General features: G+C 40.8%; 67 protein-coding genes, 1 tRNA gene and 1 pseudogene (1 of these 69 running past the window's edge). 28 read left to right on the top strand and 41 right to left on the bottom strand.

The features are described from left to right. Window positions 1-966, bottom strand: partial view of a CheR family methyltransferase gene (locus tag M313_RS0104680; RefSeq protein WP_010192952.1) — the 5' portion only. Its footprint begins 21 nt before the window's first position; 966 of the gene's 987 nt are visible here — the first part of the coding sequence; the start codon lies at window positions 964-966; the stop codon falls past the left edge of the window. A gap of 662 nt (window positions 967-1,628) precedes the next feature. Between M313_RS0104680 and M313_RS0104675 the strand changes: the two genes are divergently transcribed. Beyond that, the gene (locus tag M313_RS0104675; RefSeq protein ID WP_010192951.1) at window positions 1,629-2,150 is read left to right on the top strand and encodes a GNAT family protein; all 522 of its coding nucleotides are present in this window, start codon (window positions 1,629-1,631) and stop codon (window positions 2,148-2,150) included. Between the two features lie 17 nt (window positions 2,151-2,167). Then, window positions 2,168-2,497 (top strand): CHY zinc finger protein, encoded by a 330-nt coding sequence (locus tag M313_RS25005; protein ID WP_010192949.1) that lies wholly within the window; start codon window positions 2,168-2,170, stop codon window positions 2,495-2,497. Window positions 2,498-2,524: 27 nt separating this feature from the next. Here the strand turns inward: M313_RS25005 and M313_RS0104670 are convergent, their stop codons facing one another. The 7 genes from M313_RS0104670 to M313_RS0104645 form a co-directional block, all read right to left on the bottom strand. After that, a complete protein-coding gene (locus tag M313_RS0104670; RefSeq protein WP_010192948.1) occupies window positions 2,525-3,529 on the bottom strand; it encodes a DUF3231 family protein in 1,005 nt (334 codons plus the stop codon). 109 nt (window positions 3,530-3,638) lie between these two features. Continuing rightward, on the bottom strand, window positions 3,639-4,103 hold the full coding sequence (locus tag M313_RS0104665) for a hypothetical protein (RefSeq protein ID WP_010192946.1): 465 nt from the start codon (window positions 4,101-4,103) through the stop codon (window positions 3,639-3,641). Window positions 4,104-4,229: 126 nt separating this feature from the next. Continuing rightward, window positions 4,230-4,406: a hypothetical protein gene (locus tag M313_RS25730; RefSeq protein WP_157182417.1), complete on the bottom strand. Its 177-nt coding sequence runs from the start codon at window positions 4,404-4,406 to the stop codon at window positions 4,230-4,232. A gap of 163 nt (window positions 4,407-4,569) precedes the next feature. Further along, entirely contained in the window at window positions 4,570-4,842 is a 273-nt protein-coding gene (locus tag M313_RS0104660) for a rhodanese-like domain-containing protein (RefSeq protein WP_157182416.1), read from the bottom strand. Window positions 4,843-5,057: 215 nt separating this feature from the next. After that, the gene (locus M313_RS0104655; protein ID WP_029326336.1) at window positions 5,058-6,575 is read right to left on the bottom strand and encodes a COG1361 family protein; all 1,518 of its coding nucleotides are present in this window, start codon (window positions 6,573-6,575) and stop codon (window positions 5,058-5,060) included. Window positions 6,576-6,727: 152 nt separating this feature from the next. Next, a tRNA-Val gene (locus tag M313_RS0104650) sits at window positions 6,728-6,799 on the bottom strand. 91 nt (window positions 6,800-6,890) lie between these two features. Further along, window positions 6,891-7,202, bottom strand: a complete 312-nt coding sequence (locus M313_RS0104645) for a hypothetical protein (RefSeq protein WP_010192941.1) — start codon at window positions 7,200-7,202, stop codon at window positions 6,891-6,893. Window positions 7,203-7,332: 130 nt separating this feature from the next. Here M313_RS0104645 and M313_RS0104640 point away from each other — a divergent pair, with 130 nt between their 5' ends. Then, entirely contained in the window at window positions 7,333-7,557 is a 225-nt protein-coding gene (locus M313_RS0104640) for a hypothetical protein (protein ID WP_010192940.1), read from the top strand. A gap of 74 nt (window positions 7,558-7,631) precedes the next feature. Next, window positions 7,632-8,183: an HD domain-containing protein gene (locus tag M313_RS0104635; protein WP_010192939.1), complete on the top strand. Its 552-nt coding sequence runs from the start codon at window positions 7,632-7,634 to the stop codon at window positions 8,181-8,183. A gap of 55 nt (window positions 8,184-8,238) precedes the next feature. Here the strand turns inward: M313_RS0104635 and M313_RS0104630 are convergent, their stop codons facing one another. The 5 genes from M313_RS0104630 to M313_RS0104610 all read right to left on the bottom strand — a co-directional run bounded on the left by M313_RS0104630 (window position 8,239) and on the right by M313_RS0104610 (window position 12,403). Next, on the bottom strand, window positions 8,239-9,117 hold the full coding sequence (locus tag M313_RS0104630; protein ID WP_010192938.1) for a GNAT family N-acetyltransferase: 879 nt from the start codon (window positions 9,115-9,117) through the stop codon (window positions 8,239-8,241). 91 nt (window positions 9,118-9,208) lie between these two features. After that, on the bottom strand, window positions 9,209-9,793 hold the full coding sequence (locus tag M313_RS0104625) for an SCO family protein (protein WP_034774322.1): 585 nt from the start codon (window positions 9,791-9,793) through the stop codon (window positions 9,209-9,211). A gap of 64 nt (window positions 9,794-9,857) precedes the next feature. Beyond that, window positions 9,858-10,853 (bottom strand): aliphatic sulfonate ABC transporter substrate-binding protein, encoded by a 996-nt coding sequence (locus M313_RS0104620; RefSeq protein WP_010192936.1) that lies wholly within the window; start codon window positions 10,851-10,853, stop codon window positions 9,858-9,860. A gap of 24 nt (window positions 10,854-10,877) precedes the next feature. Next, window positions 10,878-11,633 (bottom strand): ABC transporter permease, encoded by a 756-nt coding sequence (locus tag M313_RS0104615; protein WP_010192933.1) that lies wholly within the window; start codon window positions 11,631-11,633, stop codon window positions 10,878-10,880. Beyond that, window positions 11,630-12,403, bottom strand: a complete 774-nt coding sequence (locus M313_RS0104610; RefSeq protein WP_010192931.1) for an ABC transporter ATP-binding protein — start codon at window positions 12,401-12,403, stop codon at window positions 11,630-11,632. The genes M313_RS0104615 and M313_RS0104610 overlap by 4 nt, the downstream gene beginning before the upstream one ends. Before the next feature lie 256 nt (window positions 12,404-12,659). On the opposite strand from M313_RS0104610, the gene M313_RS0104605 reads away from it, so the two are divergent. The 4 genes and pseudogenes from M313_RS0104605 (at window position 12,660) to M313_RS0104590 (ending at window position 15,648) form a co-directional block, all read left to right on the top strand. Continuing rightward, complete coding sequence (locus M313_RS0104605; protein WP_010192929.1) at window positions 12,660-13,385, top strand: alpha/beta hydrolase; 726 nt, start codon at window positions 12,660-12,662, stop codon at window positions 13,383-13,385. A 494-nt stretch (window positions 13,386-13,879) separates the two neighbouring features. After that, window positions 13,880-14,401 (top strand): YjcG family protein, encoded by a 522-nt coding sequence (locus M313_RS0104600; RefSeq protein ID WP_010192925.1) that lies wholly within the window; start codon window positions 13,880-13,882, stop codon window positions 14,399-14,401. A gap of 3 nt (window positions 14,402-14,404) precedes the next feature. Further along, window positions 14,405-14,831, top strand: a pseudogene (locus tag M313_RS22695) (GNAT family N-acetyltransferase). Between the two features lie 115 nt (window positions 14,832-14,946). Beyond that, on the top strand, window positions 14,947-15,648 hold the full coding sequence (locus M313_RS0104590) for a DUF421 domain-containing protein (RefSeq protein WP_034774319.1): 702 nt from the start codon (window positions 14,947-14,949) through the stop codon (window positions 15,646-15,648). Here M313_RS0104590 and M313_RS0104585 read toward each other — a convergent pair. Together M313_RS0104585 and M313_RS0104580 are read right to left on the bottom strand one after the other, a co-directional pair. Continuing rightward, entirely contained in the window at window positions 15,618-16,526 is a 909-nt protein-coding gene (locus M313_RS0104585; protein WP_010192920.1) for an MBL fold metallo-hydrolase, read from the bottom strand. The two genes, M313_RS0104590 and M313_RS0104585, sit on opposite strands and share 31 nt — an antisense overlap. 94 nt (window positions 16,527-16,620) lie before the next feature. Next, window positions 16,621-16,821, bottom strand: a complete 201-nt coding sequence (locus tag M313_RS0104580; RefSeq protein ID WP_157182415.1) for a hypothetical protein — start codon at window positions 16,819-16,821, stop codon at window positions 16,621-16,623. 536 nt (window positions 16,822-17,357) lie between these two features. Between M313_RS0104580 and M313_RS22690 the strand changes: the two genes are divergently transcribed. The 3 genes from M313_RS22690 (at window position 17,358) to M313_RS0104565 (ending at window position 20,117) form a co-directional block, all read left to right on the top strand. Further along, window positions 17,358-19,244: an ATP-dependent helicase gene (locus M313_RS22690; protein ID WP_010192917.1), complete on the top strand. Its 1,887-nt coding sequence runs from the start codon at window positions 17,358-17,360 to the stop codon at window positions 19,242-19,244. A gap of 164 nt (window positions 19,245-19,408) precedes the next feature. Then, window positions 19,409-19,570, top strand: a complete 162-nt coding sequence (gene sda, locus M313_RS25000) for a sporulation histidine kinase inhibitor Sda (RefSeq protein ID WP_010192916.1) — start codon at window positions 19,409-19,411, stop codon at window positions 19,568-19,570. 76 nt (window positions 19,571-19,646) lie between these two features. Beyond that, complete coding sequence (locus tag M313_RS0104565) at window positions 19,647-20,117, top strand: hypothetical protein (RefSeq protein ID WP_010192915.1); 471 nt, start codon at window positions 19,647-19,649, stop codon at window positions 20,115-20,117. A 227-nt stretch (window positions 20,118-20,344) separates the two neighbouring features. Here the strand turns inward: M313_RS0104565 and spoVIF are convergent, their stop codons facing one another. From spoVIF to M313_RS0104500, 12 genes are all read right to left on the bottom strand, one after another. Beyond that, window positions 20,345-20,605: a sporulation-specific transcription regulator SpoVIF gene (gene spoVIF / locus M313_RS0104555; protein WP_010192912.1), complete on the bottom strand. Its 261-nt coding sequence runs from the start codon at window positions 20,603-20,605 to the stop codon at window positions 20,345-20,347. 150 nt (window positions 20,606-20,755) lie between these two features. Then, on the bottom strand, window positions 20,756-20,896 hold the full coding sequence (locus M313_RS24995) for a YjcZ family sporulation protein (protein WP_010192910.1): 141 nt from the start codon (window positions 20,894-20,896) through the stop codon (window positions 20,756-20,758). Window positions 20,897-21,243: 347 nt separating this feature from the next. Continuing rightward, a complete protein-coding gene (locus M313_RS0104545) occupies window positions 21,244-21,483 on the bottom strand; it encodes a hypothetical protein (RefSeq protein ID WP_010192908.1) in 240 nt (79 codons plus the stop codon). Window positions 21,484-21,530: 47 nt separating this feature from the next. Continuing rightward, entirely contained in the window at window positions 21,531-22,391 is an 861-nt protein-coding gene (locus M313_RS0104540) for a DUF421 domain-containing protein (RefSeq protein WP_010192907.1), read from the bottom strand. 31 nt (window positions 22,392-22,422) lie between these two features. Beyond that, on the bottom strand, window positions 22,423-22,587 hold the full coding sequence (locus M313_RS0104535; RefSeq protein ID WP_157182414.1) for a DUF1657 domain-containing protein: 165 nt from the start codon (window positions 22,585-22,587) through the stop codon (window positions 22,423-22,425). A 28-nt stretch (window positions 22,588-22,615) separates the two neighbouring features. Further along, the gene (gene spoVAE / locus M313_RS0104530) at window positions 22,616-22,972 is read right to left on the bottom strand and encodes a stage V sporulation protein AE (RefSeq protein ID WP_010192904.1); all 357 of its coding nucleotides are present in this window, start codon (window positions 22,970-22,972) and stop codon (window positions 22,616-22,618) included. Beyond that, complete coding sequence (gene spoVAD, locus M313_RS0104525; RefSeq protein WP_010192902.1) at window positions 22,972-23,991, bottom strand: stage V sporulation protein AD; 1,020 nt, start codon at window positions 23,989-23,991, stop codon at window positions 22,972-22,974. Before spoVAD ends, spoVAE begins: the two co-directional genes overlap by 1 nt. After that, the gene (gene spoVAC / locus M313_RS0104520) at window positions 23,991-24,467 is read right to left on the bottom strand and encodes a stage V sporulation protein AC (protein WP_010192900.1); all 477 of its coding nucleotides are present in this window, start codon (window positions 24,465-24,467) and stop codon (window positions 23,991-23,993) included. The genes spoVAD and spoVAC overlap by 1 nt, the downstream gene beginning before the upstream one ends. Before the next feature lie 13 nt (window positions 24,468-24,480). Beyond that, window positions 24,481-24,933 carry a YhcN/YlaJ family sporulation lipoprotein gene (locus M313_RS0104515; protein WP_010192897.1) on the bottom strand — a complete coding sequence of 151 codons (453 nt, stop codon included), beginning with the start codon at window positions 24,931-24,933 and terminating at the stop codon, window positions 24,481-24,483. A 110-nt stretch (window positions 24,934-25,043) separates the two neighbouring features. After that, on the bottom strand, window positions 25,044-25,397 hold the full coding sequence (locus M313_RS0104510; protein WP_010192895.1) for a DUF1360 domain-containing protein: 354 nt from the start codon (window positions 25,395-25,397) through the stop codon (window positions 25,044-25,046). Window positions 25,398-25,456: 59 nt separating this feature from the next. Then, window positions 25,457-25,609 (bottom strand): hypothetical protein, encoded by a 153-nt coding sequence (locus M313_RS25725; protein WP_010192892.1) that lies wholly within the window; start codon window positions 25,607-25,609, stop codon window positions 25,457-25,459. A 92-nt stretch (window positions 25,610-25,701) separates the two neighbouring features. Beyond that, window positions 25,702-26,523 (bottom strand): coiled-coil domain-containing protein, encoded by an 822-nt coding sequence (locus M313_RS0104500; protein ID WP_010192890.1) that lies wholly within the window; start codon window positions 26,521-26,523, stop codon window positions 25,702-25,704. Between the two features lie 177 nt (window positions 26,524-26,700). Here M313_RS0104500 and M313_RS0104495 point away from each other — a divergent pair, with 177 nt between their 5' ends. The 3 genes from M313_RS0104495 (at window position 26,701) to M313_RS0104485 (ending at window position 28,359) form a co-directional block, all read left to right on the top strand. Then, window positions 26,701-27,441 carry a BMQ_0737 family morphogenetic spore coat protein gene (locus M313_RS0104495; protein ID WP_010192889.1) on the top strand — a complete coding sequence of 247 codons (741 nt, stop codon included), beginning with the start codon at window positions 26,701-26,703 and terminating at the stop codon, window positions 27,439-27,441. Between the two features lie 143 nt (window positions 27,442-27,584). After that, window positions 27,585-28,106 carry a hypothetical protein gene (locus M313_RS0104490; protein WP_029326334.1) on the top strand — a complete coding sequence of 174 codons (522 nt, stop codon included), beginning with the start codon at window positions 27,585-27,587 and terminating at the stop codon, window positions 28,104-28,106. Between the two features lie 46 nt (window positions 28,107-28,152). Next, window positions 28,153-28,359 carry a hypothetical protein gene (locus tag M313_RS0104485; RefSeq protein ID WP_010192884.1) on the top strand — a complete coding sequence of 69 codons (207 nt, stop codon included), beginning with the start codon at window positions 28,153-28,155 and terminating at the stop codon, window positions 28,357-28,359. A 1,269-nt stretch (window positions 28,360-29,628) separates the two neighbouring features. On the opposite strand, the gene M313_RS0104470 is transcribed toward M313_RS0104485, so the two are convergent. After that, a complete protein-coding gene (locus M313_RS0104470) occupies window positions 29,629-30,345 on the bottom strand; it encodes a hypothetical protein (RefSeq protein WP_010192882.1) in 717 nt (238 codons plus the stop codon). A gap of 556 nt (window positions 30,346-30,901) precedes the next feature. Here M313_RS0104470 and M313_RS0104460 point away from each other — a divergent pair. Together M313_RS0104460 and M313_RS0104455 are read left to right on the top strand one after the other, a co-directional pair. Then, entirely contained in the window at window positions 30,902-31,303 is a 402-nt protein-coding gene (locus tag M313_RS0104460; RefSeq protein ID WP_010192879.1) for a hypothetical protein, read from the top strand. Between the two features lie 20 nt (window positions 31,304-31,323). Then, window positions 31,324-31,539 (top strand): hypothetical protein, encoded by a 216-nt coding sequence (locus M313_RS0104455; RefSeq protein WP_010192878.1) that lies wholly within the window; start codon window positions 31,324-31,326, stop codon window positions 31,537-31,539. A gap of 37 nt (window positions 31,540-31,576) precedes the next feature. Here the strand turns inward: M313_RS0104455 and M313_RS22685 are convergent, their stop codons facing one another. Continuing rightward, complete coding sequence (locus M313_RS22685; protein WP_157182413.1) at window positions 31,577-32,287, bottom strand: glycosyltransferase family 2 protein; 711 nt, start codon at window positions 32,285-32,287, stop codon at window positions 31,577-31,579. Between the two features lie 252 nt (window positions 32,288-32,539). On the opposite strand from M313_RS22685, the gene M313_RS22680 reads away from it, so the two are divergent. From M313_RS22680 to M313_RS0104430, 4 genes are all read left to right on the top strand, one after another. Beyond that, window positions 32,540-33,418, top strand: a complete 879-nt coding sequence (locus tag M313_RS22680) for a glycosyltransferase (protein ID WP_010192873.1) — start codon at window positions 32,540-32,542, stop codon at window positions 33,416-33,418. Between the two features lie 5 nt (window positions 33,419-33,423). Next, window positions 33,424-34,416, top strand: coding sequence for a non-hydrolyzing UDP-N-acetylglucosamine 2-epimerase (gene wecB / locus M313_RS22675; RefSeq protein WP_010192871.1), 993 nt, complete (start codon window positions 33,424-33,426; stop codon window positions 34,414-34,416). Window positions 34,417-34,509: 93 nt separating this feature from the next. Beyond that, window positions 34,510-35,640: a polysaccharide pyruvyl transferase family protein gene (locus M313_RS0104435; RefSeq protein WP_010192869.1), complete on the top strand. Its 1,131-nt coding sequence runs from the start codon at window positions 34,510-34,512 to the stop codon at window positions 35,638-35,640. Continuing rightward, window positions 35,633-36,628 (top strand): CgeB family protein, encoded by a 996-nt coding sequence (locus M313_RS0104430; protein ID WP_010192868.1) that lies wholly within the window; start codon window positions 35,633-35,635, stop codon window positions 36,626-36,628. The genes M313_RS0104435 and M313_RS0104430 overlap by 8 nt, the downstream gene beginning before the upstream one ends. A gap of 66 nt (window positions 36,629-36,694) precedes the next feature. On the opposite strand, the gene M313_RS0104425 is transcribed toward M313_RS0104430, so the two are convergent. Both M313_RS0104425 and M313_RS0104420 read right to left on the bottom strand, forming a co-directional pair. Next, on the bottom strand, window positions 36,695-36,898 hold the full coding sequence (locus M313_RS0104425; protein ID WP_010192867.1) for a hypothetical protein: 204 nt from the start codon (window positions 36,896-36,898) through the stop codon (window positions 36,695-36,697). 98 nt (window positions 36,899-36,996) lie between these two features. Next, window positions 36,997-38,421, bottom strand: coding sequence for an N-acetylmuramoyl-L-alanine amidase (locus M313_RS0104420; protein WP_010192866.1), 1,425 nt, complete (start codon window positions 38,419-38,421; stop codon window positions 36,997-36,999). Window positions 38,422-38,612: 191 nt separating this feature from the next. On the opposite strand from M313_RS0104420, the gene M313_RS0104415 reads away from it, so the two are divergent. Beyond that, complete coding sequence (locus M313_RS0104415; protein WP_010192865.1) at window positions 38,613-38,903, top strand: hypothetical protein; 291 nt, start codon at window positions 38,613-38,615, stop codon at window positions 38,901-38,903. A 40-nt stretch (window positions 38,904-38,943) separates the two neighbouring features. Here M313_RS0104415 and fabI read toward each other — a convergent pair whose 3' ends face one another. Continuing rightward, window positions 38,944-39,714, bottom strand: coding sequence for an enoyl-ACP reductase FabI (gene fabI / locus M313_RS0104410; RefSeq protein WP_010192864.1), 771 nt, complete (start codon window positions 39,712-39,714; stop codon window positions 38,944-38,946). A 149-nt stretch (window positions 39,715-39,863) separates the two neighbouring features. Next, complete coding sequence (locus M313_RS0104405) at window positions 39,864-41,927, bottom strand: cation:proton antiporter domain-containing protein (RefSeq protein ID WP_029326332.1); 2,064 nt, start codon at window positions 41,925-41,927, stop codon at window positions 39,864-39,866. Between the two features lie 218 nt (window positions 41,928-42,145). Between M313_RS0104405 and prpE the strand changes: the two genes are divergently transcribed. Then, window positions 42,146-42,886 carry a bis(5'-nucleosyl)-tetraphosphatase PrpE gene (gene prpE, locus M313_RS0104400; RefSeq protein ID WP_010192862.1) on the top strand — a complete coding sequence of 247 codons (741 nt, stop codon included), beginning with the start codon at window positions 42,146-42,148 and terminating at the stop codon, window positions 42,884-42,886. Window positions 42,887-43,195: 309 nt separating this feature from the next. On the opposite strand, the gene M313_RS0104395 is transcribed toward prpE, so the two are convergent. The 4 genes from M313_RS0104395 to M313_RS0104380 are packed head-to-tail and all read right to left on the bottom strand — an operon-like array spanning window position 43,196 to window position 45,949. Then, window positions 43,196-44,104, bottom strand: coding sequence for an RluA family pseudouridine synthase (locus M313_RS0104395; RefSeq protein WP_010192861.1), 909 nt, complete (start codon window positions 44,102-44,104; stop codon window positions 43,196-43,198). A 14-nt stretch (window positions 44,105-44,118) separates the two neighbouring features. Continuing rightward, window positions 44,119-44,916, bottom strand: coding sequence for an NAD kinase (locus tag M313_RS0104390; RefSeq protein WP_010192859.1), 798 nt, complete (start codon window positions 44,914-44,916; stop codon window positions 44,119-44,121). Between the two features lie 16 nt (window positions 44,917-44,932). Then, on the bottom strand, window positions 44,933-45,565 hold the full coding sequence (gene yjbM, locus M313_RS0104385; RefSeq protein ID WP_010192858.1) for a GTP diphosphokinase: 633 nt from the start codon (window positions 45,563-45,565) through the stop codon (window positions 44,933-44,935). A gap of 15 nt (window positions 45,566-45,580) precedes the next feature. Further along, complete coding sequence (locus M313_RS0104380) at window positions 45,581-45,949, bottom strand: UPF0738 family protein (protein WP_010192857.1); 369 nt, start codon at window positions 45,947-45,949, stop codon at window positions 45,581-45,583. A 185-nt stretch (window positions 45,950-46,134) separates the two neighbouring features. On the opposite strand from M313_RS0104380, the gene M313_RS0104375 reads away from it, so the two are divergent. From M313_RS0104375 to M313_RS27125, 5 genes are all read left to right on the top strand, one after another. After that, window positions 46,135-46,746 carry a CYTH domain-containing protein gene (locus M313_RS0104375; protein WP_010192856.1) on the top strand — a complete coding sequence of 204 codons (612 nt, stop codon included), beginning with the start codon at window positions 46,135-46,137 and terminating at the stop codon, window positions 46,744-46,746. Beyond that, window positions 46,743-47,381 (top strand): lytic transglycosylase domain-containing protein, encoded by a 639-nt coding sequence (locus tag M313_RS0104370; protein ID WP_010192855.1) that lies wholly within the window; start codon window positions 46,743-46,745, stop codon window positions 47,379-47,381. Before M313_RS0104375 ends, M313_RS0104370 begins: the two co-directional genes overlap by 4 nt. A 339-nt stretch (window positions 47,382-47,720) precedes the next feature. Continuing rightward, window positions 47,721-48,137, top strand: coding sequence for a globin domain-containing protein (locus tag M313_RS0104365; protein ID WP_029326331.1), 417 nt, complete (start codon window positions 47,721-47,723; stop codon window positions 48,135-48,137). Beyond that, a complete protein-coding gene (locus M313_RS0104360) occupies window positions 48,127-48,999 on the top strand; it encodes a ClpXP adapter SpxH family protein (protein ID WP_010192853.1) in 873 nt (290 codons plus the stop codon). Before M313_RS0104365 ends, M313_RS0104360 begins: the two co-directional genes overlap by 11 nt. Window positions 49,000-49,576: 577 nt before the next feature. Continuing rightward, window positions 49,577-49,771 carry a hypothetical protein gene (locus M313_RS27125; RefSeq protein WP_503487497.1) on the top strand — a complete coding sequence of 65 codons (195 nt, stop codon included), beginning with the start codon at window positions 49,577-49,579 and terminating at the stop codon, window positions 49,769-49,771. A 57-nt stretch (window positions 49,772-49,828) separates the two neighbouring features. Here the strand turns inward: M313_RS27125 and pepF are convergent, their stop codons facing one another. The 4 genes from pepF to mecA form a co-directional block, all read right to left on the bottom strand. Then, window positions 49,829-51,643 carry an oligoendopeptidase F gene (pepF, locus tag M313_RS0104355; protein ID WP_010192850.1) on the bottom strand — a complete coding sequence of 605 codons (1,815 nt, stop codon included), beginning with the start codon at window positions 51,641-51,643 and terminating at the stop codon, window positions 49,829-49,831. Between the two features lie 84 nt (window positions 51,644-51,727). Continuing rightward, on the bottom strand, window positions 51,728-52,906 hold the full coding sequence (locus tag M313_RS0104350; RefSeq protein ID WP_010192847.1) for a competence protein CoiA: 1,179 nt from the start codon (window positions 52,904-52,906) through the stop codon (window positions 51,728-51,730). 506 nt (window positions 52,907-53,412) lie between these two features. After that, window positions 53,413-54,930 (bottom strand): cardiolipin synthase, encoded by a 1,518-nt coding sequence (gene cls, locus M313_RS0104345; RefSeq protein WP_010192846.1) that lies wholly within the window; start codon window positions 54,928-54,930, stop codon window positions 53,413-53,415. A gap of 112 nt (window positions 54,931-55,042) precedes the next feature. Further along, entirely contained in the window at window positions 55,043-55,735 is a 693-nt protein-coding gene (mecA, locus tag M313_RS0104340; RefSeq protein WP_010192843.1) for an adaptor protein MecA, read from the bottom strand. A gap of 547 nt (window positions 55,736-56,282) precedes the next feature. On the opposite strand from mecA, the gene M313_RS0104335 reads away from it, so the two are divergent. Further along, on the top strand, window positions 56,283-56,945 hold the full coding sequence (locus tag M313_RS0104335; protein ID WP_010192841.1) for a TerC family protein: 663 nt from the start codon (window positions 56,283-56,285) through the stop codon (window positions 56,943-56,945). Window positions 56,946-57,164 lie beyond the last annotated feature (219 nt).

The following is a 57,164-nucleotide window of genomic DNA, read 5'->3' as shown; positions in this document are numbered from 1 at the left end:
GTTCTCAATTGCCAATTCAAGCTTAGTCATCTCTTTAAGCATAGCAGCTGCATATTCTTCTTTATAAAACTCCTGCTTTTTAATAATTTGGAGCAATCCCTTAACGAAAAGGATTGGATGATACGAATCGATTTTAAGTGTCTCGTACTTATCTTCATAATCGATATGCATGTCCTCGAGTTTCACTTGTAAATTAGCAATACGCTCTTTTGCTTGGAGCAGCTCTTCATTTAACAACTGTAACTCTTTCCCTTCTTGACTTTTTTCCTGTATGGCATGGAGACCCGCATCTTCACTTCGTTTACGGTCCTCCGCTTCTTGCTTTATATATATCTTCCATTTTTTATTGATCACACGAAAAAGCTCTTTACTATCGCCTATTGACCCTGATTGCCCTAGAAACAAATACCCATCTTCATTTAGAGAATGGTGGAACGACGAAATAATCCGCTGTTTTTGTGTTGGCTGAAAATAATGCAATACATTTCTGCAACTGATAAAGTCCAGATGATGAAAGCCAGGGTCTTTTGCAATGTTGTGAGGGGCAAAGATGATATGCTCCCTTATTGATTTTTTCACCACATAATAATCCTGCATCTTTTCAAAATACTTGTTCAGAATGTCAGATGGAACATTTTCAAAAGCCGTATTAGGGTAGACACCTGCGCCTGCAATCTTTACAGAATCATAGTCCAGGTCGGTGGCGTAAATCTTAAACTCCATCTCCAAATTTTCATCCATCGATTCAATCGTCTCTTTTAACAATATTGCTAAAGAGTAGACTTCTTGTCCAGTGGAGCACCCTGCAATCCAAATTTTCATCTCGCTCTCAGACAAATCCAACTTCTTTTTAATAATCGTTGCAAAAATTTGTTTCTGGATGAGATCAGCCAATTCAATATTTCTAAGGAATTCTTCTGCACTACTTGATGGTTGCTTCAAATCTTGTAAGTTTTGACTTAACATATCTAGTCTCCCTATTAATTGTTCAACTGCTTCTCTTTATCTTTTTTCTATTTTACCAAATTTCAAAAGAATTCTGTAAAAATTTTTCCTACAAAAATCGAGTTTTATTTTACAAGCTTGACTTTATAGTCAGATGATGTATAATAAGAGTTTGGGTACAAGCCCAACAATATTAGTAACTTGATATAGAAAGGAAGAACGTTATGACATTCTTAAGCAATACCAACGTGTCACAAGGATGCACTGGCGTTCCATATAGTTTTTTCACAGAGGCTTAATCGATCTGGCACGGCCTAGGAGCCGTAAGGACGTATGAGAGGTAGGGCTTACGTTGTTTAAGTAAGGGAAACTACCATGGAATTATACCGCGGCAAACGAATATAATACTTTTATGTCATTTATAAATTATGTCCATGTAGCAGGACAACTTATAATGCTTGTGATGAAGCAAGTTACTAATTGCGCTATACATCATATAATTAGCGCCTTTATTCGAATAAAAAAAGGAAAGCAAGTCGTCCCTCGTGATGACTTGCTTTTATTTTTGCATACTATAATTTGAAACTTTTGTAAAACACCTGTATAATTAAATGCTGATTGTCAATTATGCTCGGAAAATAACTATCTTTGTAGATTTATTATAGATTTTAAGGGGGAATTGGATGTCTTTCACAAGCTTATTCATGGCCGAAGAAGAGACAAGAGATAAAGAAGAAATCAAACAGGAACTAGATGACTTGGAATTCCAAATGTTCCGGATGAAAGAAAATATGAAAGAAATCGCCAAAAAGTGGCAAGTAATCGGAATCGATCAAACGAAAGACGATAACTGGGTAGTTGTTTACACAAATTACGACAATAATTCCTGCAAGATCATGCTTAACGATTGCGAATCCGCCTATCGCGGCCAGTGGGATTTCTCCATACAGGCAACTTATGAAAAGGATGACACCATTTTTATCGGTGATATCAAGGGACCGGAAAACAAAGGATACGGTTCTATCTGCATGAATTATCTTAAAGAAGTTGCCAAAGATCAAAATATTCATTGCATTACTGGTGATATTGCAAAGCGTGATTGGGACCACGTAGACCGCCTTGTTCACTTTTATGAAAAACATGATTTTCAAGTAGAAATAGATACGAAAACAAAGTCCGGCGAAATCGTTTGGCAACCTAACTAATTTCATGAAATAAGGGGATGGATGGATTGACTGTTAAAGTACTCGGCTCCACCGTTGATCGCCTCACACGATGCACTCACTATCATTCAGAAAAAGATATCATTGCCATTAAGTTTCATTGTTGCAAAGAGTATTACCCTTGCTACCAATGTCACGGAGAACATGCAGACCATTCAGCTAGAGTCTGGCCAATACATGAATTTGATACGAAAGCAATTTTGTGCGGAAACTGTAAAACAGAGCTGACAATAAACGAGTATTTAAACAGCCAATCGATTTGCCCAACATGTAATGCAGCCTTCAACCCCGGTTGCCAGCTTCACTATCATCTATATTTTGAAAAGTAGAGACCTTCCATACGGGAAGGCTCTTTTTTAATCTTTACAATTTTTTGGATCAGATTTAGTAGGAGGCTGCTCCATCCAGCCATGCTTTATTAAAAGTTTCGCACCGTCTCCAGCAAATGTCATCACTTCACCTATCACCTTTAAGTACATTAAAGCTAAGTCTTTGCGAGGACTTAACGCCATCGATAACCCGTAATTTGCAGTTCCATATGCAATCAGGTGCGTCACATGATTGAGCATAAAACGATTGGAAAAAGGAGATATAGAAGAGTCCAGCACCTCACTTGCATAGGTGGAAGGCACATTGCAATCCTCTTTCAAAAGGATGGTAGAAAACATCGTTACATACTTATTGGCCAAGCTTTTCCCTTTTTCAAAATAAGCGCAAAGCTTTCTATCATCCGTAACTTGCATAAATCCTTTTAGCAAAGCTTTCCCCAACGAGTTGGAACGTACATTTTGAAAAAGCTGATTCATCTCAAATACAGTCAACGGACGCTTATCCAAAGTAAACCCAGCAAAAAAATGACCATTTTCCACAAAATCGACTTGTTCAGGCGTTGTAATATACGGAGGTCTAGAGTAAAGTCCCTTTTCCAACAGCAACCTCTTCCCCATCTCGGTTATTTTTTGGAGAGCATCAATATGCAAGTGAAACACTTCTCTGACATCCTTACGCGAAACTTCCGCTACTGCAAGAGCAAAACCATTCAGTGCAAACTTCGCCATTCCATCAATGTAATGAAGATAAAAAACATCCGAAAAAAGCCGGGGAGCTTTTGTATTGATATCTTCAGAAGTAATGCCTCTCGGAATAGGAAATCTTTCTTTTTTAAAAATATCCATATATCTGTGCACATGTCGCTTGGATGTGTTCAGACATTGCTCTAAAAACCTCGCAACATCCGGATCATCCACATGTACCAAGAAGTATCGAAACATATGATGAACGGACGTTTCAAACAAATAACTGCTCCATAAATGCCCGATCTCTGCTGAAGTAAGTCGTATATGGTTATGGGAATTTTCCATAATTGGAGAAACCCACCTTTCAGATTGTTAGTTAAAATTAGTTTGGTCAATTGGAGGATAATTATGTAAAAGAGAAGGATATTACTGATATCCTTCTGATAAATGATTTTTAACCATTTGGTTGAAGAGTTGTTGTTACACAGATACGGTATGCTTTACAACGTAAAGACGGAGTTCTCAGTACTTCGACCGTTCCAAGTGCCGGTACTACCTCCACAAGAACTGGTTCCATTCCATTCAGCGCCCATACAACCATTGGACATAGAGGCGTTCCCCCGATTGACCCTGTTGATGTTAAACTAGTTGCAATTGATTGCAACTCAGCCACAGTCGGCGTTCTGTAGCCCGTTAATAATGGGCAGTAGCTGGAATCATATTTGACAGCAGCATTAGTAAAAATATAAGTTAAATTTGCTGAAGGTACATTTATAGCACCTAGCATAGCAAGCATTGACCTTAATCCATCACAAACTATCTGCTCATTTCTTCTAACCGGTTTCGGACACTTATCCCTCTTATCATCGCAACAGCAACAATACTTTTTCTCACAACATTCTACATAAACTATTCCCACAATAATCACCTCCCATTTTTCAAACTACTATATAATATGTAAAACGCTAGATTATGCTTGTACTTCTCTACAAAAAAGAAAAAATAGACAAGCGCATTTACCGCCCGTCTATTCTCTCACTAGCAATTAGTCATTGTACTTGTAATAGCGAGATGCGCCAGCACTACAGCAACATTTTTTCTTGTCACGCGCCGCATCTTCCATCGGTGAAACCGCATTGTCCATAGCAGGTCTACTAGGACGAAGATAGCATTTACACTTTACTTCGCAGCACACCTTGCATTCTACATACAATACTCCCACGACTCTCACCTCCTCTATTAATCTATTAAAAGTATATTCATTTAACTAGAAAATGATTGTGTCAATTCCTCACATAACAAAAAATAGACAAGCAATTCACAAGCCTGCCTGCCTTATCAACGTAAAAAAAACCGGAAATAATCTTCCGGGTTGTATCATCGTCTTATATCATTTTTAATTTTGGGCACTTACAGTTATTCCCGATTACTCTGTACCCAATCACTTCAATTCCTTTTTTCTTTAAATAACGAACACTGATGTTTTTTTCAAGATGGCTTGATGCAAGGACGATGACTTTATCACCTTTAAATTGTTGATAGTTACGCTGTAGGTAAGCAACAGGAATATTCACTGCTACAGGTAAAGGTTCTTCCACATAATTATAATCTCTAACATCAACAATTTTTGCAGGACTTGTAAGTTCTAAATTTTTCACACAAGGAACACCCAATACCGGAACATATCTATTATAAAAGTAAACGGAAATTATCAAGAATATCACAGCAACAGAAATGACCAACAACCATCTCCTCCAATACGGTTCATTTGTTTCTTTATATTATACCCCCTTAGGTATAATGTCAACATTCTTGTTTCACGCAAAAAAAGCACATTCCGTATAAGAATGCGCTTAATAATTTTCATATACTATTACAGCTCTGATTTCCAATTATACCTTCTCGTAGGGTTGGTGCTTGTAAGTCCTCCCCCGCATCCACAATCAGACTGACTGGCTGTATTTGCTCTTCTTGGCGCAGCGGAAAATTGCCCATTGTCTGGATTGATGTTATTTGGACAAGGGTCGGAGCAGGTAATGGATGCTACATAAGTGGTGTCGACACTCACAGGCACATTTAATGTCGGCAAGAATAATTGATTTTGTTCTCCAAGTGGTTCTACGCTGTTCAAGGTATTATTAATCGTTGCATTTTGAGTTGAAGCAGATACAATAGTAAGCTGAATATCCCGGTGAGCTGATCCACCTTGAGGAATATCCAGGTTATCGCAAACTATATCAATCATTCTTTGACCTGTGATATCTTGATTCAAAGGCACTTCTTCTCCAGTACGGAATCTGGCTTGGCAACCTCCAAAAGTTGAAAATCTCACTGTCAACCCTGCTGGAATGACTAGTGTATCTACTATTCGCGCAATTGTTCCCGGAGAGTTCGGTGTATTTGTTACCGTTAAGCGATACGTAACTTGATTTCCATTGATAGTGCAACATTTATCAGCTGATAATTGGACTACGTCAAGGTTTAACGTACAGAAATCTGACGCCTGTACGGTGCCTGATACAACATTTGCTCTATTATCAATCAAATATTCTCCAGGTGCTGATACCCCTGTAACAGGCAGAGAATACGTAATAACTCTTTCTCCACCAGGCTCAATTGTACCTAAATTGCCGGTGATCAAAATTCTCCCTGGGACTGAACGGTCTACATTTAGACTAGGATCACTTATTGTGATTGGCCCTAGCGTTATATTCGGAGAAAAGAGCAAGGTATCTGTTAGCTGCACATTTTCCAGAGGAGATCCCCCAGGATTTGTTACTGTAATTTGAAACGCAAGTCTTACCGTATTACCATCAAATACTTCTTCACAACTTTTATTGACAATCAACTGACCTGGAGCAGGACATTGAGGAACAATATAACACCCATCACAAGCAAACGTGTAGTTCACATTTGCCGCTCTTACTCGTATTCCTTGTGTACCATTAGGGTAGTTCCCTACAATTTCCAAGCGGTATTCAACCGTGACACCCTTATCGAAACGGTTATTCGATTCCACTTTCAACCAATTGAAACCAGTTGGCGCTGGGCCATAATTAGGATCAGTAGGACTGATGGTGAACGGAACGGATGTAAACGTGCCACATCCATCAATTTTTTCACTTACTATTATGGTGTTTGCCGGTATGTTTTGACATACAGGTATTACAAAACTACTAATTCCTCTTGTAGCCATCGCGTTATCAGTCGCAAATTTATAAGACCAATAAGACCGGTTCTCAGGTGAAGGCCTGAAGCAAGGGTTTCCTGCTGTACTTCCATCCGGAAGCGTTTGACATGCTGGTTGGATAACTGTTATCCCGTTTTGGGTTGCACAAACACAAAGATTCTCATACGGGGAACAGTTACAATTTTGACATATATCTGCCATTTAAACATCTCCTTTAACATTAGTTTCTACATAGTATGTCTAGCATTCTTTCTTGTATAGACTAACGAATTAAGAGATTTGTCCATTTTAGTAGATTTGCATAAAAAAGCTCCAATCTCTTAAAACTTAAGAGATTGGAGCTTCTTCTTAGATGATCTGAGAGGGATTCGAACCCCCGACCCCTACCCTGTCAAGGTAGTGTTCTCCCACTGAACTATCAGATCTCGTATGCGACTGTAAATATTATTATAGATAGTCGGCAGGTGTTTGTAAAGATAATTTTACAAAACTAAAAACCGCCCCAAACTCGGACGGTTACACTTGCATACCTTTTTCTTTTCTTCCCGAAGCAAATGCATCAATCATCAGGATAATAGCTGTTATAGTGTGTAAAGCCCAACCCACAAAAGGGACCCACCCTAAACAAGAAGCAACGATTCCCCAAATGCTACCATGAAACTTCTGCCCTTCTTTCGCACTAAACACCAACGTAATGATATGTAAAATCAACATAAGTCCCAATGGAGAATAACCAAACCCCATTACAGTCAAACCTCCAAGAACAGGAATAGCTAAAAATGCCTCCATTCCTCCAGTCACCCATTTTAACGTAGTAGATGGTTTCACAAAATCACCTTCCTTTCTTATATTTCAAGTATATTCCTAACTCCCCAAAAAACAACCAGAATATATGTTCGTATTTTTATTGAATATAAAACATATGTTCGTATATAATAATGGTAAGGAGATGATGATAATGAGCCGAACGCTCAAGTGGTATATGAATTCAAGAACACCTATTGAAATAATCTATATGTCCAAAGATGGATCCATCACGCAAAGATCCTTACTTGTGTTGGATATTAACAAAAATAGCGTGACGGCATTCTGTTACCTGCGCAATCAAAAAAGGACGTTTCTGTTAGATAGTATATTATCCTATCGCCCCTTAATTAAAACATACAAGAATGAGGTAATCTAATTGTTTCTCTTGCACACATTCACTCATATATGATATTCTATAAAGAAACACATTTTTACAGGAGGGAGATATTAATGAGAGAAGTAACACTTACAGATATTTTTACACACCCTATTACACAAAAGTATTTGAAGCGCTCCGGGGTTGCGCATGCCCTTGAAGTGGCCAACCATGCCTTTCACTTGGCGTTTAAATATAATGTTTGCGTAGATTTGGCTACGAAAGCTGCCCTTCTGCACGATATCGGGCATTATGAATGGTATCGTCAAGGAAAATGGGACTATGAGCTGTACAGAGAAAATGATATTCATGCAATTAAAGGGGCAGAGCGTGCCCACAAGTTATTGATTCGCTTAGGAGAAAAACCGCAAAACGCGAAAAAGATCTCTGTTGCTATTCTTTTGCATACAGATTCCTACTTGCCTGAAATCGACGTTAAAAGAAGTCCTCTACAAAAAGTAGTGAAGCTTGCGGACGAAATGGACGAGGAAAAAGGCGGAAACCACCACTATAGACAAATTGATAAATCCACTGCGCTCGAAAAAATCAACTACCTTGATCAACTCGTCGAACATTACCTTCCAAAACAACAACTTTCATCACCTTCACATGAACAATCGATGTAACGCACAAGAGGTAGCCGATGCTGCCACCTCTTCACTTGCATGTTTTTGAAAACCCTTACTTGGCAAAATAATATTCATACCCACCTACCACCCTGAATCCATTATTCTCATAGAGCCTTATTGCTCCTTCATTTTTCACGTCCACATCCAACCTTATGGCTTTTTTAGGATACCTTACTTTAATATCATTTACTATATTCTCTAATATTGCACGCCCGTACCCTTTTCCCCTCTGGTCCGGCGTGACCGTAAAGGCGCTTAAATATACTGATTCCTCCTCATCACATACTGTTATTGTCGCAACGGGAGTTTGATCTACATGCACAAGAAACAGCTCATAACCTGGATTTAAAGCATTACGTTCAATTAAACTATTCACATTTTCATCCGTCGGCGGAACATCGAAACCGTCCGATAATAACTTCAATATTATTGCGGTTTCAGAAAGGTCAGCTTTTTTCATAGACATGTTTTGCAGATTAAAATCGTACTTTTTATGATGCTTTTCATGGTACTCCATGGTGAACTCAGAATACACGTAGGTCGCTTCCAACTTTAATGAGAGATGAATGGCAGCGTCAGACTTGTCTGGACAAACAAAAAGCACCTCATCTGCACCACACGTCCGTGTCATTTCTTTTGCACTTTCAAGCAACCTACTAAACCTTCCTTGGTTTCGGTAATTTGGATGGATCATCCCCGCCAGCTCCACCTTTTTAGGGTCTACAAAAGAAAACAAACCTATAAAACCTACTAATTCTTTTTTCTCCCGCGCCAATATAAATCCGAGATGAGTCGCGTCCCCTTTCTGTATCATGGATAAATTTAAACTGGCTCTTATTTCGAACCCATCATGAAGCTCGCATTGTTTTAAGAGTTCAATCAGTTCCTGATATTCCTTCTTAGAAAGGCTGTTTGATTTTGTTATTTCCATCGTTCCCCCCCATATTTCTATGCTTTTTTTAAACACAAAACACTCATATGACATCATATGAGTGCAGAAGGTAAAACGTAATTATTATAGGTCAATCTGTTACTTTTTCAAGGTCTTCCATAATTTCCTCTAAAGGGACATCCAAACCACTGTATGACTCCCGTACAAACCCTTCTTTATCGACCAAAAATATACTAGTGCTATGCATATATTGATCTGAACCTTCTTCTTTAGAAGCCGGCACCATAAATGATACATTTGCAAACCGCTCTATCGTCTCCTGATCATAGCCTGTAACAAAATCCCATGTCTGATAATCCGCTTTATACAAATCACCATATTCCTTTAACGCTTCCGGAGTATCCTTCTCAGGATCGATGCTAAACGAAACAATCGGCACTTCCACGCCTGCTTCTTTCATTTCTCGCTGCACCCTTGCCATATTGGCTGTCATCGGAGGACAAACTGTATCACAATTAGTAAAGATGAAATTAGCTAACCAAAACTCCCCTTCATGTTTAGAACTAGTGAAGCTCTGCTTATCTTGATTTACCCCATCAAGCTCTCCAATCTCAAGTTTCATTGAAAATTCTTCATCTAAATTAACTTCACTGCTTCCGCAACCAGCCAGAGCAAGTAAGATTACAAATGACAATATCGGCCAAAGTCTTTTCAAAAATATTCCTCCAAACTCATAAAAAAGTGTCGAGACCATTATAGCCCGACACCCTTATAAAATGCTAGTTAACAAATTGTGAATCAATGAATTCTGTAAAATCCGGTTTTTCTTTCAAGAATTTAAGTTCAAAGGATGAGTTTGCAAATTCCTGCACCACTTCTGCATCCACTTCATGAGTGAAGCGAATTCTTTCCCAAGCAGAATCAATAACCTCTTTTGATAGTTCTTGATTTGTCAGTTCCTTAATGGAATTGATTGCAATCTCTTTTGCCTCTTCCGGATTTTCAGAAATGAAGTCGACTGACTCTTGATGAGCATCTACTAATTTTTGTACTAGATCTTTATTTTCATCGATCAGCTTCCCGCTTGTTACAAAGATCGTGTTAGGTAAAGTAGTACCGAACGAAATTTCATTACTATCAACAAGAATATTAGCACCGTGCTCGATGGATAACAAGGAAGCCCATGGTTCTGGAACTGCTGCTGCATCTACACTTTCTGATTCAAACATTCCAGCGTATTGTGCAGGATTTCCTGTAACATGCTTCATGCTTCCACCAATACGAGCGGAGGAAAGACCGAAGTCTTGTAAAAATGTTTCCATTTGAACGTCATGCGTACAACCAACACCAGGCGTGATAAATGTAGCACCATCAAGCCCTTCCACAGATGTAATGCCACTTTCCTTACTAGCAATAATGACCGTTCCACCAGAAGAAGCCCCGGCTACCACTTTCACATCCGCTCCACTTACATAGTTGTTCATTGCAGGTCCTGGTCCCACCAAACCGCCTTGAATGTCCCCTGTTTTCAATGCCGTCATAAATGCGCCACCATCAGGAAATGTCTTGTATTCCACTTCATATTTGTCACCCAAAGCTTCCTCGTACATAGCCTTTTCACGGGCAACCATTGCCGGCACGTGATCGATATTAGGAAAATACCCGATAACGACTTTCTCTTTCCCATTGGATCCACTGGTGCTTGATCCACATCCAGCGAGAACCCCCATTAATAGTAGAAATATTGCACTAACAACCAACCAACCTTTTTTCATCTCATTTCCTCCCATACTCGCTATTTATGAATCCAAGCCCCAGCGTTTGATGACATTTTTCTCGAAGCGCTGGAAGATAACTAGATCTACCACAGAACCAATCACACAGATGATGATGATAACGCCGAATACTAGACTCATTTGACCAAAATCAGCTGCATATTTCAGCGTGTATCCTAAACCTGGTCCCATACTCAGTAATTCAGCAGCCATCAGCGCTCTCCAAGCAAACGCCCAAGCAAGCCTCGCTCCTGTCACCGCGTATGGTACAGATGCAGGTAAAATAATCTTCCAAAACATCTCTACACCACTTGCACCCATTGTGGAAGCAGCTTTTATATATAAAGGCGGGACACTTTTAATTCCCATCCTCATATTAATTGTCATGACGAGTGTTCCACCTAAAGTAACGATAAAAATGATAGCTGTTTCATTAAACCCAAACCAGATAATCGCTAAAGGCAACCAGACAATACTAGGTACACTTTGCAACGCAAGGACAAGCGTCCCCACTGTTTCATCTGCCGTTTTTGATTTGGCAAGCCAAATCCCAAGCAGTGTTCCAATGATGAGTGCCAAAAACAGTCCCACTCCGAGACGCTTAAAACTCGCTCCTAAATCATAAAGTAATGTTTTATCCATAAACCCTTGATATAGTGCTACTGCTACATTTGATGGTTTCGGCATCACAGCCGGTGACCAACCGATTATAAGCACCACCACTTCCCAAATGATAAATAAGGAGGCAAAGAATATGAGGCGTTTTACTCCAGCTTTCATCGTCTCAACTCCTCTTCTACAACCTTATCAATCTCTTTTTCCAACATGGCGCTGATTTGCGATTCTAAATGTGCAACCTCTTCATTCGTCCGTAAACGCGGACGGGCAGCATCTACTTTAATGTCTGCAATAATAGTTCCAGGCCTTGTTCCCATCACAAGGATCCGGTCAGAGAGTTTAATTGACTCATGAATGCTATGTGTGACAAACAAAACAGTCTTCTTTGTCTGCAACCAGATTGTTTCCAGTTCCTGCTGAAGACGCAAACGTGTTTGTTCATCTAATGCGCCGAATGGTTCATCCATTAATAGAACCGTCGGATCCATGGCAAGTGCTCGTGCAATGGATACTCTTTGCTGCATTCCACCTGATAATTCATGCGGGTATTGCTTGAGGTTACTGCCAAGCTGCACCATTTTTAAGTAATGAAGGGCTCTCTTCTCTCTTTCTTCCTTGTCTTTCATATCACGGATGGCAAAAAGAACATTTTCTTCTACGGTCATCCACGGAAACAAGGCAGCCTGCTGAAACACCATCCCCCTATCTTTCCCTGGCTTTGTAATCACCGATCCCTTCAGTCGGATTTCTCCTTCTGTAGGTTTAAGTAATCCTGCCACCATCGAAAGCAAGGTAGACTTCCCACAGCCAGATGGCCCCAGAATGGAAACGAACTCTCCTTCTTGGATGTCAACATTTATAGATGAAAGTACTTTGTTTTCAACGTTTTGTTGTGTATAAACTTTTGTAATATTAGAGATCTGTAAAAACAACATTTGCACCTACTTCACACTTTTCATATAATCCACATTACTTTAATCGGATTAATTGGATAAAATATATTATATAACGTATGTGAAAAAGGTCAATATATTGACAGAAAATAATTAAAATAATTTTCTCCCGGTTGACCGGAGTGTAATTTGTCGCAACAAAGCTTACCATTCAACAAAATGGATACAAATGTGCTATAGTATACGGTAAAGCGCTTACCACAATAGATAAAGGCATCACAGGAGGTAATGAACAATGGGGAAAAACGTTGGACGTATTGAGGAGTTCACACTACACAGCAACGAACTTAATGAAGAAATGACACTAATGGTCTATACACCAGCTAACTATTCACCACTATATAAATACAACATCCTTATCGCACAGGATGGAAAAGATTATTTCACATTGGGCCGCATCGGCAGCACCACCGACAAACTGCTTGCCGCAAATGAAATGCAAAATACCATTATCGTCGGTATCCCATACAAAGACGTAAAAGATCGTTGGGAAAAGTATCATCCAGACGGAAGCAAAAACAGTGCGTACATTCGCTTTCTTGCACATGAACTGACACCATATATTGATGAAAAATATCCATCCTATCAAATGGGAATGGGACGAGCTCTAATTGGGGATTCCTTAGCAGCAACTGTGTCACTAATGACCGCTCTGTCATATCCGCATACATTCGGCAAAGTCATCATGCAATCACCTTATGTAGACGAAAAGGTCATGAATAAAGTAGAAGAATTCAGTCAACCTTCCTTCCTATCCCTTTACCATGTAATCGGGACAAAGGAAACGGAAGTTCCTACAACTAGTGGAGAGAAGAAAAATTTCATCGAACCAAACCGTGCTCTCCATACACTAATGAAAGAAAAAGGATTCTCCGTCTATTACGAAGAATTCGAAGGCACACACACCTGGACCTACTGGCAACCAGACCTAAAACAAGCCCTGCCCAAAATGCTTTCATAATTTAAATAAGATTTCCCTGTAGTTTGGAGAGCAGGATATGAGACTACCGCGGGAGGTAGCGGTAGACTTGAGACCCCACAGCGCAGTTGGCCACTGAAAAAGTCTTTGATGTTAGATTTTTTTAAGACACCGCTGTTAATTTCCGCAAACGGCTTCGCTTTCCACGGGGCGACCTTGAGCCTCCTCGGGCTACCTGCGGGGTCTCAACATTGTCGCTACTCCCCCGTAGGAGTCTTCGCCTATTGCTCCAATCAACAGCTATAAATTATCCAAAAGATTGGTTACTAGGTTTTTCAGTGACCTCCAGCGCAGCGAGGAGGCTCAAGCACCGCCCTCTGGATAAACGAATATCCGGAACGGAAAACTACAGGAGTTATCCAATAACAATAGTTATTTAAGCATGAAAGGGAAACTTTTCTATTCTTTTGAAAAAAATTAAGATAAAATAAGAACATAAGTTACTATATTGCAAACGCTAATAGGAGGGATATTGGATGAAATATGGAATAGCAATTTTTCCGACCAAAAAATTACAAGATCTCGCAAACTCATTTCGAAAACGTTATGACGCTCACTACGCACTGATTCCGCCACATGTGACATTAAAAACGGCATTCGAAATTGATGAAAATGATATGAAATCAGTAACCGATGAGCTTGCAGCTATCGCAAAAGATACCACACCAATCCCTTTGAACATTTACAAGGTGAGCTCTTTTGCTCCAGTAAATAATGTCATTTACCTTAAAGTCGATCCAACAGATGAACTGTTATCCTTACATGAAAAGCTTCATTCCGGAAAGGGATATTTTCAAGATAACCGTGAATTTTCCTATGTGCCTCATATTACGATCGGACAAAATTTGTCTGATGATGAACATTCTGACGTTTTAGGTCAATTAAAAATGACCAATATTGAACATGAAGAGATGGTTGACCGCTTCCACCTTCTCTACCAATTAGAAGATGGTATGTGGACGGTTTATGAAACCTTCCGCTTTGGAAAGGATTGCTGACCCTTGCATGTACAAGTTGTAGACACAGAAAAAGAACTGCATGATGCCTATTCTGTTAGAAAAACGGTTTTTGTGGAAGAACAAAATGTGCCTCTGGAAGAAGAAATTGATCAATACGAAGAAGACTCCACTCATTTTTGTTTTGTATGATGAGGACCAAGCAGTAGGTGCTGGTCGCTTTCGAATTGTCGAGGGCATAGGTAAGGTGGAGCGAATTTGCGTCCTTCCTTCTCATCGAACTTCCAAAGGTGCAGGACGACTTATCATGAATACCATTGAAGAATATGCAAAAACAAAAGAGATGCATGTCCTAAAGCTTAATGCCCAAACACATGCAGAACCCTTTTATGCGAAACTTGGATACGAAACGGTTTCCGACATTTTTATGGATGCAGGAATCCCCCACGTGACCATGACGAAAAACATCTAAAAAGATATCTCTCTAAGGGAAACCTTTCGAGAGATATCTTTTTTGTTTTCATACTTTCCCCGCTCCTTACTAATACTACTGTCAAGGACCCAACATAAAGGATGACATAATCATGATGATGGACTACGGTCGTATTGCAGTAGAATTGGTAATCGGTTTCTTTGCACTATTTTCAATCACCCAGTTGCTCGGAAAAACACAAATCACGCAAATAACACCCTTTGACTTCATTTCAGCACTTGTATTAGGAGAACTTGTAGGAAACGCATTATATGATAATGATATTGGTGTTGTAAAAATCCTTTTTACGTTGGGATTGTGGGGAATATTGATCTTTTTACTTGAAACGATTACACAGAAAATAAGGAAAACAAGAGGAATATTAGAGGGAAGACCGTCTATCGTCATACATAAAGGAATCATCAACAAAAAAGAATTAAAAAAATCCAAACTAGATATAGACCAACTTAGGCACCTGCTCCGTTCAAAAGGAGCTTTCTCCATACAAGAAGTCGAATATGCCATTTTGGAAACAGACGGTACCGTCAGTGTATTAAAAAAGCACCAGTATGCTCAACCTCTAAACGAAGACATGAACATTCCTTTAAAAGCGGTCACACTACCTATACCGGTTATCTCTGATGGAGAAATATTAAAGGACAATTTAGATGAATTCAACCTGTCTGAGCAATGGCTTTTAAACGAAATTAAAAAAATCGGCTACCACAACCCAAAAGACATCGTGTTTGCCGAGTGGGAAGAAGGAAAGCCAATTTATGTCATGCCTTATTCAGAAGAAGATGCTACGACCAATTGATTGTTGCAAACAATTAACTCCACACGTCCTTCTTGAATCAATTTGGTTAGGTATGCAGTGACGGCTGTTCGGAACAACATAAATGACGGGACATTGCGGATAGTAAGTCCTTTTTCAGTGCAAGCTTTTGTCACTAACTGTTCAATGGATATGCCGTCTTCCTCTTGATTAACAAGCGTGTATAGTAAGTTTTCGATATCGTGGTGAACCTGTAAATTTTCATCAATAGTAGCAATAAAATCTTTTTCATAACTCCCGTGACCAGGAACTGCTCCTGCACACGGGAGATTTTTTATTTTTTCAAGGCTTTCCATTGTTTGTCTAGCATCAACAATATAAGGAATGCCATGTTTATGTATGACTTCTACACCAAAATAGGCATCTGCAGCAAACAGAATATCCTCGACGATCACGCCTAATTGATGGTAGCTGTGTCCTGGCAAGTCGACTGTTTGAAAGCGCGACTCCCCCACACTCACCTCACCTGCTTCTTCGAGAATTAAGTCCACCTTTATCGGCTTTCCTTCCAAAAACTTATTGCGCCATTCTTGAATTGGATTCACACCATGAAACAGGTACAAAGGCTCTAGCATCGGTTCTTGCAAGATGGCAGCTTCAAATTTAGGTGCGATGGTAAAGACCTCTTGTTGCCTTTGCAAGTATTCCGCTCCACCATAATGATCCGCATGTGCATGCGTAATGAATAAATGCGTTATTGGAAGTTCCTTACTTTTTAGCGTTTTCAGCACTTTTTTCATCGCCTGTTCTTCAAGGCCTGCATCAATAAGCATTCCTTCTCCAGAAGAAAAATGGACATATCCAATATTAACGGACCCTTGAAAATAATAAACGTTATCTGTTATCGGATGAAACTCCACGTAACATACACTCCCCAAAATTTTGGACTTTTATATGGTTTCGTGAAAGAAGCGGCCTTTTCCTGTTATGTCGGCCAATAATTTATCGGAAATGTCAGAATCCTGCTTTTTCTTTTTTTCGATTAACCTGATTGTGTTGCAAATTTCTATGGATTTCTTCCCATGATTGCTGCGGATCCACCTTATAGAAAGCTGGTCTGAATACTGGATCAAGTTTAATCCGTTGTTTTTCTGAAACAGTTCGGTTCGCATATTGTGTGTAGGCATCCATTTGAACTGGTAATACATATCCCATCACATTTCTCCCCTTCCCTATTCTACCTATAAATTTTCCCTGTTTTTGCATAACACAAACTTCCTTTGACTCGTGTTCTCTCTATATAATATGTGGTACTATGGATAAGATTGACGGTTATAAAGGAGTCTACACGTATGAAATCTGCTGTTTGGAAAGAACGAAACATACATATAAAAACAATGGCTAGAGAAATGTATCAAGAGGTGTTCGACGCCAGTGTAAAGGGCGATCTCTCATGCAAAATCTGTGGTGAGAGTGTCAAATTTTTATTTAGGCCTTAGAAAAGAACCTCATTTTTATCACATAGATGCTTCTATTGCTCATGAAAGAAAAAATACCGAAGACAGAAACAGCGGTTACACCAAAACAAGAATATGTGGAACGCAATGGATTTCGTTACCCTAAATCCAGAACGGTTATAGCGGAAAAAGAAACTCCAACAGAAACTTGGAAAGCTCCAAAGCCGCTTACACATCTTCCCATCTTTATTAAAGAACATACGAAAAGCGATTCAAATATAAGTGGGTTTTTCCATGGATTACAAAGAAAAAAATATCTTTTTAGATTCCGCCCAGCAAGAAGCTGTTTCAACAGTAGATGGGCCGCTGCTAGTACTAGCAGGTGCAGGCAGCGGAAAAACACGGGTATTAATCACTCGTGTCGCCTATATGGTCCAGGAGGAAAAGATCGACCCAAAATCCATCATGCTGATTACTTTTACAGCCAAGGCAGCCAATGAAATGAAGGAACGACTGCGATTATACGAGTCACCGGGTTCAAGAATGTTCGCTAGCCTCCTAACTGGTACGTTTCACAGTATTTTCTATCGAATGCTTCAACACCATCACCCTGAGAGATGGAACGGCGACAACTTATTGAAATGGGATTGGCAAAAAGAGCAATTTTTAAAACAGGCCGGTCGCAAGCTTGGTTTGGATGAAAAGGACTTCCCATTTGATCAGGCCATACAGCAAATCGGCTATTGGAAAAATAATATGCAGACACCAAAGGGGATAAAACCGACCAGTAAGCTAGAAGAGCAGTTTAAGAGTTTGTATCAGGACTATGAGGACTGGAAGCGCGAGAAGAATGTATTTGATTTTGATGATATGTTGCTTGGATGTTATGAGCTATTGATGGAAAATCCAGCTCTTCTCGCGAAATATCAGGAAAGATTTCAATATTTTTTAATTGATGAGTTCCAGGATATTAATAAGGTGCAATATGAAACAATGAAACTACTGGCCCAAAGCGGGAATATCTGTGCAGTAGGGGATGATGATCAGTCTATTTATGCGTTTCGTGGCAGTAGTCCCGATTATATATTGAACTTTCATCGAGATTTTCCTTCTACACAAGTCGTCACGCTTTCCGAGAACTACCGATCAACGCACACCATCGTTGCGGCAGCCAATCAGGTAATTGATAAAAACAAGAACCGCCGCGTGAAAAAAATGATTGCTCAACGTGACAATAAGCACTTTCCTGTACTTTTTTATCCTTACGACGAGGAAGAAGAAGCCACCATTATCGTGCAAGATATGAAGGAACAAATTGAACAAGGGGCCACTCCGAATGATTTTGCTGTCCTATACCGGACACATAGTGCCGCACGCGCAATTTTTGAGAGGCTTTCCCAATCCGGTCTTCCATTCAAGCTTGATCAAGATTACGAAAGCTTTTATAAAAGAAGGATTGTTAAGGGTATTCTCGGTTTCTTGCGTTTGAGTCGTGATTCCAATGATGTACAGGCGTTAGCAGATATCCTACCAGCCCTGTTCCTCAAGCAATCAAATCTCCAAGATGCCAAAGCCATCAGTATTTTGGAAGATTGCAGTTTAGTAAAATCATTGAGTAAGTTGACCAACGTACAGCCTTTTCAAGTAAAAAAAATCAATCGGATCATCCCACTATTTAAAACACTTGCAAACGTCTCCCCTTCAGTCGCACTGGAAATGATTGAAAAAGATATGGGCTTTGATGATTACATTAAAAAGCGCGGCAACGAGGGGAACGCTCTTGAAAAAGGCTCCGATGACATTCGTGATTTGAAGGTGGTTGCCCGTAAGTTCAAGACCATCACTGAATTTCTTGACCATGTGGAAGATATGATTGCCAAGACGGATGAGATGAAAAGGCTCAGCAAGCAATACTCCAATGCCATCCACCTCTCCACCATCCATCGTTCTAAGGGACTGGAGTATACGAACGTTTATGTCCTTAGTGCTGTCGATGGCAGCCTTCCTCATGATTTCGCCTTAGAATCCTACCGTAACGGTGAACTCGGGGCTCTTGAAGAAGAACGACGACTATTGTATGTGGCAATGACTAGAGCAAAGGAAACCTTGCAACTATCCGTCCCGATGAATCGCCGTGGAAAAAAGGCATACATGACTAGATTTATTAAAGATATTCTCTAATAAAAAGCGCAAATCCTTCTTCATTTTCAGGATTGCGCTTTTTTCGTTTTGTCAACAAAAACCAGCAGAAAAAGCTTTATTTTTTGAATAGTGAAAAATTACGTTTTATCTGCTCCTATCTGGGTATGTACCCTTTATAGATGAGTTGAAAGGGGAATATTCTTTTGAAAACATTGGATCCTCACCATAACTGTTCCATCACAAAACTGTCCGATGAATCTCTCCAGTTTGCATACGATAATGCGAAGGCGGAAAATCTAGATCACTATTTCATTCAACTACTGGAGGCTGAATTACTGAAACGAAAAGAAGAATGCTTGTACTAATAATGCTCCATTTTTTTATTTAAAAATGATACTATTTAGAGTATATAGATAATTTTTAATAAAGAGGAGTTGTACAATGGCCAACGTCACACAGGAAGAACAAGATCTTCAATATACTTTTCATAGAAAAACCGCTATTAACTTATTCAATGAAGTATGGGATCTGATGGAAAAGACGGACCGTACTTCAGAAGAAGATTTTCAAATGATACATAAAGCCCATGCCTCCCGCTTCCACTGGGGCGAAATCGGCGAACCGGTCAACTTCTCCCGAGGCGAATGGCAAATCTCAAGAGTTTACGCCGTCCTACGTCGAGCTGAACCTTGCCTCGTGCATGCTAAAAGAAACCTAGAAATCGTTTTACAACATGACATCAAGGACTTTGACCTCGCATTCGCATACGAAGCACTAGCCCGCGCATACAGCATAAGTGGTGAGGCTGCAGCAAAGGAAAAGTATCTGAACCTGGCAAAAGAAGCCTCCGCACAAATCAACAAAGACGCCGACCGCAATGTCGTGTTGGGGGACTTGGAGACGATAGAGTAATTTTAGTACTTAGCAGGTGTGAGAGTACACCCCCTGATAGCTGAAGTGCAGGGGGTGAGACTCCTGTGGGAGAAGGGACAGGGAAGACCCCACAGGCGCAGCCGAGGAGGCTTCCGGACCGCCCACGGAAAGCGAACCCCCGGAACGGAAGCTATCAGGGAGTTATCCAGATAACACTAAAAAAACATCTGCCCGACCCACTCCAATAGTGGAAGGCAGATGTTTTCTTACTTCTTCTTCTCATTCAACATCTTCGAAATAGTCCCCATATCAACCGGCTTATTCCCATTTATCAATGTATTAACAATCTTATCTTCCAATTCCTTAGGTACCTTCTTATTCGCCAACGTCGCTACACGAGACACCAAATTACGCACCGTCTGCTCGTCTTTGAAATTCGCATTCTGCATAGAATTAGCAAGCTCAAATACGTCCTTCATGCTCACGCCCGTTTTCTTCTCAATGCCCTTAAAAATATTATTATCCACCAAACATCCTCCTCTCGGATATATCACATTGTATGTGAGAGAGCCTATCGGTGTGCCTCTAATAATTCATCACTCACTACTGTGGCGGTGGACGAAACAGAAAAGCACGGGGACAAATCCCGCACTTTCCTTATTCCCACTAATTAACTATTAATAGAATTTAGATGCACCAACGATGATCAAAAGAATGAATAGAACAACGATTAACACGAATGTGCCGCCTTGGTTGCCACAACCGTAGCCATAGCCAGCGCCACCTACACCATAAGGATAGCCTCCATAGTAACCCATAATCTCGCACCTCCTTAATGAAGATTCCCTATTACTATATGTACTTTTACCAAAACGGTATGGGCGCTTTTACGGGCAATGTGCGGTTTTGCGGAATTTTTTTAGCAAGGGGGAGATCTGGAGGTTACTGTTTATCATGACATCGGGAGATTGATGCACTTTTTCACGGTTGGACATTTCCCAAGTGACCTTCTACATTTCCCGGCACACCTTCTACCACTTTAACCTGCAGCTTCTACCATTAATACGCCACTTTCTACCACAAAAAGAAAAACTTCTACAACTTTCCCGAAAAAACAACAAAAACGAAGGGGACATCTACCTCTCCCACTTCGCATGAATAAAATTCACTCATCATCATCCTCAAAATCCGGCGCAACCGTACTCGCTTTCCCTTCCATCCACCGCTCAAGGTTCCCAATGTATTTTTTCATCTTTGCTTCTATCTGCTGCACATGCATAAATCCTTCATCTGCGGTACTGATATTTATTTTCGCCTGCTTGCCTGCCTCGGTAATTCCTTCATCCACCTTCCACCGCTCAAATAGAAACTTTAAATGTTCTTCTCCAAAATCAAATTCGCTCATCACACTTCACCTCAAGCTATTATATGAATGAAAAAAAAGCCGGTAGCTTAACCCTTTAATAATGGGCGCAGCTTCCGGCTTAGCTCATCAAGACTAGAAGTAGCACTCTGATAAAATGCTCTGTTTACCGATGAACCCGCAGTTACACTTAGAAAAGAAAAATCTGAAGAACATTTATTAAGTGTCACAAGTGTTAACATTTTTTCTTTCAACGGCGCGACTTTTATATGATCATTATATAAATCCACACTCAATGCTCCCCAAGCATTCACTTGAGCGAGAAACACATTTTCCAAAAGAACATTTCGCTTTTCGAGTTCCGCATCCAGCCAGGCCCGGTTTAACCCTATCTGAGCAAGCGACTCATCCAAGATTTCTCCGTCCATAATCACTGTTTGAGGTTCTATTTGATCTGGAGTATCTGGATATAGGTCCCTGTATGTAGCAGGTTGCTTCTCCTTTTTTAAAAGCACACTCAACTCACCGTTTGATTCAAGCGTGGCAAACTCAATATCTTCTACTGAAAATATATCTTTCTTACGCAATTGCTCAAGGAATTCATCAATCGTGTACTTTTCCTTCTTCAAGTTATCTTCCAATATTTTTCCCTCTCGCATAAACACGGTTGAGTTACCTTCTACAAAATCTCGGAACTTTTTATTATGGAGAGAAATTTGTGAGGTCACCAGCGGAAACAAGGACCAAATTAATATACTTGTGACACCGTTCTTCAAATCCAGTTCCCGATCCATCGACAGCGTCCCGGCAATGTCCCCCACCGTGATACCAACAATATACTCAAAAAAAGACAGCTTTGACAGCTGCTTTTTCCCCAGAAGCTTCGTAATCAAAAACAACCCCACAATAATCGCAAACGACCTAATAGCAACCTCTAGCCACTGCGGCACCACAAACCCCTCCCTTTACATAGTTACCCTTTTATATCTCCTTCAGTTTTAAATCTATGTTCGCAAGCAGGTCATCAATTTTCATCATCGATTCGTGGTAGGTGTTTTGAGCCGCAGGGTCACTCGCTTCCATCGCATACACATGAAGATTGTTTCGAATCATCTTCAGACTTGCCCGGTTATAGGTAAGCATCATCTTCTCATCCACCGCAAACAATCCCTTCCTATCCTTTCGGCTTAAATAACAATGCACCGATAAAACCAAACACGATTGCAGCAGAAATACCAGAGCTTGTCACCTCAAACATCCCAGTCAACACACCGACAAGCCCATGTTTCTCAGCCTCTTCCAACGCACCATGCACCAACGCATTTCCAAAGCTTGTAATCGGAACCGTTGCACCTGCTCCCGCAAAGGCAATCAACGGCTCGTACAATCCTAGACCATCCAAAACAGCTCCAGCTACCACCAACGTGCTTAATGTATGTGCGGGAGTTAGCTTGAACACATCGAACATAATTTGTCCGATCACACAAATAAGCCCTCCCACAACAAACGCCCAAAAGAACGATAATAACATCAGCTGACACCCCCCATTCCCATTTCAATCGACACTGCATGAGCAATACATGGGATCGATTCCTTCTGCTGAAAAGAAACCGGAGATAGCAATGCACCTGTGGCAACGAGCAAAATTCGTTTGTACGTCCCTTTTTTCATTTCATTCAATAAATGTCCATACAACACTACTGCGGAACAACCCGCTCCACTACCCCCTGCTAGAACTGGCTGGCTCTTATCATAAATCATTAACCCACAATCTTGATATTGCTCGTCAGTAATCTGCAACCCGTTTTCCTTCAATAGTTCCAATGAAACCTCTCGGCCAATCTCACCAAGATCACCCGTTGCAATCAGATCATAATAAGAAGGATCCCTGCCTGTATCTTTAAAATGAGCTTCAATCGTATCCACTGCAGCAGGAGCCATTGCGCCTCCCATATTGAACGGATCAGCAAGCCCCATGTTAATCACTTTTCCGATTGTAGCTGAAGTAACCTGCGGACCCACACCAACACAGCTCACAAGCCCCACACCAGCACCTGTAACGGTCCATTGCGCGGTCGGAGGCTTCTGACCGCCATATTCCGTCGGATAACGGAACTGCTTCTCTACAGCCGCATTGTGACTTGAAGCACCTGTTAAACAGTACTTTGCTCCCCCATAGTTCACAAGAAAGCTAGCCAGTGCCAACCCTTCCATAGAAGTGGAGCACGCCCCAAATACGCCAAGATAGGGAACTTCCATCGCCTCTGCCGCAAAATTAGATGGCGTCATCTGATTGATTAAATCGCCTGCCAGTAGAAACTGCACATCAGGCAATGACAACCCAGCCTTCTTCAGCGCAGTCTCACACGCTTCTTCCAGCAACACACGATGTGCTTTTTCATAGCTTTCCTGCTCTAGCCACAAATCCTTATGCAGCATATCAAAATCATTCGCTAGCAAGCCATTCGCCTCAAAAGGGCCACCAATAGCAGCACTTGAGGTGATAACAGGCTTATTGGCAAATACCCATGATTGTTTTCCCTGTAGCATCAGAACCCTCCTATCGAGACCACGATGGTCTTCACCAGTGCAACCACAAAGGCTGAGAATACACCGAATAAAATAACCGATCCCGCAAGCTTAAACATATTAGATCCGACGCCAAGCACGAAACCCTCTGTTTTATGCTCAATGCACGCTGAAATAACGGCGTTTCCGAACCCTGTTACAGGCACCGCACTTCCCGCTCCGGCAAACTGTGCAATCCGGTCATACACACCGAATCCTGTCAGCAACATGGCAATAAATATCATGGTCGCTACAGTCGGATTCCCAGCCGTCACTTCGGTAAAATTAAAGAAATATATGTACATCAGTTGTATGGCCTGTCCCACAATACAAAAGAGGCCACCCACCAAAAAGGCAATGATGCAATTCTTCCAAACCGGTCGCTTTAACTCAATCTTCTGTTCCAACTTCTGATAGGCTTTCTGTTCAGGTGTTAGTTGCTTATCCTTCTTGCTCACTTGATGGCACCTCCTATGCTTTTTCTTCTCGTAATGTCTTCATTTTCTCAATCCGCTTTTCCAGTTCTTTTTCTGAGATTTGCTTCTGCTCCACATCTCTTCTAAGCCTTTCTATTTCAAGGCGAATCTTTAAATCATGGGACACGACCACATTTTCATCTGGAAACTCTTTTTCCAGTGCTTTTTTTACTTTTTTTTCAATTTTCTCTGTGAAAAACTTTTGATACTGTGTGACATGAAACGCAACCACCAACTCATCTTCGGTGTCATAAGCCACGGCACCTTTTACCTCTTTAAAGTCTTTGGCAATCTCTTCAGCCCGTTTTTCTTTGTCTGATTTCTCCTTTTGTTCGTTAGAAGTCCTCATGACAGTGTCCTCTACTCTCTCTTTCACCTCACCTTGCCCACACGCTCCTAACACACTCACAAACAACACCAATATCACTACAAACGCTACCGCTTTCACTTCATCACCTCATTTTGCGTCATTACTCTATCTCTTAATATTTATATCTGCCACCGAAATTATGTATCGAAAACTCCACTTTAAAAGGCCCTCCCTAAGGAGAGCCACATTTAATCAATCATTCTTGCCACGATACTTTCTAGAATCCCAGCCACACCTGCAGCACCAAAAATTATCAGCACAGGCTCCCCTAAAAAAGGATAAAACGTCATCAAAAGGTACAAACATGTTGTCACCCAAACCCCGGTACACCAATAGCAGCTCAGAAGTTCTCCAATCCAGCGTCTGAGTCCTTTTCCTTTAATGATGATATATTCCTCTATTTCTCCTTTATCATTCTTCTCCTCAATTTCTTCCATAAAAGGTTTTCGGATAATCCCTGCAATCTTATCCAACACAATCAGCCTGGTTAAACGGAAACTGGCAAGTCCAAGCAGAAGAAACCAAAACCAGCTTTCAAGCAAAAAAATTCCCCCTTTCATATTGATGATATGTATGAAAAGGGGAAATAGTAGTATTGAAATTAATCTTCCTGTATAACTTTCGCTTTTTTACCGCAGCCACAACCGGAGGATTTCTTTTTCTTATTAGAAGAAGAGGATTTATTACTTGAAGAAATCACTTTCACCTGACCAGCTGTAGGTTTTGGTTGGCCTGAATAATGATAGTAGTTCATATGCAACCTCCAATTTGTTCGTAGTATAAGATACTTTATCTTATGCGTTTTCGACAAAAAGGTTTTCCGCATCTATCATCACTCGTATAGGCTTATGTGTTTTTTTTAACATTATTATAGAACCACGATTGCATTCTCGGATCATGTGCTGGAGTTTGTGGAGCTGATTTCTTCTTTTCTAGACTGGAAACCTTCGTGGATTCGTGAATTACCTGGTCCCCTTTCTTTTCCAACTCCCTTACGCACTCATTGACCTTCTTTAAATCATCTGATAAAAGAGATTTCTCATCATGTAGCGTTTTAACTTCCTCTTCCAACTCAGCAACCAACTTGCGGTAAGACTGATTTTCGGCTTCCAGCTGATCATTGATTTCCGCTATCCTTTGGTACCCTTCATGCGCCTGATTGGAGCTTTCAATTTTCACAAGCAACCCTTTCACCGTTTCTTTTACCATTTCGTATTCTTTTTCAAGGTCTGAATTTATGGTACTTTGTTTATCAAGCTCCATCTTTAAATCCTCAAGCTCTTCCGCAAACGCCTCATTCGCCTCAATTGCTTTTAGGTGTGCCGTTCGTTCTATTTCACATTGTTGCTTAAGCTGAAACACTTCATTGCTAATGGTCATCAGTTTTCCCTGATGATCTTCTTTTTGCTTTGCAAGCTCTCCTTTGTATTGTGCAACTTCCTTTTGAAGATTAGAGACTTTTTCGTTCTCTTCTTCCTCCAATTTGACAAGTTGATCTGTCAGTTGTTGGATTTTTTCTTCGTATTCATCTTTTTGTTTTTCTATATTTTTCAAGAGAGACTTACTATTAAGCTTCTCTACATCTGCAGTAAGGCGCTTTACTTCTGCACCTAAATGAATGATTTTCTGCTGTAAAATAATTTTGTCATCGTTTTTAAAGCTTTTCATGCTTATCCCTCCCAAAAACTCTCCCTTTTAAAAGTAATTCCATTAGCTTGGGAAATATGACTAACTGATGCAAAAATAAAATTTGGGTTATTGTCTCAGCACACTTACCCACCAAATTCATACTATACAGTAGTCCCGTAACCCAAATGGGTATTAAATGAATAGGAGGAGTTTTTAGTGAGTCATAAAGAAACTGAAAGAGTCTGCATTAAGGCTCGTAAAGTTTACGACTGGGTAACTCGTCAAGTGCAGGTTTCCCCTAAAAGTATATGTAACTCTGATTTAGAAGGAATCTTTGCATGCGATTGGGAACATGAAGATGATGCAAACATTGCTGACCTTTTATGTGAAATAGATCCAAAGATTGGTCCTTTAGCAGTGGAATGTTACCTATCCGACGATCACGGTCGTAAAATCGATGTAATGGCAGCACACCACCACCGCCATCACAAAGGCTTTATCTGCAAGGAAATCGAGCAACCAGGTGGACGTCAATCTGTTGACGTAGAACTACCAGACGGCACAGAAATCGAATTACAACGCGTTAAAGTTCTAATCAAAGGCTTTGTTACCGTTCAATTAGTAGACGCTCAAGGACGCGTAAGATGCTGCTCCAAAGCATTGCCTTTCGCAAGCGTCCAAACATTCCTACTATGTGCTCCAGAAGGCACAGAGCTAGATTGCCACGTAACATATTTTGAGTGCGATTCTAACCTAATCGCAACAGACGAATTCTCACAACTAGACGTAACACTTGCACTATGCTTAGACATCCAAATGGAAGCAGACGTTAAATTAGAAGTGGAAGCAAAAATCTGCCGCCCACGCGAGGAAATTATCGAAGGCCTAATCTGCCCTCCAAAACAATTTCCAGAACAGTGTCCAGAAATCTTCCCAGCACATAGACGCCCAAGATAACTTCCACATACAAATTAAGCATTTTTTAGAACAGCCAAAAGGATCGGAATACCATCCGATACTCTTTGGCTGTTACTATTGTGTTCATAAGGAAGATTGTCCGGTACATAAGATGGTGTAAACATACTTGTGAGGAGTGTTGAATGGTGGATCCAAACAGTGAGTTGTTTAGAGCAAAGCAACAGGTGATTTATTATAGAGCGGAAATTGGACAGTCTAAAAATAGAATAAGTGAGCTGGAGAGGATAGTAGAGAAGGAGGTTGTTAGGAATAAGTATCTTCAAGCTAAGGTACGGGAGTTGAATGGTGAGAAGATTGCGGAGTTACAAGGGGAGATTCAGAGGTTGCGGAAGAGAGTGATGGAGTTGGAGGTGGAATTGGAGGAAGAAAGGTTAATCAGGAAAGATTTACAGCTATTCCCTTTACATTCAAGTGAAGATAAAAAGGAAAAATCTCTAGACTTTTATAGTATATTTAACTGTTCATTTTTCCTCTCCCCTATTGATAGTTCCAATTTAGATATTCTCAGTGATTTTATAGTAGTCAATAAAGGTAAAAAAAAAATGACAGATGTATTGGTCTGTTTAAAAGTGACCCCCATCCAAAACGTTACTTTATCTGGAAAGATTTCTAATCCAAAATCTATACAACAAAAACAATGCTAAGCAACAAGATATGGATTGGGTATATGCAACAGAGGATTGGAGAGAGATGATAAAAAATAAAGGAGAGTATTGGATTAAATCTATTAAAAAGAGTGAGTTATTACCGCATGAAAAATTGGTGTTTAGTGGGTTTGGAGTTACAGTAAACAATTGGGAAGGTGTAAGGAGAATAAAAGTACAGGGTTTTGTTTATAGTAATGGAATTATTAAAGGAATAGAAAGCCAGAATAAGATTCTGATTCATTTACAATGATTTAAACATAAATCTAATCTACTCTGCACAAGAGAGTTGTAAGCTAATCGAGTAGAGGGAAAATATATTTTAATTATTTTCACCCCTCTCACACTATCGTACATACGGTTCCGTTTCAATTTATATTACATTTTGTACTTTTAGATAATGCTATAAAGCAGAGGAAAATGCCCTCTGCTATAATCTTTTGTGTGAGATGGCTCTGAGAGTCCGATGTACCGATAACTTCTTAAGCAGAAAGTTAACCTTTTCGTATCTTCTTAAGGAATTTTCTAGTTGAACAAGCAATTTGATTTGTTTCTTCGATACCTTCCATCGCTTCAAAATGATAACTCTAATTCAAGAGCGAAGCTTCTTATATATTTCAATCATCGATCTTTTTTATTTGAGATTCTAAAGTAATTAACCCACCAAAGTATGACTTGTTTTAGTTTTAATATCAGGTAGTCAAACCGTATACTCCAATTCGCTTTGTTAATTTTCGAAGCTACCTTTGGAATTTTGTCATGGAAGACTGTATCTAAAAATTTTTCAGAATCAATGCCACACCCCAATCGTGTCCATCTGTAGAATTCTAAACTTATAATATTTGTAATCCCACAACTTCTTTTCGGTCTAAAGCAGTTACTGAATTTGCTGAAGTGCTATTCAAATTGGACTGTATAGTTGATGAAAGGCTTATTGAACTCCACTATCCACTATTGTTGGCATTCCCAATTTGCGCATCTTGCCATTTTCTTTTGGGCTTGCTCTCTTAAGGCAGCTTTGGGTTTGTATTTTCCTGTTCTGATGCGCTGATTCAGTTCTTTTTTTCTCTTAAAGTATTGATTTAATCGTCGACCGTTAATCCATCCACCCCACTCGCACCTTGTTTTTATAGACACGTAAGTCGGCTTCGTTCATATTATGATTATTTAGTAATTTTTCTAAAAGTTTCATACCGTTTCTCCTATTACTCCTTTTGTGTTACCTTTTAGGTACGCTCAAACTTTCGCCATTAACTCGGAGTAGTTCACTAACGCATTCGTGGTGTCGAACACTTTAAATTGTTCAGATCTTCATGAATAATTTGACTTCTGCTCTGTTCGTAGAGCCAAGATTTTATTCCACTTCCTCCAGCCCTTACCTCCTGATAAGTGTTCTTGCGCTTCCTTAGTGGTTAGGCGATGAGTACCCCAATAGTTAACTTTCACCACCTAGATAATTGCCATGCCCGGCACACATAGAAAAAGCAGCAAGCTAATATTGCTTACTGCTTCTTACTTTTATTTAATCTCCAGTTGGAAAATTAATCAACCTAGGAGTTCCATTAGGCTCACAACGGTATTCATTTACATCACGAACACAATCATGGTCATAAGGGTCTACTAGAGTTGGACGTGTTGCTGTAATAGTGGTACGCAAGATAGCTTTAAATAAAAGTAGATTGATAACAAGGTTACCGTTTTCAATCTGGATTAATTCCTGATCAAGAGTTGCTTCTACAACATAAGGAGTTTCCGTTACCGTATCTCCCGGGCAAACTCCTGGGCAGTCTGTATGCTCTTGGAAATATATACGAATTGGCAGACTTAATTCCAGAACTCCGGCTATTCTTACCTCAAGAAATGCAGGAACAAACCCTAAATTAATGATTTTGTCTCTGACGACTGTAATTTCGCTTTCAATTTCGCTGAAAACAGGTCTTACCCTGACACTAATTAAGCCAGCTAGAATTTGAGCTGCAGTAACAGTTACACCTAATAGAGGGGTTAGAATTCCAGCAAGCGCTTCAGGAGTAATAGAGCCTACACCCGCTGCACCCAGTGGACCAATAGCAAACGGGAGTGCAAATTCTGCCGTCTTTTGTACTGACTTAGAACAAATCACCTTATTAACTAAAACACAGTCGTCTTTATGCTTAGGTTTCCCACAGCAACTGTCCTTTTCATGTTTACAATGATCCTTTTCACTCCATCTTTTCTTTTTTTCATAATAAAAACTCATATCTTCTTCCTCCTTGGAATATTAAATTTTGTTGGTATTTTCATACCTCTCGCTTATAGTATATTGTGGTGCACAGGGGTTGTATCAGCGATTGTCCATGGGCGATGGTACATTTTGATAGGGAATGTGAATACGGGCTGATAGATTTCTGCAACGTCTAGATCCTTGCTACATAAGCATTTGTGGGTATTTTGCTCACTAGTAAATACCCAACTAAAAATAGTACCCCCACCCTAAAGTAGAGATACTAGGAAAACAGTCTAATATTTAAAAGTAACATTTCCACGTTTTCTTTTTCTTTTCTTGCTTTTTGTTTCTTTTTTCAATTAATTCCTCTGATACTAGTTTCTTTTGACCCATCACACGTATAGCTTTCATCTTCCTTCTCACTCCTTTCTTCATGTCTATTTACAAATTATTCAGTTTGGTATCAAAACGTTTGTACTTGTTCTTTTTTATAGAAAAAAGGGCTGAAACACATGGACACATTATTACTAGTTGAATAGATTAATAAGGGAGTCTAGTTGCCAATTTTACAAATAAAGGAGGCTTTATAATGGGAATACTTTATGTAGAAAGTTCACGTCATGAAGGGGCTTGTTGCTGTTTCAGATGTTCCACGAGAAGATCTTCCTCTCCACAGCGAAACTGCGATAATTCTAATTCCACTATCCGTTCATTAGAAGAAAGAATTGTAGCTTTAGAGAGGCTAGTGGCACGTAATGCACAACTAATTGCTGAAAATAGAAGGTTGATAAATGAAATAGAAAATGGTGATCTTACACCAGGTGAAGTAAGAGGATTTTTCGAAGAAAACGAAGGTGAGGTCGTAACTGTTGCCGCAACGTTTGGAACGGTTACCGGAACGGTCCTTACAGCCGGTACAGATGTAGCTGAGGTACTTGCACCTGATGGGGACGTCATTATTGTTCCATATAGAAGTGTAGAAACAGTATAAGGACGATTGGAGGAAAGAACATGAATTTTGCAGAGATATTAGCGCAGTATATTGACAGAGCAGTGGAAGTCTACCTTCCGAACCAAACACCTTTTGGACGTTTGCGCTCTGTAAACGGAAATTCCATGGTGGTGGAAGTACAAAACGGCTCCTATGTAACTCCAACCGAATTGGTCACCATCTTCCTAGACAATGTACAAGGCGTCCGGGTAATAGATGAACTCAATTTGCAATAAATTAAAAGGAGACGATAACTATACGGATCGTCTCCTTTTATATAGATAGTTCTTTTCTAACCCATTCTCTCCACTTTTCGAACATACCCTTTTGTCCTTCCGTAACACTCCCTTTTCTTAACCTTCTATGATATAAAAGTCTATCCACATGCGCTACTTTCCCGTGCTTACTTATCGCACATAAGATATAGACGTCCTCATACAATCTACTTTGATAAATATCCTTTGTGTGCCATCCCCCAATTTTTCGTAATGTATCTATTCTATAAATCCGCGGCGCAAGTGGATAGGCATTCTCCAAATAAGTTATTGCTTGGAAATTTGACATCCCTTTTATTACTTTAGAAAAAGAAAGCTTTTTATCGCGAAATTGTTCTCTCCATTCTACATAATTCCCATAATATGCTTCTACTCCAATCTCAACAATCTCATCTATATTTTCTAATGCTCCCTTTGGCAACCAATCATCAGCATCGAGCTCTATTAACCATGTACCCTTCGCAGTTCCTAACGCAATATTTAGACAGAATGCCTTTCCCTTATTTTCTGTCAACGAAATGATATGGATATTGGGATGGTTTTTATAGGGTCTAAGCATTTCAAGAGTCTCATCCGCTGATCCATCATTAACAATGATTAATTCCCAATCGGAAAATTGTTGGTCGATTACACTTTCTATCGCTTTCGGAAGATATCTCGCATCATTATAGGTACAGATTACTACACTGAATTTCGTTTCAGTATTCATTCCCCTAAAATATCCATTATATCCGCGCATATCATAACACCACCATCTCCCCTGCACATACACTATATGTAGAATATGTTCACTTATGAACTTGTAGTCGTTAGAAAAGAGGGATGATATTGGACATTATTATCTTTCCACCTATCATCGATTGGACCTTCATGAAGCAACGTCCTCAACAGTTGATGACAAGATTCGCTTCAAAAGAATATTGTGTTTTTTACTGTAATAAAACTCAAGCAGAAAAAAGAGATGGAACAACTCCTTCCTAACCTTTATCTCGTTCATAATCACCATCATTGGGTAACAGAAACCCTTCCCCTTTTTAGAAAAGAAGGAAGAGTTGGAGTTTGGTGTTCCTGGCCTAAACTTGCTGATACTTTAGATATTTATCGGGCAGACTGGATCATCTACGACTGTGTAGATGACTTTGCAATATCTTTGCAACATGAAAAAGAAGTGGTAGAGAAAGCTGATGCCATTACATGCACAGCCCATCGGATACATGAAAGGTTAAGGAAGATGTATCCCGATAAAACGATTAAACTTATTCCCAATGCCTATGACGAAAGTATGGGACTCCATTTACAGAAATTAAAAACTCCTATGTCCAAAAAGGTTATCGGCTATATCGGCGCATGGGCACCATGGGTTGATGAAGCGTTGATACGTAAGCTTGCATATGCAGTTCCCACTAGCAATATTGTAATAATAGGAATTGAATTTGATAAAAAGTTCCGGTTGCATGATGTCCCGAATATCACCTATTTAGGGCACCTTCCACACGACGAATTAGCAGAGCACCTTCAAACTTTTTCCGTATGTCTCATTCCTTTTAAGGTGAATTCTATAACGCTTGCGACCAACCCGGTGAAGATGTATGAATACCTTGCCACGGGTAAACCCGTCGTGTCCACCAACTTACCAGAGTGTAGAAAATATGAAGAAGTTATATCAATCGGTACCAGTCACTTGGATTTCATTGCAAAAGTAAAGAGTCTTTTAGAAACCCCAGGTGATGCCACCCCTCGCCGACGTGTTGCGTTATCCAACACTTGGGAACACCGATGCAATAGCATTCTTTCCTTAATAGAGGGAATTCAGATTAAAACCATTAGAGAGGACGACTAAATGTGATGAAAATAGCCGTCATAGTGGGAACGAGGCCAGAGTTGATTAAAATGGCCGTCTTGATCAAGGAATTAAAAAAACGAGATCCTAACCATCTCTTCATTCATTCTGGCCAACATTACGATTATTTTATGGATGGCATGGTGATGGATTTATTTGAACTGCCAAAGCCGGACCATCATTTAAGCGTCGGATCTGGCTCACATAGTGAAACAACCGCAAAAATTATGTTGAAGATGGAAGAACTTATTTTAAAGGAGAAAATAGATCTTGTTGTCGTGCATGGGGATACAAATACCACACTTGCTGCAAGTCTTGCTGCCTGTAAAACGGCTACGAAAATTGCCCATGTAGAAGCCGGTTTAAGAAGCTATGACAGGTCTATGCCGGAGGAAACCAATAGAGTGCTTGTGGACCACCTTTCCAACTACCTTTTCTGTCCAACTGAAGGCGCAGTGGAAAATCTATCAAAGGAAGGCATTAACACAGGCATCCACCTTGTTGGCCAGTCAATCGTGGACGCCGTTACCTACATTTCGCAAGGCATCACGCCAGTCATACTAGAGAAGCATTCATTACAATCCGATTCTTACCTGTTTGTCACATGCCATCGCCAGGAGAATACAGATAGCAACTTACGTTTAAATGGGATTATGGAGGCCCTCCTACATCTAGCGACTCACACGCCCTATACAGTGGTCTTCGCTCTACACCCAAGAACAAAGAAAATACTCATAAAAAATAACATCCTAGTATGGCTTATTAATCACCCAAACGTTCTCGTACTAGATCCACCTCCAAATTTTCAGGAAACCATCCATTTGCAACAACATGCCAAAATCGTGCTAACAGACAGCGGCGGGTTGCAAGAAGAATCTTGTATTCTAGGAACCCCATGTATCACCCTTAGAGAAAATACGGAAAGACCTGAAACAGTGGATTGTGGTGCCAATACACTTGCAGGATATGACAACAAAAAAAATAATACAAATAGTTGAGACCACATTAAACACGCTAACTAAATGGAAACACCCTTATGGAACGGCAGGTATCAGCGCTAAAATTTTGGACATCATGACAGGAGGATCCACATGAAAATCTTCATCCATGGCTTTTACGGAGCAGGAAATGCAGGAGACGATGCCATCCTTGAGGCTATCATAGAAACGATTAAAGAAATAAATGACAAGATCGAGATTGTCGTAAGTATCCGCTCCAAAAACATCCCCGCCTATTATGGCAAAGAATCTATTCAATATGTGCTTGGTACGGACATACCGGCTGTAAGCAAAGAACTGGAAACCTGTTCTCTTCTTATCGTGGGTGGAGGAGGTCTGTTTCAGGATTATAACTCCTTTGACCCTGGCAACCTATTTACGAACCAAAGAGGGGCTATCAACTACTACACGTATCCTATCATTCTTGCGAAAATGATGGCTATACGCGTCATGTTTTATGGGATTGGTGTTGGACCGCTCCAACAACCGATCTCCAGAACCGCGATGAAGTGGATCGGTGAATTGGCAGATGATATAACCGTCAGGGATATGGAGTCTTATCAGTTGTTAAAAGAAGTGGGCGTCACTAAGCAAGTATTGACCGCAGATCCAGTGACCCGGCTTGGTTCTACTTTTACCAATGAAGGCAATTTGATTAACATCAACAAACAGGTGAAAGTCGGCATCAATCTGAGAAACTGGACATACGCAGAACAGGACGCGAAATTATTTCAGCAGCAGTTTATTCATTATCTACACTTATTAGCCAAGACTGTTCCCATTACCTATTATGTGATGCCTTTTAATAAATTGCCTTCAGAAGTGGTGAAAGCAGAACAAATCGCCAAAGAACTTGGAAACGCGGAAGTACTGCCGTATAGCTCTTCGCCTAAAAAATATAAGTACCTTTGTAAACAATTGGATTTGATGATTGCGATGCGACTTCATGCTAATATCTTTTCTATATATGAAGGAGTTCCAAGTGTAGGAATATCCTACGACGGAAAGGTAGAACAATTTTTCCAGGAAATACAGTTACCTACCTACTGTCATTCCTTATCAAACTATGATTTATCCTCCTTCAAACAGATTATTCAGGACATCCTAAACAACCCTGGTCATCACAAAAGAGTGGTGCAGGATAAACTCGCCATTCTACAAGAACGGGAAAAAATCAATAAAGACGTACTTACAAAAGCAATTGAGTTGAGCAGGCATGACTAGATCTTTAAAGATTGCCTTTATAGGACGATATACAGAGGGAAGAACAGGGATAGTAAAAAGTATTTTTATGGGACTTGAGGAAAATGGACATGAATTATTAGAAATAAACCTTTCTCAACGAACTTCTTTAATCTATAATCCTCATAAAAACTTTGGCGGCCACGGTCCTGTCTATGTGAAATGGGAGTTAATAAAAGAGGAAATTACCGCTTTTAAACCAGATGTTATTTTATTCTGCGCCGGCGGATTGACTTTTGAGAAGACTGTCTTGGAGGAATTAAAAAAATATTGTACAATCATCGGATTTACATTAAGTGACCCAGATGTTTTTCCGTCTGTTCAATCCTTTGTGGGAGAATTTGATCATCATACAACCAACTCCCCTCTAGCTATGGAGATGTACAAGAAAGCTGGAATCAACAACACCCATTATATGCCCTTTGCTATTGATTCAAGGTTTTTCACCCCACATAAGCCAATCAATAAATATAAATCTGATGTATCTATTATTGGACATTTCCGTCCTAACCGGTTGGAAGCAGCAAAAGCCCTTCAGGAAAACTTCCGTTGTAAAATATTTGGAAGAGGATGGCCCCTCCCTTCCATGGGACCAGTTTATGATGATGAATGGTTCAAAGCCATGTATTCTACTAAAATGGTAGTCAACTTTCCTTTGACAGGGGCTGGATACACCAATGTTAAAGTAGGTATATTCGAAGCCGCCGCGACAGGAAGACTTATTTTTACTGAGTACTTTGAGGAGATGGAACATTTTTTTGAGTACGGAAAAGAAATAATCGCATACTCAGATGAGGCAGACTTGATTAAGAAAATTCGATACTTCCTTCAACACCCTGATGAAGCAGAAGCAATTGGGTTGGCAGGACAAAATAAGTGTGCAGAAAAACACACTTGGAAACAGCGTTTAGAGACTTTCTTCCAAAAAGTGCAACTTAAAACTCCCGAAAAAAAATGGGAAGAAAATTAAAAAGAGGTCTTTTACAGAACTTGCTGTAAAGGACCTCTTTTCATACCCTCTTATTCAATTAGCTTTCTACTCTTCCTCTTCTTCTAAATCTGCAAGGGCATCGACGTCTTCTTCGCTGTATTCCACTGCTATATTAACCTCTTTAGCCTCACCATTCTTAACTGCTTGCAACACAGCCTTCAATGCCTCTTCCGCACTAAGCTCCGGTGACAGCGTGAATCCTCTTTTAAATACAACCTTTAAGTTGGCATGTTGCACTTCAATGGACATATCCTGCTCACTCCCTTAAAGAAATAGCCATTTATAGTCATCATATGCTTGCAAAGCCATGTTCATGAGTCAAGGAGTGAAGGAGTGAAGGACGTTTATTAATTGGAGTTTCTTAGTTCGACCAGCACATCCCTCATCTTCTCCAATTCTTCCTGTTTGACCGTAATGGTATCTTCGAGCATTTTTTCATAAATCTTTAAGATTAACTGTCCATATTGTGTTCCCGGTACCGCCCAACGCCCATTCAAATCAAACCATCCAGGAGCAATTCCTCTTGTGACAAGGTCAAAACGCGGATCAACTTTAGGATAGGTTGTTGGCAGCGGCTCGCGATTTGCATACGCGTAAAGGTGCTGAATATGAGCAAGAACCCCTTCTTCCGGTGTTGCGAAAGTGGCACCTCGTACCTCTCCACCTGTCGCACCGATTCCTGAATAGTTATTTTGCTCTGGTTTCACGGTTCCTGTAAATCGGAAATAGTTTGTTTCGTGGATGGCCTGTGCAAAGGCAACATCCCCTCTGATGTTATAAGCATTTCCAAGTTCGATATAATACTCTCCAAGCAAAGGGGCATTCGGATTAATTGTTTTGACAAAGGTATCTAGTTCTTCGGCTTTTAATGCAGATTGACCTTCAATGGATAGTCCTGTTGGTTTTGGAGCATTAGGTGGAGCAGGCGGTGTTGGTGGTGTTGGATCTGCTGGAGGGGTTGGCGCTGGTGACATAGTGGTTTCAACTAGGATGAATGCTTCCACTCCTAACTTCTTAATTTGGTCTACCAGATTTTCGGCATTCTCCCTATCTTTAAATGCACCCGCTTGCACACGAAAGTATGGCGCACCGTTTAAGGTCGTTATCGCAATGAATGCCGTGATACCTTTTTCCTGAAGAAATTTCAGTCTGGCCTCGGCATTTTTTCTATCCTTAAATGATCCTGCAATTACTTTATACAAATTGGTAGTCACCTTCCTTGGCAGGGCCAAAGCTTTGGCAATACCTTCCCCGATGGCAACCGACACATCTTCTTTAAACGTTTCATGCTGGATGAGCGCTCGATCCTCAGTGCTATCTAGAAACAGGATCTCCAACAGAACAGATGGCATCGACGTTTCTCTTAACACATGGAAGTTCGCCGCTTTGACTCCTCTATCTCTTCTATTGTATTTACCTGTAACCACATTAATGACTTCTCTATGGACAATTTCCTGAAAAATCTTTGATTTACTAGATAACGCGTTGCTACCATTAAAACGATAGCTTTCAAAGCCTGTTCCGCCGCCAGCGTTATGATGAATAGAACAGAAATAATCTGCCTTAACTGAGTTTGCAAGATTAGTTCTTGCTTCCAAGCTGACTGTGGAATCCCCTTCTCTTGTCATCATCACCTTTACTTCATATTCTTTTTCCAAATATGCTCTCACACGCTTGGCAATATCCAAATTCACTACTTTTTCTTGGAGCCTCTGAAACACAGCCCCGGGGTCCTGTCCACCATGACCAGGGTCTAACACTATCAATTTCATCTGATGATTCCCTCCTTTTGCTATAGAATATGCTAGAGTTTGGAAGGTGGTATGGGTGAATGCAACTTTTAATAGAAGTTTTGATGAAAAATTGCTAGAAAAGATATATTTCTAGTAGTTTCCTTTTTATGGGACAAGTGCCTTTCCGGTGTAATTCTTACTGAATAAGATATACTAAAGGAGGGAAAAAGATGGGTTTATTTTATGAGAAAAAAGATTTCTGTTGTACTAAGAAAAAAGAGGATACTAGTTGTTTTTGCGGCAAGTACATTGAATCATTTATTGGAGAGAGAGTAACAGTAAGTGTAATTGGTGGACCAGGCGGGGGATTTCGAAGAACTGGTATGTTAATGGACTTCTTACCGAAACCTGGTATTATTATTTTAAATGCTGAAACTGAAAATGGTCCTGATCCTGATCCAGCAGCCACTCTTCATATATGCTGCAAATATGTGTCTAGTATTTCCAGAACACCCCTATAATTAAAATACCGCTAAGACATATGTCTTAGCGGCTTTTGATTTAAAAGATGTGATACCCGGAATCCACGTGAATATTTTCCCCAGTAATCCCTCTTGACAAGTTACTGAACAAAAACAACGCTGTGTCCCCGACTTCTTCTTGAGTCGTCACTCTGCGCAGTGGAGCCGTTTCTTCGATCTCTTTTAAGATAGAGTTGAAGTCACTTACACCTTTAGCAGAAAGCGTACGAATTGGGCCTGCGGAAATGGAGTTTACGCGGATACCCACTTTTCCAAGGTCATTGGCAAGGTATTTCACGCTTGCATCAAGGCTCGCTTTTGCCACACCCATGACGTTGTAGTTTGGAACCACTTTTTCACCGCCAAGGTAAGTCAGTGTTACGATGCTTCCACCTTCTGTCATGATTTCTTTTGCTTCTTTAGCCACAGCTGTTAAAGAGTAAGAGCTGATATTGTGCGCAAGCAGGAATCCATCTCTAGTTGTTTTCATGTAATCGCCTTGCAACTCTTCCTTGTTCGCGAAAGCTATGCAATGCGCCAGTCCATGTATAACTCCGACTTCTTCTTTGATCTGTTGGAAACAAGTATGAATTTCCTCGTCCTTTGTTATGTCACAAGGAAGTACCAACGAATCGTTTCTATCAAGTGATTCTGCAAGTTCACGAACACTTTTCTCTAAACGCTCACCTGCGTAGGTAAACACAAGACGTGCCCCTGCGTCATGTAAGGAACGTGCAATTCCCCATGCGATACTTCTTTTATTTGCTACTCCCATTACTACATATGTACGACCATCTAAGGATAAGTTCATTGTTTTATATCCTCCTATTTATATAAGTTATTAGTACCTAGTCATAATTATAGCATATAGTTGTCCAAATGCGAATTAAATCTTTTGAGAAAAAAAAAGCAGCACAGGTATCTTCCACCCTGCACTGCTTCCTACTAAATCAAATTAAATCAATCATAATCCCTGCCAAGCAGTACTTCTTTCGGAATCTCCGTTCCTCGCGTACCACGCAGATCTTCTTTTTCCTCTCGTGGATAGAAGATGATAAAACTTTCCGGATTGATTTTTGCAAGTTTACCTGGGATCTTCTCCAGCTGTGGATGCCAGCCTGTCGTCCCTCTTCTTGCACTAATCACAACAACCAGATCATCCGGTTGCAAGGTCGGCAGCTTGTTTTCATAGAGTGCCGTCCAACCTTCCACCCATTCCACAACAGTCGGAGGATTAGGCTTAATTTCGCGCATATGCGCTTTATAAACATCAGGGAACCCTTTGATGACATAGCATTGAATCGTCGCGCCAAGATTGCTGGCGATTAATTTTATGGTTGCCAATGCATCCCAATAACCTGGTTTATGATCAATTCCTTTTGGGAGAATCAACACAATCCGCTTCGTCGTATTCAACGGGTGCCCTAGTTTGGAAATAAGCACGGACACATTCGTCTGATCCAGCACTTGGTCGATGACACCGCCGAAGATTTTCTGAGGAGCGGTACGTTCTCCGTTCCAGCCTGCTACAAGTGTCGTAATGCGTTCTTCAGCAATGGCACGGTTAATCCCAATCGCAATGTTTCTATCTACCCTTGTCGTCACGCGGATTGGAACATCTGCCCCGCTTGAATAGGAAACCGCCTGCCCTAGCATTTTCTCCGCTTTTGCCACATCCCCATCTGCTACCCACATGTCCCGTTGCACCACACTCAGTGCATATAACGGATGCTCGACAGAATTAGATTGTCGGATCACAAAAGCAAGGTCCATCAAGGACTCCATTGTATTCGGGTTGGCAATCGGAATTAAGATACGCTCTGGTGCATCCCCTTTTTGCACTGGCAACATTTCTTCTTCGAGTGCGAGTTTGCGGCCATATTTTTCAACCAAATACGGACCAACTATACACGTAATCAAAATCATGATGATAACTCCATTGACTGTTGCCTGATCCAACAGTCCGACATTAAACCCGACAAGCGTCGCTGCAAGCGTTGCGGCAGCTTGTGGAGTCGTAAGGCCGAATATCACCATTTTTTCGTCTTTGGTATATTGGTAAAATTTACTTGTTAGCGCTGCGGCAATATATTTACTTAATAGTAGCCCTAGCACGATGGCAATGGTTAAAACCCAAGCTTTTGCATTGCCAACAAGTACACTTAAATCCATCAGCATTCCAACCGATAACAAGAAAAACGGAATGAAGATGCTGTTTGCTGTAAAGCGAATTCTGTTCATCAGTGGTCCCTGGTCAAAGATGAAACGGTTCAAGGCAAGCCCCACTAAAAACGCCCCGATAATCGGCTGCAGACCTGCAATAAGTGCCAATGATCCCGCTGTAAACAGCATGACCATAACATAAATGAACTCCCCGGTTCCTTCTGTGGCCACGTTCCGGAAAAACCATCTAGAGAGAAACGGCGTCCCTAAGAATATAATCGCAACAAACACAATCAAGGAGAAGGTCAATTTTACACCAAAGTAAATATCCAACTCTCCTGCTGCTGCCCCCGTGATGACTGCAAGCACCAATAAGGCAAATGTATCCGTTAAGATACTGCCGCCAACCGCTGTGGTAATGGCTTTACTTTTCCCAATTCCGAGACGGCTGGCAATCGGATAACCTAATAGAGTATGCGACCCAAGAATTGATCCGATTAGAATGGCCGCTGCCACACTGTAACCCAGAAGCAAGCTGATGGCCGTCCCGACCGCGAGCGGAATCCAGAATGACATCAAACCAAAGACAATGCTTCGGTTTCGATATTTTTTAAATCCATCTAAGTCCATTTCAAGTCCAGCAATGAACATGATGAAAAGCAAACCGACTGTTCCAAGCAGTTCAATCGTCGAGCTTCTCTCCAGTACTGCCAATCCGTTAGGTCCAATGATGACACCCGCCAAAATCGGTCCAATCAACCCCGGTATACGCAACAATTTCATGAAATAGGGAAAAATGAAAAAGATAATCATGGCAATTGTAAATACTAATACCGGTTCCTTTATTGGTAATTCAAACATGCTATCTTCCCCGATCATTTCTTTTTTGTATGTAATAAGCAAGAATTATATCACGTTTTCACTACGCTAATACAGTAATCTAATAAATTCTTCATGTAAAATTTACAATGGTGGTAGAATGAAGATATTAACAATAGTATGAACTTTTTCCTTTTTTCTCACTCATTTGTATGGGGAAACTGGGATAGATATGTATATAAAAGGAGTGTTTTAGCTTTATGAAAATAGATGTCATCGGTGATATTCATGGGTGTATTGAGGAATTTAAATCCCTTCTAAATGACTTAGGCTATTCAGAGGTCAATGGTCTTTATAAACATCCTGAGGGACGAAAACTTGCTTTTGTTGGCGATCTTACTGACCGAGGACCTGATTCGGTTAGCGTGGTGAAGATTGTGTATGCGTTGGTCGAAGCGGGACTCGGCTATTATGTGCCAGGCAACCACTGCAACAAGCTTTATCGTTTTCTTTTAGGAAACAAGGTACAGCATACACATGGATTGGAGACGACTGTGGCGGAATTCGAGGCGCTTTCTGGTGCAGAACAGGGGCGTTTTCGCCAGATGTTTATTAAGCTATACGAGGATTCACCCCTTTATCAGGTATTGGATAATGGCAAACTAGTTGTAGCGCATGCCGGCATTAAGAAAGATTACATAGGTAAAGAGGATAAAAAGGTGAAAACTTTTGTCCTTTACGGCGATATTACCGGTGAGTTCCATGAGAACGGCATGCCTGTTCGCCGCGATTGGGCACAAGAGTATGACGGAGAAGCCTGGGTTGTCTATGGTCACACGCCAGTTCGCGAAGTGAGAATCGTCCATAACACTGCTAATATTGATACAGGTGCAGTGTTTGGCGGTAAGCTTTCCGCACTGCGCTACCCTGAAATGGAGACGGTTTCTGTGGAATCCGGGATGCCGTTTGTGAAGGAGAAGTTTCGAGAGTTGTGGGACTGAGAGGGACGTCGGGGACCGAGGACTGCGGATGGATTGGCGGAGGAAATGTGACAGCAATGACGGAAATCCGGCGCCGGGGTTTGCTCCCAAAAGCAGTGTTTTCCTGAATCGGGCGATAATTAGAATTTACGGGCGACTTTTGGGAAAAACGGGCGATAATTGAGATTTACGGGCGATTTTTTCAAGTTTACGGGCGAAAATCAGAAATTACGGGCGTTTCCCATTTCCCCCCATAACAAACCCACTCTCATCGCGCTATCAGCGAGCCAGCCCCCCCGAAAAAAAGAAAGCTGACATCCCCCTGGATCGTCAGCTCTCCTCCAATACCCTTTTCATATCCTCCGGCAACTCGCACCGAAACGTCATATCCTGCTCTTCCACCGGATGAAAGAATCTCAATTCACAGCTATGCAATGCCTGGCGTGACATGCCACCAAACATAGAACCTCCATAAAGAGTATCTCCAAGCAGTGGATGTCCAAGATGCGCCATATGTACACGAATCTGATGAGTGCGACCCGTCTCCAAGTGCAACGTCACGTGACTCCAACCAGCTCCAACACGAAGCACCTCATAATGAGTGACAGCCCGTTGTCCATCACTTCGCACCTCGCGCTCAATGATACTCGAATCCTTCCGACCGATTGGCGCATCCACCTTACCGCAAGCAGAGCCAGCATCACCTGTCATCTCTCCGTGCACCAACGCCTCATACCGCCGCTTCACGCCAAACTCCTTCTGTTGCAAGGAAAAAAGATGATGCGCATGGCGGTGTTTGGCAATGAGCATCAAACCTGATGTATCACGATCTAATCGAGTCACAATATGAATCGTTGCGCAGATTCCCTTCAAGTGATAATAACCAAGCACTGCATTTGCCAATGTTCCATGTCGGTGCTCCCGTGACGGAATCGATGCCATCCCAGCCGGCTTGTTCACCACAAGGACATACTCATCCTCAAATACGATATCAAGTGGGATTTCTTCAGCCACAAGGTCTTCACTCGGCTCTTCTTTTGGAAAAAGCACTTCAATCGTATCGCCTTCGTGCAGAATGTATCGCACAGTAACGGCGCTGCCATTTACATGCAGCGCCCCACCGTTGAATTTAATATCGATTAAGGCAGCTTTGGAGATCTGCCTTTCTTTTAAAAATTCACGAAGCAGTTTCCCTTCGTCTTGTGCTTCAGCCTTAAAGACTAGATAAAACCTCTCCATAACAACCAGTCCTCTTATTTGTCCGTTATAAATGAATCGCTAACTCGTTTCCAGAACGGGAATGGTCGGAAGCGTGCAAAGCGAATTTTCTCTTTTGCCACCCGGCTTTGAATAGATTTTACATCCTTATGTAGCAACGTCAAATGGTCGATGGTAATTTGATAGTCGACATCATTGACTGGCTTTAACAAACAGGTATGATGTTGTGGCAATACAAGTGGCGATCCGATGGTACGGAACACCCTGTTATTAATGGAAGCCATCTCTGCCAGCTGAATTGCAGGTAGGGATGGATGCAAGATTGCCCCGCCTAACGCTTTATTATAGGCTGTGCTTCCAGAAGGAGTGGAAATGCACAAACCATCACCACGGAATGTCTCGAACAGTTGCCCCTTTATCTCCACATCCATCACTAAGGTACCTTCTACACTTTTAACTGTACATTCATTTAGTGCCAAATAACGGGCTTCCCTTCCCCCATCATTGTAGCGGATAATGACTTCCAATAAAGGATATTCCACAATTTGATAGGGAGTCTTGGCAATGGCAATGACCAATTTTTCTATTTCTTCCGGTACCCAGTCGGCATAGAATCCAAGGTGACCGGTATGGACACCGATGAAAGCAGTCTTGTCCAGGCGGCTACGGTAGCGGTGAAACGCGTATAGAAGGGTCCCGTCTCCACCGACAGATACAACTAAGTCAGGTTGATCTTCATCATAAGTCAAATCAAAATCCTGCAAGTAGGTCCTCATCTTGTGCATTAATGTATTTGAAACTGAGTCCCCTTTGGAGGTTATGGCAAATTTCATACTCCCACCCCTTACGTTAGTTCGAATCTAGCTCTTTTTTTCGTGAAAAGATGGCTTGCGCTTCTTGGATTTCTCCTCGTATCTGCGACATTTCTGCATCTAGGAGATATGCCGCTTCCGCTGCACGAACCAGTCTTTCTTTTATATCTTGAGGAAATTGGCCGCTATATTTGTAGTTCAGTGAATGCTCGATCGTTGCCCAAAAGTTCATTGCAAGTGTCCTGATCTGAATTTCAACGAGGATTTTCTTTTCCCCTTCAATCGTTTGCACAGGATAACGGACGACCACATGATAAGAACGATACCCGCTGTTTTTTCGGGAGGAAATATAATCTCGTTCTTCCACAATTTCAAAATCATTGCGAATCCGGAGAATTTCCACCACTCTATGTATATCATCCACAAACTGGCACATCATGCGGACACCGGCAATGTCCTGCATTTCGTCTTCCAGCTTTTCAAGCGATATGCCCTTACGTGTCGCTTTATCCAAGATACTTGCGATCGGCTTAACTCTTCCCGTAACAAATTCGATGGGAGAATGCTCCGATTGCATCTTAAATTGCCCGCGCATCCCCTTTAATTTCACTTTCATTTCATCTATAGCCTGTTTATAAGGCGCTAAAAACAAGTCCCAGTGTTGTATCATAATTGGTCAAACCCCTTAAAAAATCTCGTTTACTCTTCTCTCCATCTCTTCTCCATAATTGGCATTGTCCCTAATATTTTCTATTAAGTAGCCTAATTCTTCTTCTATATTTGTCAGCAGCAATGCCGTCTTGTCCACTACAAGTACAATTGCCTTTTTATCTTCTAATGCCTGTCTCATATCATTCCAAAAATCATCCTTGATGCTCACATAGATAAATTCAGTCGCTGTCTCCAGTTTATAAATAAATGCGAGATTGTCTGAATCCACCAGCATTTGATTGCTCGCAGACACCTGATCAAGCGGAAAAGATACAGAATCCGCCTCTAGCAAAAGTTGTTGTTCATTCCATGATGTTTTCTTGATTTCAATTCTTTTTTGCATAATAATCTCCTTCCAACCTAAATCCTACTCATATATTATCATAATTCCCTTCCTGCAACGAAATGGAAACCTAACTTTTCACCAAAAAATTGTGTTTCGTGATTCCTAGAAGAATGCACTTAAACATTGCCTTCCCCAGAAAAGCAAGTAATAATAGAAGTATATCAATTAGGAGAGGTAAAACTATGACTAACCAAGAAATCGAAATCGAATTTAAAAACTTATTGACCTTTGATGAATTCACATCTCTCTGTTCGGCATTCAAAGTAAAATCAGGTGACTTTTTCACTCAGGAAAACCATTATTTTGACACACCTGGTTTTGCCTTGAAAGAAAAAGGCTGTGCTCTTCGCGTTCGAAAAAAAGGGGACACTTTCACTCTTACCTTAAAACAACCTGCTGCCCAAGGACTTCTTGAAACACATCAGGTTGTGACAGAAGATGAATTTGTTGCCATGAAAGATGCAAAGAACGGATTGATCAGCGGAATTATCTCCACTATATTAAAGGACGAGCTTAGTATCTCCCCATCGGAAGTAATCTACTTTGGATCATTAAAGACAAACCGCGCCGAGCTATCATACAAAGATGGATTATTAGTATTGGATGAGAGCAATTATATGGATACTAGCGACTTTGAGCTGGAATACGAAGTAAGCAATTTTGCAGAAGGTGAAAAATTGTTTCACGAGCTACTTGATGCTTACGGAATTCCTATCCGTGAAACGAAAAATAAAATTGTAAGATTTTACGAGGCTAAAGCCTGTGCACTTACAGGAGAAGGGGACCAAAAATGAACGTAGAACAGCTCCGATCCATGATGCAGCTTCAAGCTTTGCAAGGAATACAAGAAAACAAGCAACCCAATAACTCAAGTTCATTCTCTACTGTGTTGGCAGGAATGATGACTGCTAACACCGGGAATTCCTCGCTCCCTGGCCAGAATTCTTTTTCTCATCCATTAAATTCTGCAATGCTTTCCATGAATGCGAGCTTGTTGGAAGCACAAGTTAGTGCATCTAACTCAGTTGGAGAAAAGATGAGTGTTGCTAGGCGATCAGATTTTGAAGAGATCATTGAGGAAGCTTCGGTAAAATATGGAGTCGACCCAAAACTAATCAAAGCAATCATCCAACAAGAATCAAGCTTTAATCCAACCGCTGTGAGTCATGCAGGGGCAACCGGATTGATGCAACTGATGCCATTAACAGCAAAAGGACTCGGCGTAACGAATGCGATGGACCCCCGTCAGAATATTATGGGCGGTACTAAATACATTCGTCAGATGCTCGATAAGTACGACGGCAACCTAACCTTCGCACTTGCCGCCTACAATGCAGGCCCAGGAAACGTAGACAAATACAACGGAGTCCCACCCTTCAAAGAAACCATGAACTACGTCCGCAAAGTTACAGGGAACTACCAGGCTTAAATTTTTCAAGAAACACCGCGCATGTTTGGGAATATTTCATGCGCGGTGTTTTTTTATTTTGCCTATGAAGATGAAGTGTAGTCTATAGCTGTTGATTGGAGCAAAAGGCGAAGACTCCAGCGGGGGAGTAACGGTAGATTGAGACCCCGCAACGAAGTGAGGAGGCTCAAGCACCGCCGCGGAAAGCGAAGCCATTTGCGGAAATCAACAGCGGTGTTTAACCAATCCCCTCCCTTTTTTCCCTATTTTTTGCAAGGGTGGAATCGAATTGTTTGAGATATAATAACCACATTGCTAAAATATACATACAATCGTTACTTTAGATATAAGGAGTTAAAAATGATGGATAACATACAATCACCTTTTGAAACTGTTGGGGGAGAGCAAGTTATTGATGAACTTGTAGACGCATTTTACGCTCGTGTAGGTCGCCATCCCAGTTTAGCTCCTATTTTCCCGAATGACCTGACGGAAACAGCAAGGAAGCAAAAGCAATTTCTTACCCAATATTTAGGAGGACCACCTCTTTATACAAGTGAGCACGGGCACCCGATGCTGCGTGCGCGCCATATGCCATTTGAAATTACACCTACACGTGCAAAAGCATGGCTTGCGTGTATGGAAGAGGCAATGGATGAAGTGGGACTTGAGGGTTCATATCGAAAAGAATTTTTTCAGCGTTTAGTACTAACGGCTCAACATATGATCAATACCCCAGACAAACCTGAAGAAAAGGAAGATTCATGTGACCTGTAATGATAAGAAATTATTTTATTTAAAAAACATTCAGCATACTACCAATAAACCAATAGAGATTTACTTCTTCATCGATCCTCTCTGCCCGGAGTGCTGGGCATTGGAGCCGATGCTAAAGAAGTTATACGTGCAGTACGGTCAGTATTTTACCATCAAGCATATTGTCACAGGCCAATTAACATCCCTTAATCTGGCTAAAAAACATTATGCTGCTTCGATGGCCCAAGTTTGGGAACGCACGGCAACCCGTTCTGGCATGTCCTGTGATGGGTCCTTGTGGCTTGAGAATCCGATTGAATCGCCATATGTTGCATCCGTTGCAATTAAGGCTGCCGAGCTTCAAGGACGTAAGGCAGGAATCAAGTACTTGCGGAAGTTACAAGAGGTACTGTTCCTAGAGAAACAGAATATCTCCGAACTCCCAGTATTAATGGAATGTGCGGAGTCAGTCGGACTCGATATGGAAGAGTTCAAGAAAGATATGAGCGGAGATTGTGCTTCCAAGGCATTAAATTGTGATTTCAAAATCACCAATGAAATGGACGTATCTGAGATCCCCACGCTTGTATTCTTTAACGAAAATATTGAAGAAGAAGGCATTAAAGTGTCTGGCTATCATTCTTATGAGGTGTATGTGCACATCTTACAAGATATGCTCGGAGAACAGCCGTTTCCTAAGATGCTGCCGCCTTTAGAGGACTTCTTATCACAGTTTTCTTTTGTTGCAACAAAAGAAATATCGGTAGTCTATAACCTGCCGATTGTAGAAGTCGAACATGAGTTAAAAAAGCTTCAGCTTGCCCAGCGTGTGGAGAAAGTTCCAGTGAAGCACGGGACGTTTTGGAGATATATTGCGAATTAACTTAGTAAGAATAAATAAACCGGAGCGGCAAACGTTTTATGTTTGTCGCTCCGGTTTTTAGGTTTTGCTTCTGGTTTTTTTAAGGCCCACGAAGTTGTTTTTTATTTTTGGATTTTATCGAATCGCCCGTTTTTTTTTATTTTCGCCCGAAAACTATTAAAAATCGCCCGTAAAATCAAATTATCGCCCGAAAGAGGCAGATTTTCGCCCGTATTTTCAAAAAGTCGCCCGTAATGGTCTAATTATCGCCCGATTCACTTTTATAGGCTACTTAATGCTCAATACTGCCGCGCCGTTTGAAACTATGTTGTTTTACAAACAGGAAAAGCCCCGGTCAACGGGACCAGGGCTAATCTATTGTCATTAAAGACAACAAAGGGGATGGGAGAAATTTTTCACGGTCAAACAAAGGGGTATATGTTTGTTTGTGAATCGTTTCACAGTTATAAATATATCAGATGCCAGCCGCTTTTGACAAGAGGATAGACCTCTATTTCACAACTTTGTCACAAAGGTATTTTTTTGTAATGGAATCTGCCCCTTTTACGTACATATAACTAGTAGAGGTACAAGTCTTATGGAAAGGAGCCGCATCATGTCAAAAATCCCATTCATATTCTGCATCGCGTTTATTCTGTTCAGCCTCTTCATTAATGTCCTTGGACTTATGAAGTTGTACCCGATCTATTTAACATCTCCTGTACTATTCTTTTCTATATTCCTGCTTATCGCTCTATTGAACAACCAACGACGATTTAAAGGATTCAAATAACCCCCTATCCCCCAAAATAAAAACCACCTCATTACAAGGTGGTCCCCATTTGCATTATTAGGAAAGTAATTCTTCCATTTCTTTTAACTTCTCTTCAAATACTTTACAAGCTTCTTCAATCGGGTTGGATTGAGTCATGTCCACTCCTGCCTTTTTCAATACTTCAATTGGATAATCGGAGCTGCCGGCTTTCAAGAACTCAAGATAACGGTCCACAGCAGGCTGTCCTTCTTCTAAGATCTGCTTGCTTAGTGCTGTAGCTGCACTATAGCCTGTCGCGTATTGGTATACATAGTAGTTGTAGTAGAAGTGAGGGATTCTTGCCCACTCTAAACCGATTTCCTCATCAATTGTGATATTCTCACCAAAGTATTTCTTGTTTAACTCATAGTATGTTTCTGTTAGAAGGTCGGCAGTCAACGCTTCACCATTTTGCGCAAGCTCATGGATCTTGTGCTCAAATTCAGCAAACATTGTTTGACGGAATACTGTGCCACGGAAGCCTTCTAAATAGTGGTTCAGCAAGTATAGACGTTTTTTATCGTCATCCACTGTTTTTAACAAATAATCATTTAATAGTGCTTCGTTGCATGTAGATGCTACTTCTGCCACGAAAATGGAGTAGTTACCATACGGATACGGCTGCGTTTTTCTTGTATAGTAGCTGTGTACGGAATGACCGAACTCATGTGCAAGCGTGAACAGGTTATTCACGTTATCCTGCCAGTTCATTAGAATATAAGGGTTGGTTCCATATGTTCCAGAAGAATAAGCACCAGATCGCTTCCCTTTGTTCTCTTGAACGTCTACCCATCTGTTATCGAATCCTTCTTTTACAATATCAAGATACTCCTGACCTAATGGTGCAAGACCTTTAAGCAAGTAATCTTTTGCTTCCTCGTAAGAAACCTTCATGTTCGCTTCTTTGATTAGAGGAGTGTATAAGTCATACATATGCAACTCTTCAACACCAAGTACTTTTTTGCGAAGATCCACATAACGGTGTAAAAGGTGTAAGTTTTTATTGATTGTGTTTACTAAGTTATCATAAACAGTTTCTGGGATATTGTTGTTACTTAATGCAGCTTGACGTGCAGAATCGTAGTTGCGGACTTTCGCTTGGAAGTTGTCCTTTTTCACCGCTCCGCCTAATGTGCTGGAGAATGTGTTACGATAGCCTCCGTACGTTTCATACACCGCTTTAAATGCATTTTTTCTTACTTCTTGATCTTCGCTTTCTAGGAAGCGGATGTAACGGCCATGCGTGATTTCGATTTCTTCCCCGTTTTCATCTTTTACAGACGGGAAGGTGATGTCAGCATTGTTAAGCATTCCAAACGTGTTGGAAGATGCGGACAACACTTCAGAAGCTTCTGCTAATAATGCTTCTTCTTTCGCGGATAACACATGCGGACGTTGGCGATTAATTTCGTCTAAAGAGTGCTCGTATAAAGCTAGTTCTTTATTTTCTTGCAGAAATTTGGTGATGTCTTCTTCCTTCATCGTTAAAATTTCAGGCACCACAAAAGAAAGCGCGCTTGCCACTTGTGTATAAAGATTGGTTGCACGATCGTTCAGTCCTTGGTAGAAGGAGTTCGTAGTATCTTGATCGTAACGCATATGCGCATATGTATAAAGCTTTCCTAATCGACTGGAGATGGAATCCTGATACTGTAATGCTTCAAACAAGGAATCCGCTGACTCGGACAGTTTCCCCTCATAATCCTTTATCTTTCCGATCATACCTTTTACATCTTGAAACTCCTTTTCCCATGCTTCATCACTTGAGAAAATATCCTCTAATCTCCATGTATCCTCCACAGAGATGTCTTTACGCTCTTGTAATTTCTTAACAGCAGTTTGTTCCGCCATCTTAAAACCCCCTTTAAAAATAAAAAGTACATCCTTTAAACTATTCGACACGTCTTTATTATTCCCTTTTTTGTTTTATTAATCTTAAGATTGTATGATATGCATCAAGTATTCCAATACGATGCGATCTTGTTTACACGCATCCTCCAAGGACGAAAAAGGCAGTTCCTTTTTTATTTTCCGATAAACTACTGGCGTTTCACGCTTTAATGCACCAATCGAAACGAGCGCGTTAAGATATTCCACAATAGCATCCTCATAGGAACCGGCCTTAATAAGTGGCAGCTCTCTTATGGTTATTTGTGAATTTTTAATCCGACGTTTAAAGTTTTGCATGACGGTCGGCACATGAATAATAGAATGCAATGGTGTATGAAAGATAGAATCAAAATAGAGCCAGGCCTGCCATTCAATGACAGGGGTATGAATTCGATAAAAAGAAGGAACAGGAAGGCCGATTTCTGCGGGAAACAACGAAAGAGGAATGTTCATTTTAGCATAACAGTATTTTCTCAAATAATGTTGCGGCTTATAGAAGGAATAAACATACCTCCATTTCTTTTTATAGTGGAGAAAATGCTCTATCCATGATGGTGTAGGGGTTGTCATATAGTTCGGGTTCTCGATCCAAACCTTGCTTGTCACTGTTGAGATATATGTGGCAGACGTATTAAAGGAAAATGTTGGGTAGATATAATGAAACAGAGAAGTTTTGGGACAAAAAGTGAGGATGTATGGTGTACTTCGTGGAGTATGTCTTTGTAGAAATTGCCATTGAAAAGGTGAAAACTTCATTTGTGATTGAATGTTTCCCAGTTTTTCTTTTCCAAGGATCCATATCGGCTTGATGTGAGAGCTTTCATATAGTTGTGTCCTCTTACTAAACTCTGATTTTGGTATGGTGGAACATTGAAATTCAAAGGCATACTTTTGATTCCCTCTTTCCATGTATACGTCTGCTCTTTGATTGGTGCTCGGGATATAATGTTCCAAAGTGGTTTTATCATTAGAGTGGAGAAGGCTTTCATACAACTTGGCCTTGCCTTCAAGGTGGTAGTTGGTCTCTGATTCTGTGGAAGCATTACAGGAGTCGTTCATGTGGGCAAAATGTACTTTTCTTACCTGACCGTGTTTTAATTGGAGTGTTCTGTCACACGCTGGACAGAAAAACTGCTCCCCTTTTGTCAGATGCTCAACATCTTCTCGGGTCTTCCAATCTAACAACGAAAAAAAGGTTCCGTCTTTTCTTTTAGCAACAAACATTCCAACACACCTTTCGGTAGATATTTTTATACCTCTATACCATTCGTCATACTTAGACAAATTCCTTCAAAAATTATAATATAAAGGCCTTTTCAATCTAAAACTTTAGTTAATTGGTTAATCACCGTTGTTGATTTCCGCAAATGGCTTCGCTTTCCTAGGGGCACTGCTGGAGCCTCCTCGGCTTACGCCTGCGGGGTCTCCACCTAGCGCTATCTCCCTCAGGAGTCTACGCCTTTTGCTCCAATCAACAGCTATAAATTACGAGAATTTTTCAGTTAACCAAGTTAGTTTCTTTTAAAAACCTAAAGCTGAATGAAGTCACCTTGTTGATTGTAGTGGAAGGCGCGCAGACGCCCGCGGGAGGAAGGGACAGGTGAGACCCCACAGGCTGCAAGCCGAGGAGGCTCACGGACCGCCCGCAGGCAAGCGAAGCGCCTGGAACGGAAATCAACAGTATTATAAATCTTACAAACAAAAAAACCGGAAAAGAATATTTCCGGCTTTTACAGTAGTGGGGAGGCTAACCTTGCTAATGATTCATACACCTTCTGATAGAAAGGTCGGTTGGCAAATACCTCTTTTGCAATTGGTTTCGCATCATGCAGATCTTGCTCGTAATCATCTACAAGAGTCTGCACACTCTCTGTATTGTATAAAAAAGCATTCACCTCAAAATTCAAGTGGAAACTCCTCATGTCCATGTTTGCGGTTCCGATTGACGCAACCTGTTCATCGACCACCACCACTTTACTGTGGAGGAATCCTTTTTCGTATTGAAAAATCTTCACCCCTGCTTCCATCATTTCTGGAAAATAGGATCTTGAAGCATAGTATACGATCCGTTTATCAGGTCGCTTCGGCACCAATAACCGGACATCCAGGCCACTTAGCGCTGCCACCTTCAGTGCCGTGAAAATATCGTCATCAGGAACAAAGTAAGGGGAGGCAATCCAAATGGATTTACGGGCAGAAGTAATCATCGAAAAGTATAAACTTTTTATGACCTCCCATTCCTGATCAGGGCCTCCTGCAATCATTTGGACTCCGCCATATTTTTTCCCGTCTTCATTCGGTAAGGCTGGAGTCAAGTAGCTAGGGGTAAGCAAGGATTCGTCTGTTGCATAATACCAGTCCTGAAGAAAGATTAACTGAAGCGTCCTAACTGATTCCCCTCTTACGTATAGATGGGTGTCTCTCCAGAAGCCAAAATACTCATCACGTCCCAGATACTCATCCCCAATATTCAACCCCCCAACAAAACCTACGTCACCATCCACGACAATGATTTTTCGGTGATTACGGAAGTTTATCTTGTTATTAAATACCGGTACTCTTACAGGGGAAAAAGAAACGATTTCCACTCCTGCAGCTCGGAGTTCCTTTATGTATTTACTGCCTAATTGAAAACTTCCCACTGCATCAAACAGAAAACGCACCTGTACACCGCTTTTAGCTTTTTCAATTAATAGGTCTTTGATTTGTGAACCAATCTCGTCATCTCTTACAATATAATATTCAAAATGGATATGGTGTTTTGCTTTGCTGATTTCTTCAAGTATCCTGGTGAATGTCTGATTTCCGTTAGTCAACACTACCGTTTCTGTATCAAAGGAGATAGGACTTCTTCCGATATTCTGAGAAAGTTGAAAAATCCCTTTCTTACTTTCATCCAGGAGTCGCATATCTTGTTCTGTGTACTCTCTCGTTCCTTCCACTTCTTCCAGTACTTCCTTGTCCAGAAGCGCTTTTCTTTGAAATAGCCTGCGCTTCCTGACATTTCGTCCAAATATTAAATAAAAGAAAAACCCGAGGACCGGGAAACTTCCTAAGACGACCAACCATGTGAGCGTTCTAGTCGGGTGTCTATTTTCAAGAGATATTAAAAATGCAATAAAGACGACAGATATAGTAAAAAATATAGAAATGGATCCTAGCAACCAGCCTTCCCAAAGACCTTGGGTTGCAAACAACATGGCACCAATCACTAGTATAAATACAATAACCCGAATGGTATTTTTCAACAGACTCACTTCTCCTCTATCCTAAACGCAGACGCCCAATCTTCCTATATGTAGTAATGATATAAATTTAATCTTAAAAAACCGATTTCAACATTGTGAAATCGGCTTTCGATTATTTAAGAGGAAAATGCTTCGTCATTTCCTTCATCGCATCGTCCTTGGCAACTTCTGAACCATATTCTTGAAGACGGTGAATGGAGATGGCTGATTCTTCTCCGTATTCGAGTAACACACTTAGTACGTTGTCAATTTCTTCGTCTGTATAATGCTCACTCGAGAAATCAACATATAAATAGTAGCTCTTCTCGTAAAAGTACAAATGGTTACTTAAATTTTCTAAGTGTTGCAGTCGGTGACTCGCCGAAATAATATACTCGAGATCTCTAAACCGGACCATAAATTGCAGAAGGTCTTTTTCCTCATCTAGCTTATCGTCCTTTGCTTCATCTGTTTTAGCTGGAGAATTAAAGTGCTGATCAAGAAGCGCTTCTATTCTCTCATCAACAGGTATGTCAATTCGCTTGTCCTCTGACACAGGTACCTCGAAATTCTTTCCATCCTTAGACAACTGCGCACGGGTGACGATGACCTCCAACCCCTTATCAAGGGCCTGAACTTGTATCCAAAGCGGGCCTTCCACCATGAAGTCTTCTTCATCATGGGCTTCATCCATCATTTCCCAGAATAGTTCTTCACTGCGCTCACGGTTATACCAGATCTCTTCACGGTCAAATCCACGTTCCTCTATATCACCATATGAAATATAAAACTTTACCGTATGATCATTAATACGTTCTATTTCCATTCTTAACAACTCCCTTCTGATTCGGTAAATGATAAGCGTGCTCTCTTGCAAACAAATCTCATTTGAGAAATGCCAGTCTCTTATTGTCCGCTTCTCATTTTCCTCCGTCTTTCCTTGGAAGGGACCCTCCACAAATTTCTTATACCTTATTGTTACAATTTATCCATTTAGCATAGTGAGTAAACCTAAAATCTATGCAAAGATGAGCAAATGCGGCTGGTTCCGGTCCGTTTTAGCAAAACATAGATTGTTATACATCCCTGTCTAGAGATGAGTAATGACCTCAAGTACCTAGCCTTTATAGCTAGACCATGACCGCAGCATATAAAAAGAACATTGTACTATCAAGAGTGATACTTGTACTTTTATTTTATGATAAAAAAAGGAAGAATGGAAACAAAAATGCTCACATTTTAAAAAATCGTTAAAATGCCTATCCAATAAAATGATACTACCCCCAGCTAACTCCTGAATCCGTTTTTTCAGTCATAATCTCTCTTCATAACCACTATATTTATAGAGGACTGGGACAAGAAGGGGCGATAAAGTGGAGCTGGAACTGATAACTTCCATACTAATCATCATTGGTATCGATATTGTACTCGGCGGAGATAATGCCATTGTGATAGCTCTGGCATGTCGTAATCTTCCAGAGAGACACCGTAACAAAGCAATCATAATCGGGACACTTCTCGCGATTGTGTGCAGAATCTTACTCACCATCTGTGCCGTCTATCTCTTGGCTATTCCGTTCCTTCAGTTTATCGGAGGGGTATTATTGGTTTATATAGCAGCACAATTAATCCTCGATCAAGGAAACGAAACGATTGTTGAGGGCAGAAACTCCCTTGGTGCTGCTATTAAAACAATTGTGGTTGCCGATATTGTTATGGGAATAGACAATGTTATGGCTGTTGCAGGTGCTGCACATGGTAATTTTTATTTGGTGATCATTGGCCTGGTCTTTTCCATACCAATAATTATATGGGGGAGTAAGATTATATTAGTGGCAATGGAGAAATATCCTATAATTATCTATTTTGGAGCAAGCATTTTGTGTTATACGGCCGGAAAGATGATTATTTTTGAACCTAGGGTTGCTGTTATGCTCCCTGAGGGTGATTGGCAGATGTTTTTTCCATATGTGCTGATTCTGGGTATGTTGTTTTTTACTGGATTATATAAAAGACAGTTTCTTAAAGTACGATGAATAAGTTGCTGCTTTAACGCTTATTGATTTTCGTTCCAGGTGTTCGCTTTACGCGGGACGGTGCTTGAGCCTACTCGGCTTCGCCTGTGGGGTTTCAAGCTACCGTTACTCCCCCGCTGGAGACTCACACCTTTGCACTACCATCAATAAGGAGACTATTAGAATAAAAAAAACTTCTACATGGCGTGATGCATGTAGAAGTTTTTTGTTTTATTATTA

The sequence above is a fragment of the Bacillus sp. m3-13 genome, from assembly GCF_000175075.1.
Taxonomy (GTDB): domain Bacteria; phylum Bacillota; class Bacilli; order Bacillales; family Bacillaceae_I; genus Sutcliffiella_A; species Sutcliffiella_A horikoshii_C.
The sequence above is the reverse complement of the archived record's forward strand: the minus strand, read 5'-3'. Positions and strand labels throughout refer to the sequence as shown.

Coding starts and splice junctions, on each gene's coding strand:
- M313_RS0104675 (WP_010192951.1), top strand. CDS start 1,629: ATGTCTTTCACAAGCTTATTCATGGCCGAAGAAGAGACAAGAGATAAA.
- M313_RS25005 (WP_010192949.1), top strand. CDS start 2,168: ATGGATGGATTGACTGTTAAAGTACTCGGCTCCACCGTTGATCGCCTC.
- M313_RS0104670 (WP_010192948.1), bottom strand. CDS start 3,529: ATGGAAAATTCCCATAACCATATACGACTTACTTCAGCAGAGATCGGG.
- M313_RS0104655 (WP_029326336.1), bottom strand. CDS start 6,575: ATGGCAGATATATGTCAAAATTGTAACTGTTCCCCGTATGAGAATCTT.
- M313_RS0104640 (WP_010192940.1), top strand. CDS start 7,333: ATGAGCCGAACGCTCAAGTGGTATATGAATTCAAGAACACCTATTGAA.
- M313_RS0104635 (WP_010192939.1), top strand. CDS start 7,632: ATGAGAGAAGTAACACTTACAGATATTTTTACACACCCTATTACACAA.
- M313_RS0104630 (WP_010192938.1), bottom strand. CDS start 9,117: ATGGAAATAACAAAATCAAACAGCCTTTCTAAGAAGGAATATCAGGAA.
- M313_RS0104620 (WP_010192936.1), bottom strand. CDS start 10,853: ATGAAAAAAGGTTGGTTGGTTGTTAGTGCAATATTTCTACTATTAATG.
- M313_RS0104615 (WP_010192933.1), bottom strand. CDS start 11,633: ATGAAAGCTGGAGTAAAACGCCTCATATTCTTTGCCTCCTTATTTATC.
- M313_RS0104605 (WP_010192929.1), top strand. CDS start 12,660: ATGGGGAAAAACGTTGGACGTATTGAGGAGTTCACACTACACAGCAAC.
- M313_RS0104600 (WP_010192925.1), top strand. CDS start 13,880: ATGAAATATGGAATAGCAATTTTTCCGACCAAAAAATTACAAGATCTC.
- M313_RS0104590 (WP_034774319.1), top strand. CDS start 14,947: ATGATGGACTACGGTCGTATTGCAGTAGAATTGGTAATCGGTTTCTTT.
- M313_RS0104580 (WP_157182415.1), bottom strand. CDS start 16,821: ATGGGATATGTATTACCAGTTCAAATGGATGCCTACACACAATATGCG.
- M313_RS22690 (WP_010192917.1), top strand. CDS start 17,358: ATGGATTACAAAGAAAAAAATATCTTTTTAGATTCCGCCCAGCAAGAA.
- M313_RS0104565 (WP_010192915.1), top strand. CDS start 19,647: ATGGCCAACGTCACACAGGAAGAACAAGATCTTCAATATACTTTTCAT.
- M313_RS24995 (WP_010192910.1), bottom strand. CDS start 20,896: ATGGGTTACTATGGAGGCTATCCTTATGGTGTAGGTGGCGCTGGCTAT.
- M313_RS0104545 (WP_010192908.1), bottom strand. CDS start 21,483: ATGAGCGAATTTGATTTTGGAGAAGAACATTTAAAGTTTCTATTTGAG.
- M313_RS0104535 (WP_157182414.1), bottom strand. CDS start 22,587: ATGATGCTTACCTATAACCGGGCAAGTCTGAAGATGATTCGAAACAAT.
- spoVAE (WP_010192904.1), bottom strand. CDS start 22,972: ATGTTATTATCGTTCTTTTGGGCGTTTGTTGTGGGAGGGCTTATTTGT.
- spoVAD (WP_010192902.1), bottom strand. CDS start 23,991: ATGCTACAGGGAAAACAATCATGGGTATTTGCCAATAAGCCTGTTATC.
- M313_RS25725 (WP_010192892.1), bottom strand. CDS start 25,609: ATGAACTACTATCATTATTCAGGCCAACCAAAACCTACAGCTGGTCAG.
- M313_RS0104500 (WP_010192890.1), bottom strand. CDS start 26,523: ATGAAAAGCTTTAAAAACGATGACAAAATTATTTTACAGCAGAAAATC.
- M313_RS0104490 (WP_029326334.1), top strand. CDS start 27,585: ATGGTGGATCCAAACAGTGAGTTGTTTAGAGCAAAGCAACAGGTGATT.
- M313_RS0104485 (WP_010192884.1), top strand. CDS start 28,153: ATGATAAAAAATAAAGGAGAGTATTGGATTAAATCTATTAAAAAGAGT.
- M313_RS0104470 (WP_010192882.1), bottom strand. CDS start 30,345: ATGAGTTTTTATTATGAAAAAAAGAAAAGATGGAGTGAAAAGGATCAT.
- M313_RS0104460 (WP_010192879.1), top strand. CDS start 30,902: ATGGGAATACTTTATGTAGAAAGTTCACGTCATGAAGGGGCTTGTTGC.
- M313_RS0104455 (WP_010192878.1), top strand. CDS start 31,324: ATGAATTTTGCAGAGATATTAGCGCAGTATATTGACAGAGCAGTGGAA.
- M313_RS22685 (WP_157182413.1), bottom strand. CDS start 32,287: ATGAATACTGAAACGAAATTCAGTGTAGTAATCTGTACCTATAATGAT.
- M313_RS22680 (WP_010192873.1), top strand. CDS start 32,540: ATGGAACAACTCCTTCCTAACCTTTATCTCGTTCATAATCACCATCAT.
- wecB (WP_010192871.1), top strand. CDS start 33,424: ATGAAAATAGCCGTCATAGTGGGAACGAGGCCAGAGTTGATTAAAATG.
- M313_RS0104435 (WP_010192869.1), top strand. CDS start 34,510: ATGAAAATCTTCATCCATGGCTTTTACGGAGCAGGAAATGCAGGAGAC.
- M313_RS0104430 (WP_010192868.1), top strand. CDS start 35,633: ATGACTAGATCTTTAAAGATTGCCTTTATAGGACGATATACAGAGGGA.
- M313_RS0104425 (WP_010192867.1), bottom strand. CDS start 36,898: ATGTCCATTGAAGTGCAACATGCCAACTTAAAGGTTGTATTTAAAAGA.
- M313_RS0104420 (WP_010192866.1), bottom strand. CDS start 38,421: ATGAAATTGATAGTGTTAGACCCTGGTCATGGTGGACAGGACCCCGGG.
- M313_RS0104415 (WP_010192865.1), top strand. CDS start 38,613: ATGGGTTTATTTTATGAGAAAAAAGATTTCTGTTGTACTAAGAAAAAA.
- fabI (WP_010192864.1), bottom strand. CDS start 39,714: ATGAACTTATCCTTAGATGGTCGTACATATGTAGTAATGGGAGTAGCA.
- M313_RS0104405 (WP_029326332.1), bottom strand. CDS start 41,927: ATGTTTGAATTACCAATAAAGGAACCGGTATTAGTATTTACAATTGCC.
- prpE (WP_010192862.1), top strand. CDS start 42,146: ATGAAAATAGATGTCATCGGTGATATTCATGGGTGTATTGAGGAATTT.
- M313_RS0104395 (WP_010192861.1), bottom strand. CDS start 44,104: ATGGAGAGGTTTTATCTAGTCTTTAAGGCTGAAGCACAAGACGAAGGG.
- M313_RS0104390 (WP_010192859.1), bottom strand. CDS start 44,916: ATGAAATTTGCCATAACCTCCAAAGGGGACTCAGTTTCAAATACATTA.
- yjbM (WP_010192858.1), bottom strand. CDS start 45,565: ATGATACAACACTGGGACTTGTTTTTAGCGCCTTATAAACAGGCTATA.
- M313_RS0104380 (WP_010192857.1), bottom strand. CDS start 45,949: ATGCAAAAAAGAATTGAAATCAAGAAAACATCATGGAATGAACAACAA.
- M313_RS0104375 (WP_010192856.1), top strand. CDS start 46,135: ATGACTAACCAAGAAATCGAAATCGAATTTAAAAACTTATTGACCTTT.
- M313_RS0104370 (WP_010192855.1), top strand. CDS start 46,743: ATGAACGTAGAACAGCTCCGATCCATGATGCAGCTTCAAGCTTTGCAA.
- M313_RS0104365 (WP_029326331.1), top strand. CDS start 47,721: ATGATGGATAACATACAATCACCTTTTGAAACTGTTGGGGGAGAGCAA.
- M313_RS27125 (WP_503487497.1), top strand. CDS start 49,577: ATGGAAAGGAGCCGCATCATGTCAAAAATCCCATTCATATTCTGCATC.
- pepF (WP_010192850.1), bottom strand. CDS start 51,643: ATGGCGGAACAAACTGCTGTTAAGAAATTACAAGAGCGTAAAGACATC.
- M313_RS0104350 (WP_010192847.1), bottom strand. CDS start 52,906: ATGTTTGTTGCTAAAAGAAAAGACGGAACCTTTTTTTCGTTGTTAGAT.
- mecA (WP_010192843.1), bottom strand. CDS start 55,735: ATGGAAATAGAACGTATTAATGATCATACGGTAAAGTTTTATATTTCA.